This window comes from Candidatus Saccharibacteria bacterium (genome assembly GCA_016700015.1).
Classification (GTDB): Bacteria; Patescibacteriota; Saccharimonadia; order Saccharimonadales; family Saccharimonadaceae; genus Saccharimonas.
In genome coordinates, this window is sequence record CP064995.1 from 513,397 (window position 1) to 571,067 (window position 57,671).

General features: G+C 52.7%; 57 protein-coding genes and 2 tRNA genes (2 of these 59 only partly in view). 34 read left to right on the forward strand and 25 right to left on the reverse strand.

Annotated features, from left to right (window positions below):
- Positions 1–156, forward strand: partial view of a hypothetical protein gene (locus IPM09_02895; GenBank protein ID QQS21450.1) — the 3' end only. The gene continues 381 nt to the left of window position 1, outside the view; only the last 156 of its 537 coding nucleotides appear in the window; the start codon falls outside the window, past its left edge; it ends in the stop codon at positions 154–156.
- 105 nt (positions 157–261) lie between these two features.
- Here the strand turns inward: IPM09_02895 and IPM09_02900 are convergent, their stop codons facing one another.
- Positions 262–558, reverse strand: coding sequence for a hypothetical protein (locus IPM09_02900; protein QQS21451.1), 297 nt, complete (start codon positions 556–558; stop codon positions 262–264).
- Positions 559–811: 253 nt separating this feature from the next.
- On the opposite strand from IPM09_02900, the gene IPM09_02905 reads away from it, so the two are divergent.
- From IPM09_02905 to IPM09_02925, 5 genes are all read left to right on the forward strand, one after another.
- Entirely contained in the window at positions 812–1,882 is a 1,071-nt protein-coding gene (locus IPM09_02905; GenBank protein ID QQS21452.1) for a hypothetical protein, read from the forward strand.
- A gap of 13 nt (positions 1,883–1,895) precedes the next feature.
- The gene (locus IPM09_02910; GenBank protein QQS21453.1) at positions 1,896–2,870 is read left to right on the forward strand and encodes a hypothetical protein; all 975 of its coding nucleotides are present in this window, start codon (positions 1,896–1,898) and stop codon (positions 2,868–2,870) included.
- Between the two features lie 146 nt (positions 2,871–3,016).
- The gene (locus IPM09_02915; GenBank protein QQS21454.1) at positions 3,017–3,463 is read left to right on the forward strand and encodes a hypothetical protein; all 447 of its coding nucleotides are present in this window, start codon (positions 3,017–3,019) and stop codon (positions 3,461–3,463) included.
- A 76-nt stretch (positions 3,464–3,539) separates the two neighbouring features.
- Positions 3,540–4,460, forward strand: coding sequence for an exodeoxyribonuclease III (locus IPM09_02920; GenBank protein QQS21455.1), 921 nt, complete (start codon positions 3,540–3,542; stop codon positions 4,458–4,460).
- A 211-nt stretch (positions 4,461–4,671) separates the two neighbouring features.
- A complete protein-coding gene (locus tag IPM09_02925; protein ID QQS21456.1) occupies positions 4,672–5,403 on the forward strand; it encodes an HAD family phosphatase in 732 nt (243 codons plus the stop codon).
- On the opposite strand, the gene IPM09_02930 is transcribed toward IPM09_02925, so the two are convergent.
- The gene (locus IPM09_02930) at positions 5,357–5,854 is read right to left on the reverse strand and encodes a hypothetical protein (protein ID QQS21457.1); all 498 of its coding nucleotides are present in this window, start codon (positions 5,852–5,854) and stop codon (positions 5,357–5,359) included. The two genes, IPM09_02925 and IPM09_02930, sit on opposite strands and share 47 nt — an antisense overlap.
- Before the next feature lie 122 nt (positions 5,855–5,976).
- Between IPM09_02930 and IPM09_02935 the strand changes: the two genes are divergently transcribed.
- Positions 5,977–6,414, forward strand: a complete 438-nt coding sequence (locus tag IPM09_02935; GenBank protein QQS22466.1) for an 8-oxo-dGTP diphosphatase — start codon at positions 5,977–5,979, stop codon at positions 6,412–6,414.
- On the opposite strand, the gene IPM09_02940 is transcribed toward IPM09_02935, so the two are convergent.
- Complete coding sequence (locus tag IPM09_02940; GenBank protein QQS21458.1) at positions 6,411–7,433, reverse strand: hypothetical protein; 1,023 nt, start codon at positions 7,431–7,433, stop codon at positions 6,411–6,413. The genes IPM09_02935 and IPM09_02940 overlap by 4 nt on opposite strands.
- A 32-nt stretch (positions 7,434–7,465) precedes the next feature.
- Here IPM09_02940 and IPM09_02945 point away from each other — a divergent pair, with 32 nt between their 5' ends.
- From IPM09_02945 to IPM09_02960, 4 genes are all read left to right on the forward strand, one after another.
- Positions 7,466–8,272: a hypothetical protein gene (locus IPM09_02945; protein ID QQS21459.1), complete on the forward strand. Its 807-nt coding sequence runs from the start codon at positions 7,466–7,468 to the stop codon at positions 8,270–8,272.
- 49 nt (positions 8,273–8,321) lie between these two features.
- The gene (locus tag IPM09_02950; GenBank protein ID QQS21460.1) at positions 8,322–9,068 is read left to right on the forward strand and encodes a hypothetical protein; all 747 of its coding nucleotides are present in this window, start codon (positions 8,322–8,324) and stop codon (positions 9,066–9,068) included.
- A gap of 102 nt (positions 9,069–9,170) precedes the next feature.
- Positions 9,171–9,257: transfer RNA gene (locus tag IPM09_02955), tRNA-Leu, on the forward strand.
- A gap of 84 nt (positions 9,258–9,341) precedes the next feature.
- Positions 9,342–10,523: a sortase gene (locus IPM09_02960; GenBank protein QQS21461.1), complete on the forward strand. Its 1,182-nt coding sequence runs from the start codon at positions 9,342–9,344 to the stop codon at positions 10,521–10,523.
- Here IPM09_02960 and IPM09_02965 read toward each other — a convergent pair.
- Positions 10,520–11,974, reverse strand: a complete 1,455-nt coding sequence (locus tag IPM09_02965; protein ID QQS21462.1) for a PEGA domain-containing protein — start codon at positions 11,972–11,974, stop codon at positions 10,520–10,522. The genes IPM09_02960 and IPM09_02965 overlap by 4 nt on opposite strands.
- A 120-nt stretch (positions 11,975–12,094) precedes the next feature.
- Here IPM09_02965 and IPM09_02970 point away from each other — a divergent pair, with 120 nt between their 5' ends.
- From IPM09_02970 to IPM09_03005, 8 genes are all read left to right on the forward strand, one after another.
- Complete coding sequence (locus IPM09_02970) at positions 12,095–13,048, forward strand: hypothetical protein (GenBank protein QQS21463.1); 954 nt, start codon at positions 12,095–12,097, stop codon at positions 13,046–13,048.
- 13 nt (positions 13,049–13,061) lie between these two features.
- Positions 13,062–13,481: a hypothetical protein gene (locus IPM09_02975; GenBank protein ID QQS21464.1), complete on the forward strand. Its 420-nt coding sequence runs from the start codon at positions 13,062–13,064 to the stop codon at positions 13,479–13,481.
- A 216-nt stretch (positions 13,482–13,697) separates the two neighbouring features.
- A complete protein-coding gene (locus IPM09_02980) occupies positions 13,698–14,105 on the forward strand; it encodes a hypothetical protein (GenBank protein QQS21465.1) in 408 nt (135 codons plus the stop codon).
- A gap of 79 nt (positions 14,106–14,184) precedes the next feature.
- On the forward strand, positions 14,185–15,597 hold the full coding sequence (locus IPM09_02985; GenBank protein QQS21466.1) for a glutamate--tRNA ligase: 1,413 nt from the start codon (positions 14,185–14,187) through the stop codon (positions 15,595–15,597).
- A 48-nt stretch (positions 15,598–15,645) separates the two neighbouring features.
- Positions 15,646–16,737 (forward strand): DUF3048 domain-containing protein, encoded by a 1,092-nt coding sequence (locus IPM09_02990; protein ID QQS21467.1) that lies wholly within the window; start codon positions 15,646–15,648, stop codon positions 16,735–16,737.
- Positions 16,728–18,305: a PAS domain-containing sensor histidine kinase gene (locus IPM09_02995; protein ID QQS21468.1), complete on the forward strand. Its 1,578-nt coding sequence runs from the start codon at positions 16,728–16,730 to the stop codon at positions 18,303–18,305. Before IPM09_02990 ends, IPM09_02995 begins: the two co-directional genes overlap by 10 nt.
- A 20-nt stretch (positions 18,306–18,325) precedes the next feature.
- Positions 18,326–18,730, forward strand: a complete 405-nt coding sequence (locus IPM09_03000; GenBank protein ID QQS21469.1) for a response regulator — start codon at positions 18,326–18,328, stop codon at positions 18,728–18,730.
- A 327-nt stretch (positions 18,731–19,057) separates the two neighbouring features.
- Positions 19,058–19,132 (forward strand) — tRNA-Glu (locus IPM09_03005).
- A gap of 322 nt (positions 19,133–19,454) precedes the next feature.
- Here the strand turns inward: IPM09_03005 and IPM09_03010 are convergent.
- From IPM09_03010 to IPM09_03050, 9 genes are all read right to left on the reverse strand, one after another.
- Positions 19,455–20,168 carry a hypothetical protein gene (locus IPM09_03010; GenBank protein ID QQS21470.1) on the reverse strand — a complete coding sequence of 238 codons (714 nt, stop codon included), beginning with the start codon at positions 20,166–20,168 and terminating at the stop codon, positions 19,455–19,457.
- A 1-nt stretch (position 20,169) separates the two neighbouring features.
- Positions 20,170–20,604, reverse strand: a complete 435-nt coding sequence (locus IPM09_03015; protein QQS21471.1) for a hypothetical protein — start codon at positions 20,602–20,604, stop codon at positions 20,170–20,172.
- Positions 20,605–20,747: 143 nt separating this feature from the next.
- Positions 20,748–22,220: a peptidoglycan DD-metalloendopeptidase family protein gene (locus IPM09_03020; GenBank protein ID QQS21472.1), complete on the reverse strand. Its 1,473-nt coding sequence runs from the start codon at positions 22,218–22,220 to the stop codon at positions 20,748–20,750.
- Positions 22,217–22,753 (reverse strand): hypothetical protein, encoded by a 537-nt coding sequence (locus IPM09_03025; GenBank protein ID QQS21473.1) that lies wholly within the window; start codon positions 22,751–22,753, stop codon positions 22,217–22,219. The genes IPM09_03020 and IPM09_03025 overlap by 4 nt, the downstream gene beginning before the upstream one ends.
- A complete protein-coding gene (locus tag IPM09_03030) occupies positions 22,753–24,198 on the reverse strand; it encodes a hypothetical protein (GenBank protein ID QQS21474.1) in 1,446 nt (481 codons plus the stop codon). The genes IPM09_03025 and IPM09_03030 overlap by 1 nt, the downstream gene beginning before the upstream one ends.
- Positions 24,199–24,355: 157 nt before the next feature.
- Positions 24,356–25,879, reverse strand: coding sequence for a hypothetical protein (locus IPM09_03035; GenBank protein QQS21475.1), 1,524 nt, complete (start codon positions 25,877–25,879; stop codon positions 24,356–24,358).
- 29 nt (positions 25,880–25,908) lie between these two features.
- Positions 25,909–27,123 (reverse strand): hypothetical protein, encoded by a 1,215-nt coding sequence (locus IPM09_03040; GenBank protein ID QQS21476.1) that lies wholly within the window; start codon positions 27,121–27,123, stop codon positions 25,909–25,911.
- 68 nt (positions 27,124–27,191) lie between these two features.
- On the reverse strand, positions 27,192–27,509 hold the full coding sequence (locus tag IPM09_03045) for a hypothetical protein (GenBank protein QQS21477.1): 318 nt from the start codon (positions 27,507–27,509) through the stop codon (positions 27,192–27,194).
- 15 nt (positions 27,510–27,524) lie between these two features.
- Positions 27,525–29,069, reverse strand: a complete 1,545-nt coding sequence (locus tag IPM09_03050; protein ID QQS21478.1) for a hypothetical protein — start codon at positions 29,067–29,069, stop codon at positions 27,525–27,527.
- Positions 29,070–29,534: 465 nt separating this feature from the next.
- On the opposite strand from IPM09_03050, the gene IPM09_03055 reads away from it, so the two are divergent.
- Positions 29,535–30,047 (forward strand): hypothetical protein, encoded by a 513-nt coding sequence (locus IPM09_03055; protein ID QQS21479.1) that lies wholly within the window; start codon positions 29,535–29,537, stop codon positions 30,045–30,047.
- 80 nt (positions 30,048–30,127) lie between these two features.
- A complete protein-coding gene (locus IPM09_03060) occupies positions 30,128–32,371 on the forward strand; it encodes an MMPL family transporter (GenBank protein ID QQS21480.1) in 2,244 nt (747 codons plus the stop codon).
- A 15-nt stretch (positions 32,372–32,386) separates the two neighbouring features.
- On the opposite strand, the gene IPM09_03065 is transcribed toward IPM09_03060, so the two are convergent.
- On the reverse strand, positions 32,387–32,809 hold the full coding sequence (locus IPM09_03065; GenBank protein ID QQS21481.1) for a hypothetical protein: 423 nt from the start codon (positions 32,807–32,809) through the stop codon (positions 32,387–32,389).
- 184 nt (positions 32,810–32,993) lie between these two features.
- Here IPM09_03065 and IPM09_03070 point away from each other — a divergent pair, with 184 nt between their 5' ends.
- The 6 genes from IPM09_03070 to der all read left to right on the forward strand — a co-directional run bounded on the left by IPM09_03070 (position 32,994) and on the right by der (position 40,307).
- Complete coding sequence (locus IPM09_03070; protein ID QQS21482.1) at positions 32,994–33,770, forward strand: hypothetical protein; 777 nt, start codon at positions 32,994–32,996, stop codon at positions 33,768–33,770.
- A 154-nt stretch (positions 33,771–33,924) separates the two neighbouring features.
- Positions 33,925–35,916, forward strand: coding sequence for a PAS domain-containing protein (locus tag IPM09_03075; GenBank protein QQS21483.1), 1,992 nt, complete (start codon positions 33,925–33,927; stop codon positions 35,914–35,916).
- Positions 35,917–35,968: 52 nt separating this feature from the next.
- Positions 35,969–36,952, forward strand: coding sequence for a response regulator (locus IPM09_03080; GenBank protein ID QQS21484.1), 984 nt, complete (start codon positions 35,969–35,971; stop codon positions 36,950–36,952).
- A gap of 8 nt (positions 36,953–36,960) precedes the next feature.
- Positions 36,961–37,650 carry an rRNA pseudouridine synthase gene (locus tag IPM09_03085; GenBank protein QQS21485.1) on the forward strand — a complete coding sequence of 230 codons (690 nt, stop codon included), beginning with the start codon at positions 36,961–36,963 and terminating at the stop codon, positions 37,648–37,650.
- A 295-nt stretch (positions 37,651–37,945) separates the two neighbouring features.
- Positions 37,946–38,752 carry a hypothetical protein gene (locus tag IPM09_03090; GenBank protein ID QQS21486.1) on the forward strand — a complete coding sequence of 269 codons (807 nt, stop codon included), beginning with the start codon at positions 37,946–37,948 and terminating at the stop codon, positions 38,750–38,752.
- A 154-nt stretch (positions 38,753–38,906) separates the two neighbouring features.
- Entirely contained in the window at positions 38,907–40,307 is a 1,401-nt protein-coding gene (gene der, locus IPM09_03095; protein ID QQS21487.1) for a ribosome biogenesis GTPase Der, read from the forward strand.
- A gap of 28 nt (positions 40,308–40,335) precedes the next feature.
- On the opposite strand, the gene IPM09_03100 is transcribed toward der, so the two are convergent.
- The 5 genes from IPM09_03100 to IPM09_03120 form a co-directional block, all read right to left on the reverse strand.
- Positions 40,336–40,677, reverse strand: a complete 342-nt coding sequence (locus IPM09_03100; GenBank protein QQS21488.1) for a hypothetical protein — start codon at positions 40,675–40,677, stop codon at positions 40,336–40,338.
- Positions 40,678–40,679: 2 nt separating this feature from the next.
- Positions 40,680–40,856, reverse strand: coding sequence for a hypothetical protein (locus IPM09_03105; protein QQS21489.1), 177 nt, complete (start codon positions 40,854–40,856; stop codon positions 40,680–40,682).
- A 121-nt stretch (positions 40,857–40,977) separates the two neighbouring features.
- Positions 40,978–41,520, reverse strand: coding sequence for a hypothetical protein (locus IPM09_03110; protein ID QQS21490.1), 543 nt, complete (start codon positions 41,518–41,520; stop codon positions 40,978–40,980).
- A gap of 29 nt (positions 41,521–41,549) precedes the next feature.
- Positions 41,550–41,900: a hypothetical protein gene (locus IPM09_03115; protein ID QQS21491.1), complete on the reverse strand. Its 351-nt coding sequence runs from the start codon at positions 41,898–41,900 to the stop codon at positions 41,550–41,552.
- A 270-nt stretch (positions 41,901–42,170) separates the two neighbouring features.
- The gene (locus IPM09_03120) at positions 42,171–42,443 is read right to left on the reverse strand and encodes a hypothetical protein (protein ID QQS21492.1); all 273 of its coding nucleotides are present in this window, start codon (positions 42,441–42,443) and stop codon (positions 42,171–42,173) included.
- A gap of 114 nt (positions 42,444–42,557) precedes the next feature.
- Here IPM09_03120 and IPM09_03125 point away from each other — a divergent pair, with 114 nt between their 5' ends.
- On the forward strand, positions 42,558–43,121 hold the full coding sequence (locus IPM09_03125; GenBank protein ID QQS21493.1) for an aminoacyl-tRNA hydrolase: 564 nt from the start codon (positions 42,558–42,560) through the stop codon (positions 43,119–43,121).
- Here IPM09_03125 and IPM09_03130 read toward each other — a convergent pair.
- Positions 43,118–43,867 carry a ZIP family metal transporter gene (locus IPM09_03130; GenBank protein QQS21494.1) on the reverse strand — a complete coding sequence of 250 codons (750 nt, stop codon included), beginning with the start codon at positions 43,865–43,867 and terminating at the stop codon, positions 43,118–43,120. The genes IPM09_03125 and IPM09_03130 overlap by 4 nt on opposite strands.
- Before the next feature lie 406 nt (positions 43,868–44,273).
- Here IPM09_03130 and dprA point away from each other — a divergent pair, with 406 nt between their 5' ends.
- The 3 genes from dprA (at position 44,274) to topA (ending at position 48,150) form a co-directional block, all read left to right on the forward strand.
- Entirely contained in the window at positions 44,274–45,134 is an 861-nt protein-coding gene (dprA, locus tag IPM09_03135; GenBank protein ID QQS21495.1) for a DNA-protecting protein DprA, read from the forward strand.
- Between the two features lie 98 nt (positions 45,135–45,232).
- Positions 45,233–45,715 carry a hypothetical protein gene (locus IPM09_03140; protein QQS21496.1) on the forward strand — a complete coding sequence of 161 codons (483 nt, stop codon included), beginning with the start codon at positions 45,233–45,235 and terminating at the stop codon, positions 45,713–45,715.
- A gap of 131 nt (positions 45,716–45,846) precedes the next feature.
- Complete coding sequence (gene topA, locus IPM09_03145; protein ID QQS21497.1) at positions 45,847–48,150, forward strand: type I DNA topoisomerase; 2,304 nt, start codon at positions 45,847–45,849, stop codon at positions 48,148–48,150.
- 149 nt (positions 48,151–48,299) lie between these two features.
- Here the strand turns inward: topA and IPM09_03150 are convergent, their stop codons facing one another.
- Positions 48,300–48,497, reverse strand: coding sequence for a hypothetical protein (locus tag IPM09_03150; protein ID QQS21498.1), 198 nt, complete (start codon positions 48,495–48,497; stop codon positions 48,300–48,302).
- A 328-nt stretch (positions 48,498–48,825) separates the two neighbouring features.
- Between IPM09_03150 and IPM09_03155 the strand changes: the two genes are divergently transcribed.
- From IPM09_03155 to IPM09_03165, 3 genes are all read left to right on the forward strand, one after another.
- Positions 48,826–49,884, forward strand: coding sequence for a hypothetical protein (locus IPM09_03155; protein ID QQS21499.1), 1,059 nt, complete (start codon positions 48,826–48,828; stop codon positions 49,882–49,884).
- 145 nt (positions 49,885–50,029) lie between these two features.
- Positions 50,030–50,581, forward strand: coding sequence for a hypothetical protein (locus tag IPM09_03160; protein ID QQS21500.1), 552 nt, complete (start codon positions 50,030–50,032; stop codon positions 50,579–50,581).
- A gap of 139 nt (positions 50,582–50,720) precedes the next feature.
- A complete protein-coding gene (locus tag IPM09_03165; GenBank protein ID QQS21501.1) occupies positions 50,721–53,567 on the forward strand; it encodes a type IV secretion system DNA-binding domain-containing protein in 2,847 nt (948 codons plus the stop codon).
- Between the two features lie 2 nt (positions 53,568–53,569).
- Here IPM09_03165 and IPM09_03170 read toward each other — a convergent pair whose 3' ends face one another.
- The 4 genes from IPM09_03170 to IPM09_03185 form a co-directional block, all read right to left on the reverse strand.
- Positions 53,570–54,214, reverse strand: coding sequence for an alpha/beta fold hydrolase (locus IPM09_03170; protein ID QQS21502.1), 645 nt, complete (start codon positions 54,212–54,214; stop codon positions 53,570–53,572).
- Between the two features lie 134 nt (positions 54,215–54,348).
- Positions 54,349–55,176 carry an HIT domain-containing protein gene (locus tag IPM09_03175; protein ID QQS21503.1) on the reverse strand — a complete coding sequence of 276 codons (828 nt, stop codon included), beginning with the start codon at positions 55,174–55,176 and terminating at the stop codon, positions 54,349–54,351.
- A gap of 807 nt (positions 55,177–55,983) precedes the next feature.
- Entirely contained in the window at positions 55,984–56,931 is a 948-nt protein-coding gene (locus tag IPM09_03180; protein ID QQS21504.1) for a hypothetical protein, read from the reverse strand.
- A 38-nt stretch (positions 56,932–56,969) separates the two neighbouring features.
- Positions 56,970–57,671 carry the 3' portion of a UDP-N-acetylglucosamine--N-acetylmuramyl-(pentapeptide) pyrophosphoryl-undecaprenol N-acetylglucosamine transferase gene (locus IPM09_03185; protein QQS21505.1) on the reverse strand. 462 nt of this gene lie beyond the right edge of the window, so the window shows 702 of its 1,164 coding nt (coding positions 463–1,164); its start codon lies beyond the right edge, outside the window — the gene reads right to left on this strand; its stop codon occupies positions 56,970–56,972.

Here is a 57,671-nt window from a genome sequence, read left to right on the forward strand (position 1 = left end):
ATCAAGGGCAACAAGGGCTCGATCTCAAGTAAGGTGTATCTGTGCCGCGCAACAGAATGCTCGGGCCTCACCGTCGGTCAGCCCATCGGCTGGCTGGTGTACCGCCCCTATGGAGATGCGACCTGGCACCTATTGCCGCCCGGCGCTTCGCGCTAGGCGACTCACCCCCTCTTCGGAGGGGGCTATTTTATCTCAATTTGAAGAGGGGTGGGTGACACACAATGTGCGTCACCCACCCCTCAAGGGTGGAGCGGGTAGCGATTAGCCGAGGACCTCGGCTGCCCACTGCTCGAGCAGGAAATCCTCGAACGGGCTATCGTGCAACGCCGCCTCGACGACAACCGACAGCCAGCCGACGGCCTCGTAGGCCTGGCGCGGCTTGTCGATGTCGATCCCGTCCTCAGTGGCGTAGGCCGCCTGGTTCAGCGCGTCACGCGCCATGGCCTCGGCCAGCCTGGCCGACAAGTCAATGGCCGTGCCGTCCGGCACGTGGCGCTGCAAGAACGCCTGCAGACTAGCGGCGGCCTCGGCGATGCTCATCATCTTGGTCAGGTTCACGTGCGTGCTCCTTCTGTGTTCGCTCCTGCGGAGGTGCAGGAAGTCCTGATATACTATTATACTCCGCTTTTGTTATTTTGTCAATTTACTATAAATACTATTGACACGTTTGTAAAAATTTGCCATAATAGTTTTTAAGATCACAAGCTGCTGATCGGGAGGGCTCCCTAGGGAGTCTTTTCGAGTGCACGCCGTGCGATCATTGACAACCCACCGAAGAAGCAACGACTCGACCCCACGGAAAGGGGGAGCTATGAAGCAGCGCATCCTCGCGGTGTTGCTTGCGGTGTTCGGCCTGTTCCTCACCACCACCCCGGCCCGTGCGGCCGATGTGGTGGACGAGGCCATCAGTGCCCTGCAGTCCACGTCTGTGTACGTGGGCAAGGGCACGGAGCGCACCGACCAGAACAGCACCGCAAACATCAACCGCGTTCTTAAGGCGGGAGATCACATCGTGATCGTCCTGCTCCCGAAGGGCGCGACCAAGCTGACCAATGACGAAGTGGCCGCCAAGCTGCTCAACTCCCTCAAGGAGCCAAGCATCCTGGGCCTGTACGTCAATGGTGTCTTCACAGGCCACTCAAACCGCATCCCCCAGGATGAGGCGAACAAGTTGGTCGCAAGTGCAAACGCAATTGCAACCGACCCAACCGAGAGTGCAACAATATTCGTAAGACTGGTACACCAATACCAGGCCGCCCATCCCGAGCCGACCCCCACGGTCGGTACGACAGCCGGCGGTTCTAGTACCGGCATAAACCTGCTGATGATCCTCGGTCTGCTGTGTGCTGTTGGCGGTACCTTACTGGCGATCTATGCCAGTGGCCGCCAACAGCGCTTCTCCACCACAGACGCCGACGCGCCCATCGAAATCCGCCAGTTCACCGAACTGGCGGACAAGCTGGCTGCAGACGTCGCACAGGTGACCAACCCGCGCGACCGCGAGAACATGAGCGTCATGCTGCGCACCCTGCGCGATGTCGTCGCCAAGACACGTCGCAAGCGGCCCCAGGTCGCCAAGGTGACCGCCAGCAACCTGGCGGAGCAGCTCAACATTATGCGCACCATTGTGGGTGGGTACCTGGACAACCAGCAGTACCCAAACCTGCGTGGCGCGCGCGAGCGTCAGTCCGGCTACAGCACAGCCTTCGGCAACTTCCGCACCTTCGCGGAGGACCGGATGGCCAACTTGTTGGCCGAAGACTACGACTCGCTTACGTTCGAGATCAACCGGTGGCGTCCCATGGACGATGCTGGTGTCCCGAGCTCGCTCGACCTCCCGACGAACAACCGTTCGTCGGGCATCCACCCGCAAGACCGATAGAAAGAGGAATCCAATGAACCTGAAGCGCATCGCTGCTACCGCAGCTGTTGTCGTGGGTCTCGGCATGGCCGCGGCCTGCAGCAGCCCGCCCGCCATCACCCCCACCTCCGCCTCGTGCGGATTCGTGGTCGGAAGCGGTACGAACGGCGCGGACCAGGCGGTCCAGGGTGTCGTGTACCCGGGGCAGAAGCTCAGCATCGACACGCGTATCCAGGTGGTGAAGTATGTCCCGTGTAACCAACGGAACTACCTTGTCACCGACGGGACGCGCAAGAACGCCAACGACCAGGTGATCGGTGACACGTTCACCGGCATCGAGGCGTTCACCAAGGACGGCACCAAGGTTCTGGTGTATGTGGGCATGTACTGGACACCAAACCAGGACCGTGACGTCATGCTCAAGTCGTTCTTCCCTCTCTGTGACAAGTACCAGTGCTTCTCTTCAGCGAGCCAGGATGGGCGTGGAGACGTCAACTCGTCGAGCAAGGGCTGGAACGCCATGTTGGGCGAAAACGTGCCCTTCGCCATCGGGTCCGTGCTGCGCACGAGCTTGAAAGAGATGGACGACAGTGTATGGAAGACTGGTGCGAACTGGTCGACCATCAACGCTTCTCTGGCAGATGGATTCCAGCCGGCGTTCCGTAAGATGATCGGCGCTTCAAGCGACGTCATGTGTGGGAACGGTGAGACTAGCTACTGGACGGGCACGCCCGGCCAAGGCTCCTACACCTGTGGTAAGGTTCGGTTCGAGGTGACCAACGTCATCAACGCCGACCCGAACCAGCAGAAGCTGGCGAATGAGGAGAACGCCCAGAAGCTGGCTGAGGCCGCGAACGCTGCGCGCAAGCGCGCCGCCCTGGCGGCGTACGGCACACAAGCAGACTACTGGCTTGGGGTCCAGGACTCGATCCAGAAGTGTCACGATGCCGGCGTCAACTGCACGGTCGTCGTTGGCAACGGTGTGAGCGTCAACCCCGCGGCCAAGTAGTTCGCTACACGGTCGCAACCAGGGTCGTCCTCCGTTCGGATTCATCCGAGCGGGGGCGACCCCTCTTTTTATTTCACGGTATTTGACATTTATATAATTTATTGCTATAATAATATATAGGGAAACTTCTAGCAAAGGAGTAGGGAATGACCGTCGTCAAAATCGTCGTCAAGAGGTGCTGGCTAGACTGGGCGTGGGTAATCGCCACGTTCATCGGCTGGGAACTCAGTGTGCGCTACGCTGAACAGCTGCTTGGTGGCAGCAGTGTGGCCGGCTTCATCGCAGATGCCATACTGTACACCACCTGCGTGGTGCGTGGCGTGATCGCACTCGATCGCACCATGTTTGCGATCGTCTACGAACCACGCCAGCTGACCGTCACGGTGACGGGCAGTAAGCTTGCCACCAAGGGCAGTAGGGTGAGCTACGAGTACCACTTTGATGGTGGCGTCGTACGAGCACCAGCGATTTCGACCGATCGTGCCTACCCGGGTGACACCGTGTCATTCTGGTACCGGCCGATCGACTTGATCGAGGGCCTCAAGGTCACCATTTACGCCCGCGCCTGGGGACATGCAGTCACCAGTGGTTAATACCAGGCTCTTTCGCCGCTCCAATCCCGCACATGTGGGCGAGGAGCGGCGCTTCATTTTGCGCTATACTAGCTATATGAAACTTTATTCGTGGAATGTTAATGGTATTAGGGCCGTGCTGAGCAAAGGCTTGCTGCAGCAATTCATCGCCGAACATGACCCCGACATACTATGCCTACAAGAAACCAAAGCCGAGCGCGGGCAGTTTGAGATTGATTTTCCCCAGTACCACGAGCATTTTTTCAGCGCCGTCAAGAAAGGCTACTCTGGCACAGCAATTTTCTCCAAGGCAAAACCGCTCAGATATATCGATGGCTTCCCAGATGAAATTATCAAAAAATTTGGTGTGACCGGCGATAGCTACGGCGACCCAAATGCCGAAGGGCGCGTGATAGCCGCTGAGTTTGCCGACTACTGGGTGGTAACCTGCTATACACCAAACTCAAAAGGCGACTTGTCGCGGCTTAGCCTGCGCTATGACAAGTGGGACAGGGCAGTCCTGGCGTATTTGCAGCAGCTCGAAAACGGATCATTTCTCGCAAAACTTCAAGAAAGTGCTGGCTTAGATGAAGTGCAAGGCGCAGCCGAGAAACGGACTGAGCCGTATTTGACATACGGCTCAGGAGTATCGCAGACGGCAACGCAGCAATTCGCTAAGCCAGTACTGTATTGTGGTGATATGAACGTGGCGCACCAAGAAATCGACCTAGCAAACCCAAAACCAAATGTCGGCAAGCACGGGTTTACCAACGAGGAGCGCGAACGCTTTCAAGATTACTTGGACGCCGGTTTCGTCGATACCTTTCGTGCCGCCCATCCCGACAAAACCGAAGCCTACACCTGGTGGACACACTGGGCCAATGCCCGGGCACGCAATGTTGGCTGGCGGATTGATTATTGGCTGGCCAGCAAAACTATTGCGCCAAAGGTCAAAAACCCACAAATTCACGCCACCGTCATGGGTAGCGACCACTGCCCGGTGAGTATAGAGCTATGATATGATAAATTCATGACGAATACGAAGCTCGACACCTACGCCGCCGAAATGGCCGCGATGCAACACAAGATCGACCGACTTGAACGCATGATTGACTACCTGGCAAAAAAGGCTGGCGTTAGCCGCGCCGTACTAGAATCCCTCTAAGCCCCACGGCGTACATCATCACTCAATTAGACATGCTTTGTTAAGTGTGATATAATATGTTGTAATGACTACGCAAAAATTCGCAGCTTTTGATATTGACGGAACGCTCTTTCGGAGCGGTCTTTACCGTGAAGTCAGTTACGAACTGACCAAAATGGGCAAAGTCCCCAAGGAAATATCTGAAGCACTTACAGTCAAACACCGCGAATATCGTGACCGCCTGCACGGCAATGCATTTGAAGAGTTCGAGCGCGTACTCGTTAGTGAATTTGATGCCCTCACAACACACATAAAAGTAGCTGACTACGACGAAGCTGTGGCGAGGGTGCTGAGCAAAAAAGCTGAAAACGTGTACGTTTACACCCGCGACCTCATACGCAAGCTCAAAGACGAAGGCTATTTTCTTATCGCGATTAGCGGCTCCCAGATCGAGCTTGTCGAGCCATTTGCCATTAAATACGGCTTTGACGCATGGGTGGGGCAGCAGTGGGAACGCGGTGATGAATTTTTTACCGGCGCCATTGTCAAAACTCACACCGGCAAGGATACAATCCTCAAGCGGATGATGAAAGAGCATAATCTGACGCTAACAGACAGCATCGCTGTCGGCGATAGCAATGGCGATGTCGGCATGCTCGGAATGGTTGATCGCCCTATTGCATTTAACCCAACATTCGAACTCTATGACACGGCAATTGAACGGGGGTGGGATATCGTAATCGAGCGCAAAAACATCATCTATACTCTTGCTAAACAACATGGCAAATACGTGTTGGCCAGCGCTCAACCACATTAACATCTGTCAAGAGTTCATAAAAGTACTCACTCATTACATATGACATCAGCCAACTATTGACTTTATTTATAATTTGTACTATAATACTATTTAGGACATGGAGCAACCGTTCCGTGCGCACCAAGTGGAAGAGAGTATGGTAATGCGTCGTCGTATCGCAATGATCCCTGTCGTTTTCGTCGCTACCCTTGGCAGCCTGGCCGCCTGCGCCACCGGGAGTGGTACGCCCAGCTCGCCTGTCACCGCCAACCCGGATTACGTCAGCTGGCGCACATTCGATGTCAACGGCACGCCACTTTTGTGCGCGTACTACGACCGCGGCATCAGCTGCGACTGGGTCGACTATCACCTCAGGAACGGTGATCTGGCGCGGCCCAGCTCGACCGCCAAGCCGTAATCCTTCACCCCGACCCCGCGCCTCCCACACCCGGGAGGCGCGGGGTCGCTTCATTTGGTGTTACAATAAACGCTAGAGCGCGCTCCCGCTAGAGTAATGAGCGCATAACCTAGGAGATTACAGTGACAAATCGTCGCACCAAAAGCACGCTGCTCTATTTGCGGCGCAACAATGAAATTTTACTAGCGATGAAAAAGCGCAGCCACGGCAAGGGGAAGTGGAACGGCGTCGGCGGCAAGCCTGAACCAGGCGAAGCCCTGCGTGACACTGCGATTCGCGAATGCTACGAAGAAATTGGTGTACGGGCGACTGCGCTCATAAAAGTCGCCGACCTGGCGTTCTACCAAGAACCGTTTGTCGATATGTATTCAAACATGGACGTCGAAGTGTACGAGTGCACCAAGTGGCAGGGCGAACCAACAGAAAGCGACGAAATGGCACCATGCTGGTTTACGACCAGTGATATACCTTACGACGACATGTGGCCTGACGATCAGTACTGGCTACCAGAAGTTTTGGCAGGTAACTACGTTGCGGCAGAATTCGTATTCGACAACCAGTACAAAATGATCAAACACCACCTTTCGGCATCGCCGCGCACCGAACCTCATTAATACGCAACTTGCTGACTCGGACTGGCCTGCCATGTAGTGGGTCGACGATTCCGTACTGTGCGCAGCACCCGGTGGCGGCTATACAGTGCTCGAAATGACACCGTATGCAGCCCAAGTGTCACCTTTGAACCAGCGTCGATCTTTTCTGCGTCGCCATCAGTATGTAGATAGGTTTCTTGGAGCGGTATTAGCTGTTTTACCTGACCCGGCTGCACAACTGTATGCTCTGGTGGCGGTAACCAGGGCTGCGACATGAGGCGCACGATATACGGAACAACTTCAAGCGGTGAGCGACTGTGTAGCTCTGTATAGAATGCCTTGTGGTCGGCAAGCTCGACAGGAGGGTGTAAATACTGAGCTACCACGCCGCTATTAGCAATCGTGGCATCAAGAAGCGAATACACCTCACCGTGGCATTCCACTGGAAAAGTTTGTACATTTTTTAGCGTCCAGGGTAGTGTACTAAGACCATATATGTCGCGCACCCACGAAACATCATAACCAGGCCGACCACGAAAACTAGGCGATGCTATGTAGTGAGCGGTCGTCGCCATCGCTCCTATACCACTGTAAAGCGCACTCAATCGCTCAATCCTCCGCCCCTCGTATTCATAGGTTGTGCGTAGCGGCACGATGTCGACCATCGGCGCTTCTTTAATAATTTTCGACGGCTGCGCTAACATATGACCACCGTGCAGCTGATTCGCCAGGTCATTACGATAGCCGCCCGGCAGGGGTAATAAGGTAGCATGATGAGCTGCTACCGTAGGGTCGGCCAGTGCTTCTACCGCAGTACGAGCCGTGCCGTCGCCGCCCGCCGTCACTACTACATCGCCGTAGCGCAGCGCGGCTTTTAACATTTGCGTCGTATCAGAAGGAGACGGGTAAGTTGCAAGTTCAATTACCCGGCTTCCAAAGTTCTCACGAATATCATCAATTTGCACCCCGACTGTTTCGCTGCGCGTGCTCACGGGGTTGGCAAGCACCACCACTCGTTCAAAAGAATTCTTACTTGTCACGTTAACCTAGTATACACCTGTATACTAGAGCTATGGATATGAGCTATTGGAAGCAGCAAGCACCAGATAAGCCGCTGTTTCCCGACATAGAGTGGAGCAAGCCCGAACAGCGCTCCCAGCGCGGCAAGCTTGGCATTATTGGCGGCAACAAGCTTGGTTTTGCAGGGGTGGCCGAAAGTTACGCAACTGCGCTGGCCACCGGAGCAGGTGAAGTCCGCGTACTCTTGCCTGATGTGCTACGCAAGGCTATTCCGGCTAGCATGACCGACGTCGTGTTTGCTGCCAGCAACCCAAGCGGCAGCCTGGCGCGTGAAGCACTCGTCGACATGCAAGCCCTGGCGCAGTGGAGTGGCGTACTACTACTGTGTGGCGACGCTGGGCACAACAGTGAAACCGCAATTGTATACGAAGACCTGCTGCGTACCTATAGCGGCCCGCTTGTGCTCACGCGCGATGCAATCGACCTGGTGAAAAACAGTAGCGAAGCCCTGGTCAACAGGCCAAACACGCTACTAGTAGTGTCGTTTGCACAGCTGCAAAAGCTGTTTCAGAGCGTCTACTATCCCAAAATCCTCACTTTTAGCATGCAGCTACTGCAGCTGGTCGAGGCTGTCCATAAATTTACGATTACGTACCCTATTACCATCGCCGTTTTGCACCGCGACACACTGGTCGTTGCCCACGCAGGGCAAGTGACGAGCACCAAATGGGACAGCCCTATGGCCATCTGGCGCGGCACTACCGCCGCCCGCGCTGCTACTTATTGGCTCTGGACGCCCAGGCAACTACTAGAAGCGGTAAGCACCAGTCTCATTGCGTTAATATGCCATAAAATATAATTGTTTTTTATACTATCTCGTTTACTTGTATGTCTTTTATGGTAGACTAGTGGATGGATTGTACCTTCAATTAATAGGAGTGACTGCCGTGGAGATTTATTGGCTTATTGGCCCTTGGCCGATCATCGGCTATGTGGTCGCGGTGCTAACATCGTTGTTCTTCACTATAGATGCCAGCAACCGCAAAGCTTTTTTCCAGATCTTCGGGATCACGTTCATTGTGTGCGCCGTCATTGGTAATATCGCAACAGCGCTATTTTCGTTCAACGGGCCTCAACCACGTACGGGCAGCGCCGCGGCTGCTGCTCAGAGCTTCGGTCTTGACAGTGGGCGCTCCTACCCACTAGTTATCGGTGGAATAACCGGTGGGTCATCTGGGACGGTCAGGGCGAATGCCGGGCTATTCTCGGCTCGGGCAAGCGCAGACTTGCAGCCAGCAACGGCTGTGACACTGAGCTTTACCAGCGGCAATGGCGTCGACAGTTGGATGCTTACTATCCCAACCGACAAAATCACTTTTCACCAGGACGCATCCGCACCGGCATCGATGACGGTCATACTGACAAACGCGATGTATGGCCCGCAAGCCCGGTGGGACGACCCGATGAGTGACTGCCATTGGGGCATCTCTAACTTGGCGATTGGGTGCGTAAAGTGGCCACTCAATCCGGAGCCACAGCTCAAGCCCGAGATCAAAAAGCTTGGTCTGCCGCCAGTCATTGCTGGTAATATCTACCACGTCGACATTACGCTGCCGCCCGACCTGTACAACCAGGTTGCTGGTATCCGTAGCTAGTGTTCGCACAGCCCCCGAGACCCGGGCTTTACAATAGGGTCTCTTCTTATTTGTTCGACAGATTGATATAATGGGATGCGACATCACGAATAGTGTGCTGATGGGCTGGTGGCGGAATTGGTAGACGCGCTAGACTCAAAATCTGGTGAGAATTATCTCGTGCGGGTTCAAGTCCCGCCCGGCCCACCAGCAAACTATTCGTACAGCACACCACCTGTTACCGCATAGGCTTTATCAGACGACTGCTGTATACTAGACAGCAGATACAATACTATGCGCCCAGATGATAACCGACCAACAACGCCAATAGTGGTACCGCCGCGTCAGTCGACCAACGGTACTGTTGATGAGCGCGGAGCGAATGAAGCCGCGGCCAATATCGTGCGCGGACAGATCGACGCGCTGTACGGCGGTGATATCACCCACAATAAGCAGCCTGGCGAAAATCTCCAGCTCGAAAACCAAGATATCGGCGTCACCAGCACCTACCAGCGTACTCACGATGAGGGGCAGCACGAAATTCAGGTGAGCGCTTGGCAAAAGTACCATTCTGCGTGGCAAAGCTACTATCAGCAGTATTATGAGCGATACTACGTTGGGCAAGTGCACGAGGCTAAGCAGTCACTTGAAGCAGGAGCCAAACAGCGCAGCGAATCAATCAGTACCGACGAAGCCATGGATGACCTGCGTTCAAAACTGCGCCAAAAGCTATCGTCACGGGCCGCTACGGTACGCAAAAGTCGACATTTTATCCCCACACTTGCGGCAATTGTTGTCATGTTAGTGTTTTTATTCTTGCAGTACAACCGCGTGCTCTTTGCCAGTGTCGAGGCTTATGTCACACCCGGTAACATGGATCCATCAACACTCATTGTTGATCCGAGCACTAGAGTTGCCGTAGGGGTAGATCCGCGACTCATTGTGCCGAAGATTAATGTCAATGTGCCGATTGTTTGGGACGCAATCGCAAGTGATCAGAACTCACTCAATAACGCCATGAACAAAGGTGTCGCTTGGTTCAATATGCAGGGCGCAAGCGCCAGACCGGGCCAGGTTGGCAACTTCGTCGTATCGGGCCACAGCAGTAACGATTGGCTCGATAATGGCGATTACAAATTTATTTTTGCCCGTCTCGAACAGATCGGAGAAGGTGACGTAATTTACGTAAACTACAACAGTACTCGCTACACCTACACCGTCACCCACACCAAAGTTGTGAAGCCAACCGATGTTGCAGCCCTTGTCGAACCGACAACAAAGCCGCTCATCACACTTATTACCTGTGTGCCGCTCGGCACAGCCAACAACCGCCTACTGGTCTTTGGTGAACAAGTCAGCCCTGACCCTTCCACTGCCGCTACCTCTACGCCGCCCTCTACCGCTACCAGTACCGCCACTAAAATGCCGTCCAATTCGCCAACATTCCTACAGCGCATCTTCGGCATTGGCAACTAGTTCGTCATCGTACTGCGAACAATGTCTATACCCGCCGGTGTTGAAATAGTGGAGTAAAGATATTTATAATTTTCAGACAACCCGACAGCAGCATCACTTGCACCACTCACTATCATTTGGCCATTTGTACCGTCAAAATCATAGTATGTGGCCGTACCACCAGCGACGGCCGCCCAGTGATAGCCATCGATCCAGCCAACAGCCCGCGAGGGGGCAGTAGCGAGTGTGAGGCGTGAAGACTGCATGAGTTCGAGGTCGTAGCCGGCTATATGCTCACCAGACTGCACCATAACAAAGCGATTATCACCCGGAGAATAGCGTAGTGTCGTAGCACCTGGGGCAACTGTGAATGTAGCAACGACTTTCTGATTAAGTGCGCCCGATGAATCAGTATCGGGCAGGTCTCCCTTCGAAATTGTCACGGTAGTGCCGCTAAGTGTCGTAATATAACGTTCACCAAAATAGGTGCTAGCAAGCACCTTATAGACATCACCGCCTGATGTCGATCCCAAACTCCGCGCCTTGGTGGCGCCATCTGATACATAGCCTATCGTACGTACCCCCGTCGTGTCCGGAAGCGTCGTATATGTGACACCGGTTTGGTTCGTCTGAGAAAATTCAGCGATATTGCCAACAATAGGAGCGGATAGTGTGCTGCTGGCAAGCCCTAGGCGCCGTAGTTCACGAGCGGCTGTCACCACATACACCGTACCCGGGTCACCAAACCGGTAGTCAACGGCAGCGATATCTGCCCCTGCACTTTGATTAATGTTATACATCGCATTCCCTCCACGAATATCGATCGACAGATATTCGGACTTATCCAGATAGGTATGCTGTACGATTGCGGACCGCGCCTCTTTGTCGAGGCCAACCAGGCTAAATGTTTGGGTAGTCGCATCTTCAGTTGCGGTATAAAGGCTAGTTGGTATCTGCACCTTTGTCAGTGAAGGTACATCGCTGTTGAGGGAAATAACGTAGAGTAAGGGGTTCGAAGGCTCTGCAACCACCACCATCGATTTGCGATCATAGGAAACCATACTGCTTGAAATTGTCGGTAGAGTTGCTACTGTGGTGACTGTGGGTTTCGTAGGTTTTAGCAGTGCATAGTTGAGCCACAACACCCCTCCAGCCTGTACAAAAACGTCTTTTTGCCACGAGGTATAGCCTTCTTTGGCGATAGTAATGGTATGCTGTCCACTCATCGCCGTTATCTTGCTCGCTGTTTTGTTAGCAAGTCGAATTCCGTCAATTGTCACCACCGCACCGCTAGGTCGAGAATCAAATTGCACTAGTCCACCTTGTTCTACCTTACCGTCATAGCGGTTAAACCGATAACCAAGCATCACGAGTGCCAAAATACCGACCACTGTAATGACACTGAGTGCCATAAGCGTGTAGACAAAGATAAGTTGCGCCCGCTTTTGGCGTTTGCTTTTACGTCGATTCATACGTACAGCTATTATAGCCCAGGTGACTCAACAAATGAACCCTTGCCAAACAAGCATGACGCCCCTATACTAATAGGTAAGCACGAGCGGGGTAGCTCGGGAAGAAATAATAGGAAAGTTATGAGCCAACAGACAGTTACGGTCAATGGGACGGTGTATGACAAGAAAACCGGCCTACCAGTCCGCATGGAGCGAGAAGCGCACAGTGTAAAGACGCAGCAAGCCTCGTCAGTGCATGTGTCGCTGCAAAAATCTCGCACGCTCAATCGCAAATATGTTGTCAGCAGCAAGCCGGTGATTTCACATGGTTCTCCGTCACCAGCAGTTATTCATCACAAGCCCGCTCCCACGCCACTTGTTAGTCGGAGCGAGTCGATTTCGCGCTTTGCCAGGCAATACAATAGTCAGCACCGTACGGTCAAACAAAACACTGTTTCTGATTTTGCTCCCCGCCAGCACCCAGTAGTACGTCGCGCTGAAAATCGCATAGTAAAGCCAGACATCGCTCAAGCGCTCAAGCCCTCGCAGATTATCAAACAAGAAGCCATCGCCGCAGCGATGGCCAAAACACCAGTCAAGCGCGGCGACAAACAACACAAAGCTACTGGTGAAAATCGTTTTGCAAAAGCCTTCAGTATTGCATCGGCATCACTTGCTCTACTACTCCTTGGCGGGTACTTTACGTACCTCAATATGCCTCAGCTCTCCACCCGCGTGGCTGCCGCGCAGGCCGGTATTAATGCCAGCTACCCGGCCTATAAGCCATCGGGCTACAGCCTATCCGGCCCCGTAGCCTACGGTCAAGGTAACGTAACAATGAAATTTGCTGCCAATTCTAGCCCTATTGCCTATACGCTCACTCAGGCAAGATCTGAGTGGGACTCCTCGGCTGTACTAGACAATTACGTCACCCCAGCGGCAGGGACGCGCTACACTACAACCAGCGCCAATGGCTTAACTATTTATACGTACGGTACTAGTGCGGCCTGGGTAAATGGTGGGATTTTATATACCATCAGCGGCAACGCCCCCTTGAGCCCTGAGCAGGTGCAGCATATTGCAACCAGTCTATAGGGGTAAGAAGCATATGAAACACAGCAAGCAACAAGTCAGCGCCGTCCATTACGCGATATTTATCACACTCATGACCGTGCTATTTTTCTCGACAGCGTTTTTTATATTTGCAATGAGCACTTATCCTCCATCCGCTCCTGGCCCACAAACATTCTGGGGTAACCCTATCGTTGTTGCTATTTGTACTTTACTCGCTTTTCCTTTTATTATGATGATGCTTTTGCCTTTATATGAATCAATTTTTTATCACAGATACACCGGGCAAAGTAGGGGGCAAGACTGGTTATACTCCGCGCTATTCATAAGTTTTATTGTTGATATTGTGTTCGTTTTCTCATACAACACTAGTAGCAGCTTGTTGCAGTCGATGATCGGGCTAGTGATCTTGCAGGCCATCACGCCGCTCGCAATAGCCTTCAGTCGCATGGACTAGTGGGACCGGGGGAACACAATCGGGGTAACTGGGCGTCACTAGCAACGGTATCCAGGATCGGCCGGCCAGCGCCGGGCCATCTGACGCCTGAGCGCACACTCTACTCCCACCCCATACCAGGGGTGGGCTATTCAATAGTATTGACTTTTATTATAATATGTGCTATAATGAAATTCAGGAATAATTCCCACTACTGAAAAGAAAAGGGGATAGCACATGAAGGGTGGCCTTTACGACGGGCTGCGGATGGACGATGATGTCCTCCCGTCCTACGACTGGGATGACATTTTGGGTTGCGCCCACCCCACTTCGTGGGACGAGCTCGAGCGATTCGAGCGGGAGGACCGAGAATGGGAAGAGAGTGATGCGTGGGATGAGCTCAACGAGCGCTCCCGCAACCTGGACCCGTACAGCACCTACTTCGAGGTGATGGCCAGGTTGGACCCCGTCGGCGACGACGAAGACCCAGTGCGGGAGTACGAGCTGTACTGCCAGCTGTCCGAGCAGGCCAGCCCTGCGGTCAACCCGCAGGTCGTCGCTGCCTGGCAGCGCCACCTGCGCCGCGGCCGCGCTCGCACTTCGCCCTACGCGCACGCCGCGTGGGTTGCCACCATGAGTGTCTAGTGTGGCACTACCACACCCCGTCTTGCACCACCGCCAAGTGTGGTCGCGAGACGGGGTGTTCTCTGTTATAATACCTATCATGATAGTTCGTACTCGTTTTGCCCCCAGCCCTACCGGTTTTCTCCATGTCGGTGGGATTCGTACCGCCTTGTTTGCATTCCTGGTGGCCAGACAAGCCGGAGGCACGTTCGTTCTTCGCTTTGAAGATACCGACAAAAAACGCGAGGTACCGGGCAGCGCCGAACACTTAATCTCTAGCCTCAAAGCCATCGGCATCGAATACGACGAAGGACCAGACATTGGCGGGCCGTTCGCACCATACGTGCAGAGTCAGCGACTCGACCATTATAAGCAGTGGGCGCAAAAGCTTATTGATGCCGGGCGGGCGTATGCCGACCCGTACACTCCAGAGCAAATCCAACGGTTTCGCGAGGAAGCACAAGCGAACAAACGGGCATTTTTGTATCGTAACTATCGCCCCGAAAACCCACCTATTTGGGACGGAACTCGTCCGCTCCGTTTTAAATCGGAACCAAAAAGCTACCAGTACCACGACGAGGTAATGGGGGATATATCGACCAGTCCCGAAGTTGTCGACGATATTATTCTCATAAAGTCAGATGGCTATCCTACCTATAATTTCGCTCATATCATCGACGATGCAGAGATGGAAATTACCCACGTCATCCGCGGCCAGGAATTTATTTCCAGCATGCCTAACTACCTTGCGCTTTACGAAGCGCTTGGGCTGAGCCGCCCGCTATTTGCACATATGCCGCACATTATGAATGAGCAGGGGAACAAAAAGCTCGGCAAACGTGACGGCGCAAAAGACGTGCTCGACTATATCCGCGACGGCTATTTGCCCGAAACGATGATGAGTTTTATTGCCACTATGGGCTGGAACGATGGTACGGAGCAAGAAGTTTTTACAAAGCAGGAGCTTGTCGACAAATTTAGCCTCGAACGCGTCCAGCGCAGTGGTGCTCGTTTTGATGAAAAACGGCTGTTGTGGATGAACGGGCATTTTATCCGCGAACTTTCCCTCGACGAGCTGTATGACCGAATTGAATTTTTCTGGAGCGAGAGTGCCAAAAAGGCCCCCGAAAGCTACAAAAAACAAGTACTTGCACTTGCTCACGAACGGCTCAAAACGTTGAAAGATTTGCCAGCACTGACGAGCTACTTTTTCGAAGAGCCCACCCGCGACGACACGCTCATTACTGGCAATAAACAGCTCAAAAATCTCTCACAAACTGATATTAATCATCTGTTAGAAACAGTCAAATCCGAATTTGAGAAGATTGACGACTGGAACGGCGAAACAATTCAGCAGACGCTCAATCACTTGCTCGAACTTACCGGTCAAAAACCCGGCGTGCTGTTCAGCCTCATTCGCATTGTTACCACGTGGGCGCCCTTTAGCCCACAGTTAAACGACACCCTAGCACTGCTTGGCAAACAAACAACGCTTGCCCGCCTGAGTAAATAGCCCTACAAATTGAAGTGGTCACATCCCTCTGATATACTAATCATAAGCATGAAACCACGGCCTCCTCATCAGCTGTTTCCGCGCCTCCACGAGTGGATCCACACGCACCGCACGCGCACCTACGCCTTTGTAGGGCTGGGCCTTGTAGTATCGGCGGCTCTGGTCGCTGCCACGGTCTACTACCAATCACCGGTCGCAACAGTCGACACGACACCTATTAAAGTAGCGAATAAGCCCAAGCCTGCGCCTGTGTACTATTCGCCGCTAACCGGCCTAAAAGTCGATAGCGAAGCAGCTACCAAACAACTAGTCACTGCCATTATGATCGAAAACAGCCCTGACGCTCGGCCGCAAAGCGGGCTCAAAGACGCCGGCATTGTGTATGAGGCTATCGCCGAAGGCGGCATCACTCGCTTTTTGACACTCCACCAAGAAGATAAACCACAGCTGATTGGCCCGGTGCGCAGCCTGCGCATGTATTACCTCGACTGGGCGGCTCCGTATAATGCCAGTATTGCCCATATTGGCGGTAGCGCAGCCGCACTTGGCGAGGTACGTAATGGTAATTACCGAGATATAGACCAGTTTTTTAACGCCGCTTACTACTGGCGAGCCAGCGATCGCTATGCCCCACACAACGTCTACACCAGCTTCGAAAAGCTCGATGCTCTCAACGCCAAGAAGGGTTACACTAGTTCGTCATTCACCGGTTTTAGTCGTACCGATGGCAAAGCCAGCACCGTACCAAATGCGACATCGATCGACATGAACTTTAGCAGCACATGGTACAACACGCACTACGACTACGACCCGGCGACCAACACCTACCTGCGCAGTATTGGCGGTGCACCAAGTGAAGATAGGGAAAAGGGTAGACTAACACCAAGTGTCGTCGTGGCACTGAAAGTTGACATGCACACCATACTCGAAGATGGCTACCGGCAATCGATTCAAACGACCGGCACCGGCACGGCTTATGTATTTCAAAATGGCACAGTCACCGAATGCACCTGGCGCAAGAACGACCGCATGTCACCGCTCGAGCTACTCGATGCGTCCGGAAAAACAATCTTACTTAACAGGGGCCAAACCTGGGTTGGTGCCATCCCAAATAGTGGTGGGAGCGTATCATGGACGTAGTGCCAACCCCACCACCACTACCAACACCAGCCCAAGCCCCGACAAAGCCTATACTGCTACGCGACTATTGGCCGCGGTTTAACCGAACAGCTATGCTCATAACGGTTGTCATGCAGCTAGCAGTGGCAGTAGTGGTCGGCATGTCGCTCCTCACCGCCGGCCTCCACACCAACGATGCAGGGTTTTGGATTATTATCCTAGCGACTTTTCTGACGGCAACTGGCCTCAATATTCTCCTCGTCCACGAGCTGCTGCGCCCACATCATGACCTCGTGAATGCAATTACCAGCGCTGCCGGTGAAGAACCTAACGGACCGCTCGCAACACCAAACTCGGTCAGCTACCAACGCAACGGCTTCAAGCCAGTTCTCCAGTTTGTTTACGAACTAGTTGCCGACAAAAATAAGCCATCCGCTACCTCAACACAAAATACCGACGATCTGCAACGACTATCGGCTGCGCTCGAACATACCAAGGCAGGACTTGTCATCCTCGATGCCGATGGACACGTGCAATATGCTAACAAGCGTGCACCTATCGCTAAGGATGTAAACAACGTTCCTCAACTCGAATTATTATTCGAAAAAGAAGGTGAGTTTGCCGCATGGCTGGCGAAGTGTCGCGAAACTGCCGTACACGACGAAAAAACCTGGCTTAGAGTACCAAATAGAATTGTTGGCGACGAAGATCGACGGATTTTTGATGTCGCCGCCAGCTACGAAAAGGGCAGTGCGGCTGAAGTAGTACTGGTGCTGTTCGACAATACCGGCACCTACAAACCCGAAGACGACGAGCTGGACTTTATATCATTTGCCGCACACGAACTGCGTGGACCAATTACTGTCATTCGCGGCTACCTAGACGTGCTTGATATCGAGCTTGAGCAGGTGTTAGCCCCCGACCAGAAGGAGCTAATGAAGCGATTGATTGTCAGTGCCAATCGCCTGAGCGGCTACATAAACAATATTCTCAACACTAGCAAATACGATCGTCGACACTTGCAAATTCACCTCGCCGAAGAACGACTCGGCGATATTTACGATACGATTCGCGACGATATGGCACTCCGCGCCAGCTCACAAAACCGCCTACTCAGTGTCACCATTCCGTCCGATTTGCCGACAATCGCCGCTGATCGTTCGAGCCTGAGCGAAGTTATCAGCAACCTCATCGACAACGCGCTAAAGTATAGCAATGAAGGCGGTGCCGTCGCGGTATCGGCACGACTCAAAGACCCAGCAACGGTAGAAGTGAGCATACAAGACAACGGCATCGGCATGCCGAGCAACGTGGTCGGAAACTTGTTTCATAAGTTTTATCGAAGCCATCGTTCTAGGGAAACAGTCGCTGGCACCGGCATAGGACTCTACATTTGCAAAGCAATTGTCGAAAGTCACGGAGGCACGATAGGGGTGAGCAGTATCGAGGGCCAAGGATCAACCTTTAGCTTCACCGTTCCCACCTATGCATCTGTCGCCGACAAATTACAGGCGAATGACCATACCAACGCCGGACTCATTAAAAGCAGTGACGGCTGGATTAAAAACCATTCGCGGTTTAGCAGCTAGCGGAATGGTACAATAAAGCTATGGCTCTTTCTACTGTACTTGTCATCGAGGACGACCGCTTTATTGGCGAAATGTACGTCCGCAGCTTGCAACATGCAGGCTATACCGTGGACTGGGTGGTTGACGGCAATGACGGCTTGGTCGCCGCTACCGGCAAGCACTACGACGTGATTCTGCTCGATATTATGCTCCCAGAAAAGCGCGGCACCGACATATTACGCTCGCTTCGGGGTGGTGGCGTCGACAAAATCCCGGGCACGCGGGTCATCGTGCTGACCAACTTCGATCAAGACACCGAAAGCCGCATGGCGATGCAGCATGATGTCGATGCTTACCTTATAAAAGCAGAGATTACACCTCGGCGGTTACTCGAAGTGATAAGCAAGCTCGACTCTGTTGCCACCAACACGCCGCCATCATCATAGTAACTAGACTTTGGCCCCTGTTTTTGGTAGCATAGTACAGTACTGTTGGTACACGTACTCGTGGTCGTATCTGCTCACAGCTATGACCACTCGACTCGGAATGACAAATGAGCTACACGCATTCGTCCTTCACTCATCTTCATGGTCGTATCGTCTAACGTGAGAACTGCCAGTGGCAGTTTGCAAGGGAGCCCACTCTTGAAAGCTGTGCTTTCAAAGATGTGGCGACGGGGCCGCGGAACGTGGCTAGGACATCGGGTGAGAGCTGCCGGCAAGGTGGCCGATTCCCACGGCGAATCGAACATTGTCAGATATAATGTTTAGTACGGTCGTATCGTCTAACGGTTAGGACATCAGGTTCTCATCCTGACAATCCGGGTTCGATTCCCGGTACGATCACCAAAGCAAAAACCTCTGGCCTAGGCTAGGGGTTTTTGCTTTGATAGCCCTTGCTAGAGAGCCAGGCCCGCAGGGTTCGATAAACCGACGAGGCGAGAGAAAAATCAGCTTGCTTACTTTTCCGAGCGAGGATGGACTATATCTTTTGATATTCCCGGTAAGTAAAGGTCGGACTTTTTTCATCTGTTAAAGATCAGATCTTTATTGTTCCTAGATCTTATTGCTCAGATTACCCTTACCCAGTATTTCAGTATGCATTTCGTTCCATTTCGATTCAATAAAGTTTGCCAAAGTAAAACCCCTGCATTTTCATGCAGGGGGTGTGCTACGAGTCACTTTCGACTTCGTTTTCATCTTCATCTGGCGGAGCGCCTGTGCCAAGATCTTCACTGGGCGCCAGTGGCTCGACAGGGGCAACGGGCTCACTGGCCACTACAACCGCAGCAGGGAAGGACCCCAGATTCTCGAGCCGCTTCTCAATCCGTTCGAGCACAGCCAGCATTGCCACGTTTGCTTCAAACGCCAGGAGACCCAGCGTTTTTTGCTGCTGCTCAAGTGACGTTCGATACTGCTTGATTTTGAGCAGATGCTCAACATTCATGACGTTGGGCAGCCGCTTTGACCCAACATACAGTGTCACAGTATTAAACAGGTAGTCAAGGGGACTGCGTGTGGGGGTATCGAGATTGACGTTTTCGATACTTTCCACGTCGTCCGGACTTCCCAGCACTAGGAGCAAGATGTTAGCTTTCTCCTGAATACACAGGTTGCCGTCGTGCGGGTCGCAGGTGATGTAGTTGTTGGCCCACTGCCAGTACTCACGGTACGACCATAGGACCGCAGGAAGAAAACCTCCGAGGTAGTACCAGTGAAAACCTTGCCACAGCACCAAGACGACGAACACCATGGTGGTAGCAAGGATTACGGTCGACACCGACGAAAAGATCAGCTGCTTGACGCTCCGGCGCTCGCAATAGGCGTTTGGAGGAGTGGACTTGTCGTGATCCCACTCCTCCAGTAGCTCAGTACTGGCCTTCATGTTAGTGGATTACCTTGCCAACAGCATCAAGGATGTCCTGAAGCGAGCGGATGCCAGCGTCGACAAGATCGCGCAGCACACCGCTTGGCAGCCACTGGTAGTACGAACCTACCTCTACAAACAGTGCGATGGTGGCAAGTACCACCAGGAAGATCCCGATCGCGAAGCCAGCCGTCTTTTTGCCGCTATTCTTCATCATCAGGAACGACGCAAGAAGGAAGACGACGGTGACAATAATGAGCTGCACGTTGCTCGATACCCAACCAGCGGGCAACGAACCGAGCATAAGCGTCGCCCCGGCGATACCAAGGAAAATCCCGAGCAGTTGCAGCACGAGGGGGCGCCCGCTTTTGTCGAGCAGAGCACGCCCGCCAAGTAGCGCCACAAGACCGACCGCTAGGCTCAAAATACCCTGAGATACATTTGCAAGGTCCATGGCAGTTCCTTACGTAGTAGGGGAGATACCAGTACTACTATATTACCATTTAATTGTTATTTAGTCTAAATTATTTTAAACATAACCAATGAAAAAGCCGAGGAGTTGGTTAACTCCTCGGCGGCCGATCCGATGTTCAATGGCTACGGAACGAGTCCGAACTGCCGCATGAACGCTACTGGATCAACAAACGCACCATTCACTCGCACGTTGAAGTGCAGGTGAGGGCCTGTACTTGAGCCAGTGCTGCCCGAAAGGGCAATAACTTGGCCTGCAGACACTTGCTCGCCCGCACTGACCTTGACGACCGAGAGGTGAGCGTAGCCAGTGACAATGCCGCCATGGTCAATCGTGACGAAGTTGCCATACCCACCTGCGGGTCCTGCGAACAACACCTTGCCGCCGTGTGCCGCCTTCACTGGCGTTGCCATGCTTGCGGCGAAGTCCACGCCATCATGCAGTTTATACACACCTGTAATGGGGTGTACGCGCATGCCATAGGAGCTGGTGACACGAATCGAGTCGAGAGGCCAGCGCCAACCATTACTCAGACTGGCACTGGGAGCCCCGACCGAAACAGGCCGTGTAGCCGCCATAAACGCAGACGTGGTGCTGCTCCATGAAACTGGCTGGACACTAATCGGCACGAGTGCACCACTCGCATCAATCATCTGCCCATTCCCAAGGTAGATCGCAACATGAGTTGCCTTCAAATCTATCGGCAAGAGCTGCATTTGCGAGGACCAGTAGAGAAGGTCGCCGCGCTGCAACACCTCAAGCCATTCGCCGGAAGTACCGGTACCTGGCTTGGCAATCGCCGCCCCGTACTGATACTGGGCACTGGCGCCAAGCGGCAGCGATATGCCCGCCATCTGATATGCCCACTGAGTAAATCCAGAGTTATCGAAGGGAGTTGTCGTTGCCCATTGGTTAGTCTTGCCTTGCTGACTGAGCGCAGCCTGAACCGCAATTTCGACCGCGGCGTTGATGCCTCCGACTAGGAATTGTGAGCAGTCGGTACTTGGAGCTTGCACACCTGGTGCGACTGCTGTGGGATCAGAAACAAATCCGGCCAGGATTTGCAAGACAGGAACTTCCCACAAGTAAAACGTTTTCTCGTAGCTTGCTCGATTGGGTCGCTGAACCGCGATTGCTACTTCGATGAGCGGCATTGTGTCACGGTTGGCGACTTTTTCGAGCGCTTCGTAGAACTTATTTGTGGCATACACCGGGTCCAAGATCTGATCAGGCGTACCCCAGCCTTGGCTGGGCCGCTGCTGAAAGATCCCAAGACTATCGCGGTCACCCCATTTAAGGTTACGAATGTTCGATTCTTGTTTTGCCACCATCAGCGCAATCTGAATGTCGCGCACACTACGGTGCCTTGATACGCCCACATCACGGATGATGGCGATGTTCTGTAGCTGCTCGGGCGAATTAAATCCCGGCACCGAAGGCACGGGGCCTCCGACTGCCGGCAGATAGTACGTTCCCTGTCCCTGCGTCGAGCAGTACTGCTGGGTATTCGAGAAAAACCCTGCAACACCAACAATGACCAGAACGAGCATCAAAATCGGCGTCAACAGGATAACTAGAAGTTTCTTATAGCCCTTCATTGGCCACTCGACTTCTCGAAGCCAATAAACTTCCAGCCGTCACTGGTTTTTTCCCAGTACGACAAGCGTGTTACAGGGAAGGTATTGACGATATCGCGGCCACGCTTGGTGCTCACAACAATCGTCGATTGCACCCAGACCGTTTTCTCGTCGAAATCGTGCACGAGCACAGAACTACTAAGCCCACGCTCTACTATCACAGTCACTGGCTCTGCTTGCCCAGCGTTCGACTCGTCATGTGTCGATGAGACGCCAAGCGAAGCGTATCCAGCAGGCGTACAGAGCTTTGTGAGTACCGCCGAGCGCTCAGCGCTCGGCGGAGAGTCGAGTACTTGCTCAAGTGCAAACACTTGGTCAACAATCATCTGCTTCTCGCGTAGAGCCAGCGTGTCCTCCTGGGTCGCCACGGCGGACGACACAGGAGGGGCTGGTGGCGGGGTACTTGATTCATTCGAGCTTGGCCGCAGGAAGAAGGTCAGAACGACCACCACTAGCAACACACCTGCAAGAATCTGTCGCCAGTACCGTTTCATCAGCGTTCTCCCTTCCTGTCCATGAGACTCTTGATTCTCGGGTCATCCATAACCGGCCGACGGCGAAGCATACGCTCGGTCGCACCGCTTGATTGCACAAGCTTACGCATCATGGGCGGAATGTGCCACTGTAGATACAGTGGGTCACGTTCACGCGCCTTAATAATCGAGCAACCCTGGCCAAGACGTTGCGAAAGCCGAATTAAACTGTCGTCCAGCTCAAGCCCGCGCAACATATTCCAAGTTTCTTCGTTATTCGGCTGTTGGAAAATCACAAAGATATCCGTGCCGTTATAGATCTGCTCAGCATATCCCCGGAGGGTTGTACCAGGATCTCCGTACATCATGTTCGGGAGATACTGTGTTGAAGCTAATCCGATTTTGTGCGATGCCCGCGCCTTCGCGTTCTGGAACGCGTGAGCACGTGCCTGCAAAGGGTGTTGTCCTTCTTCTTGCACTTCTTCCATCACGTGAACGTGAGGAATCGCTGCAAGATCATAGTTGTTGAGCGCAGCGGTCATGGTATTGAAACGCTGCGTCTCAAAAAACGCAACTTCTGTCGGACTAAGTCCACTCATATCAAACAACGCTGCCGGCTCCGCGAGGTAATCACGAATCGACTGGCGCCCTGCGAACATGCGGCCAAACATACCGTCGAAAATCAGAGTCAAATAGGTTGCCACCCTAAAGGCAGCCGCCTGAATCACCTGAACATCGTAGTTTGGTTCGGCCTCAAGAACCACGTCGAGCGGCTTATACAGTTCGCTCGTATCGGGATTGTCACGCTCAGTCCTATAGTGAGCAAGAAGGTGATCATCGACACGACGGTAAAATGCTTCGATATCTTCCAGGGAGATACTCCGTAGTACCCGTTCCATAAGTCGCGTGCTCAGCTGCATCGGCCTATCGCGTTTGATCACGAAGACAGCGATACGCATAGCCAGCACCTCGTCTGGGGTCAGTTGTTCATTCTTCACGAACTCTGCCCCCGTCATTGCAGTCTGCAAGATATCCCATTCGGTTCTTAAAGCAACCGGATCGAGCATCTCCAACGACAGGTCCCTGAGAGCAATGACGTCGCAGGCCATACTCTCGACAATACCCGCCCATTCCGCAGTAGCCTCTTCGGGCTTGCGATTGTCAATATGCATGCGCATGTCTTCAAGCTCACCAGCAGTGTCAATCGCTTGCTGAATCATTGTTGACATCGAGAACAGCTTCATCGCCGTCGTTTTACCGCTTTTCTTCAGACCCGTAAAAACAATCTCGAGCGACTTTGTGAGGCCTGTTTTTTGGGCGAGATACGCATCGAAAGGAATGCGCCGATGCGTCCGAAGACACGTACCAAGCGGCATACCCGAAGGTTGCCACAGTGAAGGCACGATAAACGGTTGGTATGGCATAGTTGCATCCGCACCAAACGAGAATGACCGACCACGAGCCATAGTAATCACCATCCTTTGGGAAAGAGAGTTTTTGAATTGTTAAGTATCGTGAGGTGGTTATTCTTACCTCAGTATAAAAGCCGTCTTACGACCGCTCCTAAACTAAAGTAAGAGCTTCTTGGGAACGGGCGAGAGCCCATTCCCAAGAAGTATTGTTTCACAGCAGGTTAATGCCCGTCGCGCTCCACAGTGCGCGCCATTGCTGGACGGCACCCTTGACCGGCTTAGGACCCATACCTTTCCGCTCCATCATCTCTTCTACAATCACCATGGCGTCACGGTGTGCTTCCAGACTGGGCGACACCGTCACCCAAATCAGGTTGTAGTTTTGGAGATAGTAGTTGAGTTCTCCAAGCATACGGTCACGCGCCTCAAGACTTTCGTCACGAGCGATGGCTTCGTTCGTACGGTACCGTCCACTCAGATACAGATCGGCTGCAGAGCGCCCAAGAGCGATGAAGCGTCCAAGAAACCGAGATTCGTTTCGCAAGTTAACAGCCTGTCCGACTTTGGCGAATGTCCCATTGATAGGATGTCCGTCGTCGTCAAGTAGGCTGAAGCCGTCGAGGAAGTACGAGGGGTCAATGAGCTCTGGCTGCGCGGTTACACGCGTGATGCCGATGTAGTTTCCATCGATCACCAGGTAGTCCGGGTAGCCTTCGATACGCCTCGTCATAAGATGACGACGGCTCGTGACTGTACCGGCCAGACCGGCTTGCTCGTCATCGTAATACGCCGGCATACCTACACTATCCCAGGTAGACCTGAAGAAACGTAAGGCTTCGCCGCCTGTTGCAATGTGAGCATCATTAACGCCCCAACTTTGCAGGTCACGCTCGATACGACGGGCGGCGCGCATAATTGGGGAACGGCGAAGCGTACGCACATCTACATTATCGCCACTGCTCGTTAGTTTTTTGTTGCCCGTGGTCGTCAGTACGAGGGCCATAGTAACTTCACGCGGAAGTGTTTCATCCATATCCTGCAGCTCACCGACCAGGCGGTGCAGTGTCATGTGACGTCGCTGTCTAGGAGTCAGGTCCGCTTCGGCAATAACCGGTCTTCCATCTGCGTCCTTTACCATGCCTTCCGGCACGAAGACGTAGGGATTGACGGCCATACCAACATATTGACGCGTCAACCAAGGATTGGACGGACTCGTGCGGTAGACCCACGAAATTCCCAGTCCAGCACCCAGGTGCTCAAGACGCTTGGCAAATTCCTTGCTGCGCCGATATTGCTCTACAAGGCTCTTGGTTGTGGTACTTGCGCCGCTACCCAAAATGGGTACGGCATAAGCATCACTTGCTCCCTTGATGCGAAACAACCCTATACTCGCTCTCGACTCATCGATGATTTCGTCGACGATGAAGGGAATGGGTGGTGGTGTACCGCTCGCTTCATCCCACATCACATTCTTCTTCCGAAGTCTGAGATGAAGGTTAGCGATTCCGTCGTTTGGAATACGGTACACCCTGGTAGTGTTCGTACGGTACAGTAGTCCTACCAGCATCAAGCTGAGCAGCCCACCGTAGGGCAAGTACCCGATTGTCATAGTAATCATGGCAATCGAGCACACCATGATTACCGTTAGCCAAATATCGGGCTCATCCATTTCGAAGTATCGCTGGCTCAACTGAGTAGGAGCCAGGATCTGCGGTGGCTTAGCACGCGTCCTCATAGTCAGCCCTCCTCAGTTGGGTTGTGAAGTCAAACTTCGTTGCGCTTTAGATACCCCTGAAGAGTTACCTCTTGCGGATCTCGTTCATGAGGGGCCCGCTGCGGCGGCTCGGCGTCTTCAGTAGCCACGTGGACAGCAGCCGCAACTTCAGGCTGACCAGCCACCACGGCACCGAATTCGACCGCCTTACCAGCGTTAGTGACCACTGGAGACGAGTCTGATTCTGGAGGCTTTTCAACTACGACCGTTTCCACGGTCACATCTTGGGACGTGTTGTCGCTTGGTGCTATCGGCTTAAGTGAGGCCTCTAGTGTGTCATGTGTGTGACTCTCCACCTCGGGGCGGTTTGTCACGTCGGAATCGGTGTGACCCTCAACCTTCGATCGGCTCTTTCCGCCTGCTGCGCGGCTCACGTACTCCTTGCTAAGAGCATATAGACCGTAAACCGCTGCAAACGTCAGAAGGCTCATAACAATCGCGAGAACAATCTTAAGGACGACATTGTCGACGCCGACTGAGATAATTTGTCCCATTCTTCGAAAGAAAGCGACGACAGTGTCACCTGCCAAGTAGGTAATCACCCACAAGGCAACTGCACCGCGCCAAATCTTTCTGCCGATTTCACCAAAACTAAGCGTTCCGGCGGCACCCATGATGCCGGCCGCCATCATGATTCTTCCGACGGCAAACGCGATGACTAGGCCGACAATGGCAAGAAGAATGAACAAGTAGACAAGATGGAACCCGAGCGCCACTGGCCCCGGGTCCAACTTTGGGAAGGGCATACCGCTCGCATCGGACGGGATCGAGCTGGGGCCAATCTTGTTAACCGCCTCTGTCAGTCCAACCTTCATGCTGAGCACATAGGTATTGATCTTCCACATCGGTACTGCGAAAGCTCCGGTGAGAAGTACGGCAATACCAATTTGCGGAAGCTTGTCAAGGACACGCCCCCACAGGAAAATCGCGAGACATACGGCGCAGAAAAACACATTGAACGCGACATAGTTAGAAAGGGGCCAAACTTGCTCAAACATTGTCTGAGCCCAGTCGGCGTGTCCCAGCAATTTTGCCGGCTCGGTAAGGGCGGTGCTGATGAAGTTGTTTAGCTTCGTACACCACTCCCACACACTTTCGGACCATCCTTCAGTAGGATCGAGAGGGTTTGCCGGGGTGAATGCCGTAAGCAATAGCACGACCGGAAGCACTCCAGCTATGCCTAGCTTGCGCCTTGACCATGCCATTTCAGTACTCCTTATCTATCAAAAAGTGGAGAGGGGCCGACGGCAAAACGCCGCCGACCCCGAACTTACTAACAGCCCGCGCCAGGCAATAGGTTGGTGTTTGCCGCAAGCGCCGTCGCCACGACAATCATCAACAGCGAAATCCCAATCCCCTTCAAGAGAACAGGGATCTTCTTCGAGAAAGCCAAGGGGATACCGATGGCAAACGCGATGACGATGAGGATCTTGCCGACCGTCACCGACGTACCGAAGATCTCACCCGCGAGCAACTTGAAGGTTGGCTTCAGGCTATCCGCGACGCCGCACTGCGGCGTGATCACATCGGCCGGCAGTCCTGCCAGCTGTGTCTGCACATGGGCCGCAGCCCAAATCGTTGGAGAGAACATGGTTGTCCTTTCGGGTCAGTACTCGTCGACGACGAGTGGGGCGGGTTCTTTGAAATCGTCCGGGACAGTAATGCCCTGGGCGCGTGCTGACTCTTCGAAAATCGCCACAGCGATAGCCAAGAAGTCACGGGCAGTACCCTGGTCAATCTCATTCAGATCGACCGGTGCCACGTCTTCACGAGCGATATACGGATCAAACCGAACAGTCAGTCCAGTACCAGCCCACTTGGGGACAGCTGGCGCATTAGCGTCTTGGACCTGTGCTCGAGTGAGTTCTTCGAAATCAACCGGTGGGTCACTGGGTCGAACTCCTGTCACCACAACAATCGAACGACGAACCTTTTCGCGCGTCGAGATCTTCTCCCCTGGTAGTGCCGAAGCATCAGCAAGCCGAGAAGTGCCGTCATGGTGGTCTGTATTGTAGCCGGCCATGGTCTTGGTGAGCGTTTGTAGCGAGATAGGTGTCGGGGCCATGCCCACAAACACCAGTACGTCGCTAAAACGCGTCGCTGCCACCGGCACGCTGCCAAACTCGACATTGTCATTACCGTGATCCAGGACGATCATGCCGGTGCTTTGGTAGAGCCCGCGCACGAGCGCAGTGAACTGATCGGTATTGTAGTTACCGGCATCCACCACAACGCTATTGGCGTCTTCGCTGACAATCCCCAGCCCGTGAGGGGTAATGGGAATATACGGCGAAAGCGCACGATAGGTGTTGAGCGATCCGATATCCTTGTTCAACTTACCAACCGGCAACATCGTCCGGACATCAATCCCTGCCATGATGGCCAGAGTACTGGTAGCCGTGTTGAGCGTCGCCGGCATGATGACGCCATTGATACGCGTCTTCTCGGTCACCGATGATGCGACATAAAGTCCCACCGTCGACTTGCCACCCGACTTGATGTTACAAAACGACACCACGGGACGAATCCCAAAGTTCGTCAGCAACCGCAAGCGATTGGTAAACCGCTCAGTCTGCGCAGCCTCTTGCGCCACGCGTGCTTCCTCATAACGGGCAGCCCAGAACTTCTGGAACGTGGCAAGTTCAGCAGCATTCAGCTGACGCACCAGCGGCTTCTTGACACGCAACAGCTTGCGCAGGCGCACATCCCAGCCGAGGCACGGACCAAGTCCGCCTTCGGTCGCCGGAATGGCAGGGTTATCGGCCCGCTTCAGCCGCGCCTCTTGCTCCTTGGGGGAGTGGTTGGCGCGCACATCGGCGGTCGATTCCTGCTGCTGCGGCAAGCCATAGCTGGCTTCAGCGCGCTCACGGCTAAGGAGCGAACGCGTCACCACAACAGCGGCAACAAGTCCGAACACGACAACCGAAAACGGCCAGAGCAAGCGCGTGAACCACGAAACTGCCGCAAGGAGTGCAAGCACTACCACAGCGACAAAAGTCGGGTTGAGTTGGATACGACGTTTGGTCAACCGCATCCTCCGGGTTTCGGGGATGGTTGGTGACGAAGGGGTGGTTTGCTGAGTGGCGCGTGCATGTGCTTTCGCGTCTTGCACGACACCGACTACGCGACCCTGATCATCAGACTTTGCCACGAGTTTTCCTCCTTACATAAGAGTTCGTAACCATTGCTGTGATGTTAAGGTACACGAGTACCAGGAGAACCCTGGTGCTTGTCGTGTAGACACGAGCAAGCCCGAACATGCGTCCGGGTCACCACTCTGCTTTCCCACACCATCTACTCGCAGAACCGAAATCCAGACACAAAACTTGGTGTTCGCTGGTTGTTCTTGACGGGTGCACTGTGTGTATTTTTACATACATTACCACAGAAATATATTGTCAACAAGTCTATTAATCATGTGTTATTTATGGTATTAGTATGTATTTTATTGGGGTGATTTAGCGATACTTAATGAAAATACATTCCTTGCTTTTTTATAATTTTAATTTAAAGTACGTTTACGCTGATAATTTGGGTTGCTGCGTGTTGTTTACGGCCACCCAATCGTGTATGCTTATGGTATAACTAGCTAACAACAAAAAGGATATTCTCGTCCATGAGAGACAAAATCATCATTATCGCACTTGCCACCGTACTGCTGGCATCGGTTGCCTATGCAGCCTTCTCGCGTACCCTACAGATCAACGGTACATCATCCATTAGCGGTGACTGGGACGTACATATCGACAGTATCACGCCAACCATGGGCGCCGGTACTGCCAATGCTACCGCACCGATTGTTGGAGCCGATGGACTATCGGCAACCTTCGACACAACCTTTGCATACCCAAGTGCAACCGCATCGTACGATGTTGCTATCACTAACCATGGGAGCATAAACGCCGAGGTGAGCGCCATCCCGAGTGTCGCCGCCATCAACGCTGTCGAACCGATCGATATCGAATATCAAATCGCTGGCCCAGCCATTGGCGACCAACTTCATGCCGGTGAAACTGTTCACGCAACAGTAACGGTACAATGGAAATCAACCAGTACTTCCAACCCATCAGTTCTATCAAAATCCACCACCTTTAGCTACGGCTTTATCCAAAGCGCCACCCAGCCATAAGCACTAAAATTTTTACAAACAAAAACACTACGACGCGAAATCGTAGTGTTTTTACCGGGTAAAATGCTATAGTTATAGGTATGGCTAAACCTCCTGTGTGGCTTCGCATATTTCTCCCCGTGTTCTTAATTATTGTCTGGTTTGCCGCCGCTGGCGTTGGTGGGCCGTACTTTGGCCGCATAGAAGAAGTATCGAGTAACGACCTTTCGACGTTTTTGCCAAAAAGCGCCGAATCAACTGCGGTCAATAATGAGCTATCGAAATTCCAAGACAACAAAACAATCCCGGCTACCATCGTATTCGAATCGCCTCAGGCCTTGACAAGTGACGAGATGGCAATGCTAACGCAGCTCGGCGCGCAATTACAAAAAACTGATGGCGTCAACGGAACGATCAGCCCACCTATCATCGCTAAGGACGGCAAGGCCGCACTGATCGTTGTACCGCTCGACAGGGAAGCGAAACTGAAAACTGTGTTTGGTGAGCTGAAAAAAACCATCAGCAATACCGATACAAAGCTTAGCTACCATATTGGCGGCCCGGCGTCTTTCTCGCGCGACCTTCAGGTCGCATTTGGTGGTATTGACGGTACGCTACTAGTAGTGGCACTAGCGGTAGTGTTTATCATCTTGCTTATTGTCTATCGCTCCCCACTTCTACCAATGATTGTCCTTATGACCTCAATGGTAGCACTTTCAGCAGCCATTTATGTTGTGTGGCACACTGCGGACGCCGGCATCATTACTCTCAACGGACAGGTGCAGGGGATTTTGTTCATCCTCGTTATCGGTGCAACGACAGATTATTCTCTCCTGTATCTTTCGCGTCTGCGTGAAGAACTATTTAACCAACGTACGGTCCACCAAGCTACAGTAGCCTCACTCAAAGGTACCTTTGAGCCAATCCTGGCGGCCGGAGCTACCGTCATCGTCGGGCTCATGTGCCTGCTGCTTTCTGACCTCGGCTCAAACAAAGCTCTCGGGCCAGTAGGCGGGATTGGTATCGCTATTGCAATGCTCGCCGCTCTGACATTTCTGCCAGCAGCGCTGTTACTCATCGGCCGCAAGGCTTTCTGGCCGCGCATACCAAGCTATGATCCAGCACATATGACATCATATGCGGCGCGCCATCGTTTGTGGGCACGGGTAGGTGCAGTCGTCGCAAAACAACCAAGGCGAATCTGGACACTCACTACTGCCTGTCTACTGCTGGCATGTATAGGCTTTTTCCAACTGCGCGCCAGCGGTGTGCCGCAGAGTAGCTTAGTACTTGGCTTTTCTGAAGCACGCGAAGCCCAAAAACTTATCGACGCCCATTTTCCCGGTGGATCAGGTGTTCCCGCTGTTGTCATTACACCGTCGGGTAAGCTCGCCGATGTCGTCGCCCTCCTCGACAAAGATACTGGCATCGCATCAGTTAGCGTGGTTGCAACCGGATCACCAAGCAATACAATGCCGGTCGGCAAAGCAAGGGCCGAGCTAATGCGGACTATTGGCGATGGCGTGCGCGCCAAGCTAGCGAGTGATCCGCTGTATGTTTCACTTGACGAGCAGGGGCAGGGGAACCTCTACCGTGGGCTCCTGCTACGGGCCGACCCGTTCGCTATTGCATCACCAAAAGTCGTCGACGGTAATATCGTTCTCCAAGCGACGCTCGCCAATGAACCAGACTCAGACGCAGCCAAAGCCACGATCACACGCCTTCGCAGTGCTGTAAAGTCAGTCGATAACACGGTCCGCGTAGGTGGGGTAACCGCACTGCAGCTCGACACTAACACAACATCACAACGCGATAGCGCCATCATCATCCCGACAATTCTATTGGCAATCACTGTCATTTTAGTTCTATTACTCCGATCACTCGTCGCACCACTCGTTCTACTGGCCACGACAGTGTTGTCGTTTGGCTCGACGCTTGGCATCGCTGCACTCCTATTCAATCATGTTCTCAAATTCCCTGGTGCCGACCCATCGGTGGTGTTGTTTGGCTTCGTGTTCTTAGTAGCACTCGGTATCGACTACAACATATTCCTCATGACGCGTGTACGCGAGGAAACCCTCCGTAGCGGCGTGCGGAAGGGCACGCAAAAAGCGCTTGTCGTCACCGGTGGTGTTATTACTAGCGCTGGTGTGGTACTGGCAGCGACGTTTGCGGCGCTCGGTGTGATTCCCATCCTGTTCTTGGCGCAACTAGCATTTGTCGTCGCGTTCGGCGTGCTGCTTGATACTATCATCATCCGCTCACTACTCGTGCCAGCGCTCACGCTTGAAATCGGCAAACCAATGTGGTGGCCTGGTCTTAAGAAAAATAAAAGCCCCCGCTAGGCGGGGGTAAGCGCATTATGCGCGATTCTGAGAACGATGAGTAATCTTCATTGCCCAAAGGCCGTCGATTACGACCTCCCATCCCAGATGTCGCAACCGCTTAACAAAGAGATCCCGGGCAGGGAAGTACAGTGCCTCACTTTGGAGGCCCGAGCCGTCGAGCGTGAGCGTCGTTCCGGGCCCCTTGTACTGCGTTTTGAGGGCCAGCATGAAAGCTTGCACCAGCTTATCGAGGGTAATATTCACTGCTGGCTTCAGTTGCCGCCACGCCTCATCGGGCGAAGGCAACAGCTCGCACGGATCCACATCCGACACGGCGCCGGCCTGATAGGGTGGCTGGTTAAGGGGTGCATCTTGCGGTGTCACAGCCGTTCGATCTCCACTACTACCTACACCTGCGTCTTCTTCGTCACGTCGAGGCTTGCTATTGACCAACATCCTTCACCGCCGTACTATCCCTGAGAATGAGCAAGGATTGACTCTGGTTCCGTTTACACGGTCACTCCCATAATACAAAATAGATAAGCACCTGACAATACGTCAACTTTATTGCATTACTATTTATTGGTGTGCTATCGTTAGTTTGTACCCCAACACCGCACATTTCATAGAGGAGGCGAGGATGTCCCGCACCAAAACTCCCGCCGACCTCGGCTGGGAATCGGATACTTGGCGACAGGTAGGCAATTGCACCGTATGGTTGGCGGTTGCTGCCGCACTCGCCGGATGGATAGGCGTGGGAATTTTTGTCGCTCTCATCACCCACGAGGTAGGGCATCTTGTTGCGGCGCGCTGGAGTGGAGCGAAAACCTTCGGCATTGCCTGTCACCCGACTGGCATGGTGACAAGAATTTATGCTGACTACACGCCCGCCCTCGGCGCACGGCTGGCTATTGCTGGACCCTTGACTGGAGTAGTCTTGGCGCTTATTGCGCTCGCCACTACTGCCATCACCCATCAGTCAGGGCTGCTGGCCTATGCGTACATTAGCGCCTGTATCAATATTCTTGTGCTGATGCCGTATGGAGAAACCGATGGCGTACGAGTAGTCGCAGGGGTGACGCATAGCCCCAAGGCAAAACTGCGGAGTAGCGTTGCCGCCGCTCTCCTCTACACTAGCGTTATTGCCGCTAGTGTCATTGCCGCCCCGCTGATTGGGATTGGCTTTGGCATTATAGTCATAACCATGCTTGTTCGATACGGGCTCCAAAGTAGTGAGTTTGAGCACACGAGGCACATATCGGCTCGCAGCCGACTCTTCTACGGCGGCCTCTATCTTTTGACGGCAATCGTCGCAGCAGTTGTCATTCGCACTAGCCTTGAGCTAGGGAGTGCAGCTGCGGTAACAGCTATCCTAGGTAGCCACTGGCTCGGGCTCGTCGAGCTTGTAACCAACTAACCCACGCGACGGATCGATTCGGTCGACAGCGTGGGTTTTTCATGCTCCACGGAGGTACGTTACTTGTACTTGGCCTCCTTTGCCGCTATACTAGGCCATAAGCACTATTACAAAAAATAGGGGGCGAATCATAAAACCACGCCAGTTCAGCAATGTGCTGCATCAACGCATCTGTGATGCGGTGTTTGTGGTTGCGCTCGCTATTGGCGGTTTTCAGTTATGGCAGCGCTTCGCTTCGCCCGGGAATATGGATCCGTTGCTCCGTATTCCTGATCTCATCGGTTATGCTGCACTCGGTACTGCAGTAGTTGCTGCAGGCCTGCGGTTTGTATCGGCTCGCTCAACACGCCTAATCACAAGTATGGTCGCCTACATCGCGCTTTTTATCACCGCAGGTATGCTCGTACTTGGTACGGGTGGTGCTAGCTCAAAGTATCTCTCGGTGTGGGTGGTTGTCGCTCTGTTTGCGCCGCTATTCGGCACTGTTATCACGGTAGCTTGCCTAGCTGCTGCCGTGGCTTTCATTGTGCTACAATACACCACCGGAGTGATCGCTATAGGAGGGTTGGTCGCCCTATCGCTTGCCGCTATTATACCCCTCATTGTTGGGCTGCTGGCCTGGGGCTTCGATGACAAACCCGACACAGGCCAGACCGAAGAAGACAAATCATACAGCGAACTTGCTAATGAGCTTAGTCAGGTCGCAGGGAAATCTGAAGTAGTGATTAACGCCATTGCCGATGGCGTATTAGCACTTGATAGCAAGGGAACAATCCAGCTTATCAACCCAGCAGCGCAACAGCTTATCGGCTGGACAAAACATGACGCACTGAGCCTCAGTTACAAGTCTGTTCTCAAAATTATCAATATCAAAAATGAGATTGTCAGCGAGTCGGAAGATCCAATCATAAAGGCCCTGTCTACCAACAAACAAGTATTCACTGATCAACTAAGTCTCCAGACCAATTCTGGTAAAAACTTTATCGCATCAATCTCGGTATCACCGGTCGGCCAGCTCGGCAAGGGTGTAATTGTGGTATTTCGTGACGTGACAAACGAAAAATCAGATGAGCGCCAGCGAGCCGAATTTATCAGCACCGCCAGTCATGAGATGCGTACTCCGGTGGCCAGTATCGAAGGCTACCTGGGGCTTGCGCTCAATCCAGCAACAGCGCAAATTGATGCCAAAGCCCGTGATTTTATCACCAAAGCCCATGAGTCGGCTCAACATCTTGGTCATCTATTCCAAGACCTACTCGACGTCAGTAAGGCCGATGATGGCCGCATGCAAAACAACCCTACGGTGATTGATGTTATTCCCTTTATGCACGAAGTCGTGACCGCCCTGACACCAAAAGCTGCAGCTAAAAACCTACGCATTACCTACAAGCCAGCGCCCGATGGCGATGTACATGATGAACTTTCCAAGCGGCTCAACCCCGTATATTACGTCAATGTTGACCGCGATCATCTGCGTGAAGTCTGTGACAACCTCGTTGAAAACGCCATCAAATACACGCCTCAGGGAGAAGTGGTGGTCGATGTTGGTGGCGACCAGGCCCATGTTGTCATTACTATCCAGGACACAGGTATTGGTATACCAAAAGAAGACCAAGCGCATTTATTCCAAAAGTTTTACCGCGTCGATAACAGTGACACCCGCGAGATTGGCGGTACCGGCCTCGGTCTCTACCTCTGTCGAAAATTAACCGAAACGATGGGGGGGCGTATATGGATAGAGAGTGAATATAAAAAGGGCAGTACATTCTTCGTCGAGCTACCACGGCTTGACCACGATGAAGCACAGCGGCTAATTGAACAGGCAAGTATACTCGCCGAACAGCAAGCAAACCAAGAAGCCCAAAAAGCGGCCGAAGAATCGATAGCCGTCCAACAAGCCCAAATGGCGCAAATGAATACCACCAACTCATTCACGCCGCCAGTAGCGCCAATAGCCACACCAGTTCCGACTCAAGCGCCCCCAGTGGTGCAGCCATCTCAAGTACCCGTACAAGTAGTAGCAGCACCCGTAGCCCAACCGCCTTCACCCCCCAACACACCCCTTTCGATCATAGAAGCAAACCCTAGCGGCTACACAACACGTCCGCCTGCAAGTGGAGTTTCTATCCCACCTAGGCAACAATAACCACAAGAAGTATGGTATTTTACTCCACCTTTGGATACAATAGAAAGTAATTATGGCAAAAATTCTGCTTGTAGAAGATGACAAAAGCCTCCGAGAAATCTATGGGGTACGGCTATTAGCCGAGGGCTACGATATCGTATCGGCTGGTGACGGAGAAGAAGCGCTAGCAATGGCAATCAAAGACCGTCCTGATTTGATCGTCAGTGACGTGATGATGCCCAAAATCAGTGGCTTCGATATGCTTGACATTCTGCGATCTACCACTGAAACCAAGGGCATAAAAGTAATTATGATGACAGCGCTTTCAAGCGAGGACCAGCGTCAGCGCGGGGTAGCGCTTGGTGCCGATCGTTATCTGGTCAAATCGCAGGTTGGGATTGAAGACGTTGTACGTACCGTTCACGAAGTGCTGGCCGACGCGCCAGTCACCGCTCCCACGCTGCTTTCGACCACGCCAAGCCCGGCAACTCCTGCGCCCGCACCTACCGCCTCGTCGCCAGCACCTGTCAGTCTGCCGCAGCCCCCCGTAGCTCCTCTTCCAGTTAGCCCCGCACCCGTCCAGCCCGTCGCGGCACCCGTTGTACCACCGCAACCTCCCGCGACCACAAGCACACCCACGTTAGTCACGCCACCACCCACTCCAGTAGTAGCACAGCCCACACCAACTCCTACACCCGCACCTGCCAGTAGTACACTGCCACAGCCATCAGCACCATTCTCCACCCCTCGTAACACACTTGCCGATAGAGTCATTGAGCCACTTACACAAAACAGTGGTAATCAGCCACCAGATTTTGGTCATATGATGAACCAAGAACTCGCCCAGGCAAACCCTAATCCTTTTTCCGAAAAACCCGCAGTAGAACCCGGTTCGACTAGTACAAACATTCCACCCGCACCACCATCGGCGATTGCAATGCCCGCATCAGCCCCACCGGTTCCATCTGGTCTCAGTTTTGAAGAAACACCACGCCCAGCCAACAGCGCTACGCCACCACTCCCACCAGCCCCCCAACCGCCTAACCCGGGTGTATAATCATTTCCGTGTCTCCTGCTGAATCTCGCCTCAATAAATACCTAGCCTTACAGCTAGGTATCTCGCGCCGCGAAGCCGACAATCTCATCAACACTGGCACGGTTACTGTTAATGGCAAGGTGGCGGAACTAGGCGGCAGGGTTACGCCTGGTGATACGGTTGTCGTCGCCGAGACAATACTGAAGCCAGATGCCGTCGCCCACAGCTATGTCGCGTTTAACAAGCCACGCGGCTATGTGTGCTCGCGTCGCGCCCAGGGGAGCAATGAGACGATTTATGCCTTGCTTCCTAAGGGTTTTCACACCCTCAAACCTGTTGGTCGACTCGACAAAGACAGCTCTGGACTTTTACTACTCACGAATGATGGTGATTTTGCCTACCAGATGACACATCCAAAATTTCGTAAGACAAAGGTCTATTCGCTTCGCCTCAACAAACCACTCGAACCGCTTCATCAGCAAATGATCGCCGATATTGGCATCAGCCTCGACGATGGGCGAAGTCAGTTGGGACTAACACGCCTTGGTGATGATCGCAAGGAGTGGGAGGTGACAATGAGTGAAGGTCGCAATCGACAAATCCGTCGTACTTTCAGTGCCCTTGGCTACACTGTCACTCGTCTCCACCGTACTCAGTTTGGTCCCTATGCGCTTGGTGATATAAAACGCGGTGCCTGGAAAATAGTGACTATTCACTAGGTGGTATAGTCGTCGTAAAACGAGTGTGAACCTGTGTTGATGCTAGTATTTCGTCATGTTATTACCAAAACATCAACCATTCGCAAGCTCGGTTATAGCCGAAATTATTTTGCCTTTACCCCTTAATTTAGATATTGTATATATTACACTAATATACTATTGACTTTTGATGGTAAGTACTGAATAATTAATACCAGCAAAAAGCAGTGCCGAACATAGCACCCGTGGTGGGGAGCGATTTTTTGCGCTCATTCACAACCCGGCCGAAAACCAACACAGAAAAGAGGTGAGGTGAATGGTTATCACGGGCACAAAATCCCCGTATACAGTCATTGCGCCGCTCGCCCACACCACGTCGCACCGTCTCTACATCTGCAAGGATGGCACGGGAAACTTGAGATTGCTGCAAATCGCAGTCACTAGGGGCGCGAATGGAGGACTTGGGCGCGGTGCCTACATACTGGGGCAGCTCACCGCTGAGTCTCAGCGACTCGATACGCTCTATGCTACCAAGCATGATGGCAAGCACTTGCACTACGACCGGCTCTTCCCTGAGCTAGTCGAGTCATTTGTTTCGCCCACACAAGACAAACGCCGGGTGAATATTCTGGCGTTTACTGATGTGACAGATGTCGCTAGCCTAGTGCCGTTTTCCAACCTGCGCACGCGTGACCAAGTCCGTCTGGACCTGAAAACGAGTGCGTGGGTGATGGGGCGACTCTTGAAACTGCAGACGTTTGTACACGCACAGGGCGTTGGTATCCGGGCTATTCGTTCGGATAACATCTTGCTCGACCCGAGCAAGCACTTCGCGATCGTGCTCGACTGGTCATCCGCGAGGATGTACCAGCAAGCCATTGAACGTGAAGGGGCAATGTCTGATATCGCTTCGGCCGCCAGTGCGGTGATGGCGAGTATCGGTGGTACGTCACATGGCGTCTCGTATGAACTCGACGAAGCCGAGGTACGCTATGTCGCACTCCTACGCCAGCTTGGCGACGGGGCTGTGACTGATGCGATAACCGCCCATAGCCAGTTCTACGAGCTGGTGCGGGATATTTGGCCCAACGAATTCCACCCATTCACCACACTGCCGCTCTAGAGCGGCCCCAACCGAAAGGAAGCGTCATGGGTTACCGACGATTCACCGAAGCCTCATACACCACGTCGTACAGCGATTATACCATTTATGTATATTTATGTCAATACTGCTCATGCTCGTAATAGGGGTAAAACTCTGGTATAATTAAGCAACTATGGCATCACGACTCCCAACAGTTGCAATCATCGGGCGAGCGAATGCGGGCAAAAGCTCGCTGTTTAACCGTATGGTGCGTGCTCAGCAGGCGATTGTGGCTCGCGAGGCCGGCACCACGCGCGACAACGTAATCGGTAAAGTAGAGCACCAGTATCATCAATTCTGGCTCGTCGATACCGCCGGACTAAAAAACGCCCAAGACGAGTTTGAAGCGACAATCCAGGACCAGATCGAAGAAGCAGCCGCCGCCGCAGATGTCATACTGGTCGTAGTCGATAGCACACAGTACCCTGGCGACGAAGACCGCTTAGTAGCCAAAAAGGCTTTGAAGAGTAAAAAGCCAGTTATTCTCATTACTAACAAAGCCGACCTACGCGAAGCGCTGCACGACAGCGAATTTCAGCGACTTGGTATCAAGCCAATTATTCGTACCAGTGCCGAACACGGTAGCGGCGTCAGCGATGTACTCGACGAAATCATCACCCATATTCCTGCTGGCCACGAAGCTATGCCCGACGATACACTACGTATTGCACTGATTGGCCGCCCCAATGTCGGCAAAAGTTACTTGTTTAACACGCTTGCGGGTAAGCAGCAGGCGATTGTGGCCAATGTTGCCGGCACCACCCGCGACCTCAACCGCGTCAGTGTGACCTACCATGGGCAAGCAATTGAACTCATCGATACGGCCGGTATCCGTCGCCAGGGCAAACAAGAAGTTGGTATCGAGAAGTTTAGCGTTCTGCGCACCCTCGCCGCCATCGAAGAATCAGATATTTGCTTGTTGCTGATGGATGTTACCGAACTCAACACGCAGCTCGATCAGCGGCTTGCCGGCATGATTGCCGAAGCAGGCAAGGGGCTGGTGCTGGTGGTCAGCAAGTGGGACGCCGTCGAAGGCAAAGATGCTTACACGCGTGATGCGATCGCGCCTAAAATTGCCACCAGCTTCGACTTTGTACCCTGGGCGCCACTTATCTTCACCAGTAGTGTTACGGGGCAAAATGTCACCAAACTCTACGATCTCGCCCTCGATATTCGTGCCCGCCGCGACCAAGATACCAAAACCAGGGTACTCAATGACATGCTGCAACAGGCAGTGGCAAAACACCCCCCGGCTGGGCTAAAAAACACTCACCCCAAACTCCGTTACATCGTGCAAACCGATAAAGACCCACCATGGTTTGTTATTCACGGGAGCAACCTCAAATTTGTACACTGGAGCTACAAACGCTACCTCGAGCGCTTGCTGCGCGAAACCTACAGCTACGCGGGCGTACCGATAAAATTTAGTTTCCGCGACGAAAAACAGATCAAAAAGAATGACGAGCGGGTGAAGCGCGGCCTCGAACCCGTCACCAAAACCTATAAACAGCGAAAAAACGCCGAAAAAAAATAACCCCGCCATATTTCAGACGGGGAGTTAGCTACTGCTGTCGCAGCTGCTCGATCACCTGATCGAGCGTCAAGCCCTCTGGGCCGAAGTTCGCAGCGTGGCGCTGCGCATCAACGTACAGGGTATAGCGCAGTTCATAACGCATACCCTGGTATAGGACGACAACCAGCAGTAGCATCGCCACAATACTGACAGTGATCATCAGCCAAGAGCCAGCGATAAAGCTAGCCGGCACCACGATGACCATAAATACCACCAGCAGGCCCATACAGGCACCCATCAACTGACGAACGAGCCGCTGCCAGCCCTTTTTGGGAGTGGCCAGCAACCGCTGCCAGCTTTCGACTTGCGCGATCTCACTCTCGTCATTCATCGCTACCTCCGCAGCCCTAGTAGGTTGTCGAACAGGATAGCGATCGAACGGAGCACTGTCTCAACGACACCTGCGATCGTTTTGATCCACCCACCCACCATGGCGGGCTCCTTGATGGTAGCGTATGCCAGGTAGGCAAGCGCCAGTGTCACGACGATACGTATCACCACTTTCTTCATGCTACCTCCAGCCTGTAGGAGAGAAAAGCTAAAGAATATTACTATAATACATTATTAATTATAATATGTCAAATGAAACGTCCGCCGCTCCCCACTAGGGAAACGACGGACTGATATGTGGCTATCTCCACTGGACGATGCCACGCCACCGCTGCGACACAGGGGTTTCTTGTGGTTCATCAGCAACGGCAGTATGTGCTGTCGCAGCTACCAGACCGTGTGCGGCGTGGAGCTGCTGGTTGAGCGTCCCGGGCTGAGACGCAGTGCGGCGGGCATCGCGTCTCAGCCATAGGTACGCAGCGAGGAGTATTGCTGCACCAACTGCCACCGTGACTATGCTTTCAGCATACTCGCTAATCCAGCGAGCGGTGCCAATAGCAGCAGTGACGAGCACTACAGCAAGAAGTACAAGTGAGCCGATAAACATGGCCCACACTAGGAGTGCTGGCGTCAGTAATGGCACCTGCCAAAACTTTTTCTTGCCGTTCTCCCGGTAGGGAATACGGACAATCCACACCAGCGACAAACCACGTGGCCTCCAGCTGCCAAGCCAAGCGACGATGCCCACATCGAGCAACGTACCTAGTGGCGGAAGCACGTAGAGAATCTTTGCACTCACCGCCAGGGCCATCATCCACTGTGCGTACAGCGTTAATCCGGTCATTTGCGGTCTCCGTCTCCTACACTGCGTGTCTAATGACGCTCCATCCTCCCCACACTCATATCGCGCAGGTAATCCATGCGCGCCTCCCATTTGTGGTCGAGGGGTAACGGTTCCACGACGCCGTACTTCTCTTGCCGCTGCGCCGCCTCCAGTGCGTCGCGATAGCAGCGGTCGGCGGCGGTGACAGTGCGGGTCAGACGCGCAGCGAGCACCCCAACCACGATCATGATCGGAAGGTACCACAGAGTGCGCGTGACAGTCAGAAGATACAGAGCAACGGCCGTGGCGGTCCAGGCCAGCGAGATCAAGACGACCATCCATGCGTAGCCAGTCGTACCCTGCCGCAAAGCCTGGGTGGACGTGTTTTCCTGCTGATTCATCGATACTCCTATGTTCGTAGGGGCGTACCCCTATTTTGAAGGGATATTGGTGTATATTATATCATACTTATTCATATACCACAATGGTACATAAGCTTGAATCCCAAGACCCTTCAAACCACAATAAAGGCGCAGTGCGGCGATGCCCTAATCCTACCGGAAGCAAAAAGCGGTATGGTAAGTGAGGGTTTTATGACTCAGGATATAAAAACCCGCCACCTTGCCTTGCGGCTTGGCAGCGGGGAACGAGTGGATTCACTCAGAGGCGGCTTACTTCGCTTCCTGGTGCGCCACGTTGAGCTCGGCGCTCTTGATGCCAACGACCATGCCGTAGATCAACACGGCCAATAGCAGCAGCCAACTGGCCACCGCAACAAGCAGTGGCACAAGACCCCACTCTTCTAGCAAAATGAGGGTAGTCAGAACCACGCCGATGCCGGCAAACAGCACGGCGACAACCGTGATGCCCGTTCTCTTGCAGGGCGACCCATCTTGCGGGTCAGCCGCCGCCAGCCATCGAGCAGCCTTCTGATACCATAACATGCGCAACTCCCATCCCTACGCACCGCCATCTACTAGGCGGTGTCTCTAGTATTTACTATAGTATATTTGCTATATTATGTCAATAATACGCCAACAACCTGCTATACTGGTGTTATGAAATGTATCATTGGGCTGGGCAATCCAGAGTTGCACTATCGGCAGACAAGGCACAACGTTGGATTTGAGTTACTTGACGCATTTGCGACTACACATGGCGCTACCTGGCAGCGCCGCGACAAGTTTCGCGCCGACATTGCCGAGCTAAACATCGCCGAAGAAAGGGTAATCCTCGTCAAGCCGACAACCTACTATAACCGAGTCGGTGAATCAGCACAGGCAATCGTCGATTTCTATAAAATCACGACAAATGATGTAGTGGTCGCGCACGACGACCTTGCTCTGCCACTCGGCACGATCCGCACCCGACAAGGGGGGAGTGACGGAGGCAACAACGGTCTCAAATCGCTCTCCCAACATCTTGGCGCCAATACAAATCGCATCCGCATTGGCGTCTGGACCGATCATCATACTGCCATGGACAAAGCCGATGTCGTGCTGGGCAAATTTACCGCCGATGAACAGCAAGTAATTACAAAAATTAAACCGACAGCCATTAGCCTGCTACAAGATTTTATCGCCGGTCACTTTGAATCGACAACTCACTACAGCAACAACTAAACACCCAGCATCGTAATCGCAACAGCCACAAACACCACACCACCCAGTAGCACCACCGCCTGCCAGGTACCGATGTTGCGTGGCTGTTCGTGAATATCAGGGATGATGTCGCTCGCTGCGATGTAAATGAACATACCACTGGTGATCGCCAGGAGCTGCGCAATCGGCAGACCGCTATCGGTGCCCAGTAAATACGTCAAACTCGCCGCCACTAGTGTACCCACTGCTGTCATGGTGTTGGCAAGCAGCACTTTTTTGTCTTTCCAGCCGCGCGATAGCAGTATGCCAAAGGTACCTAGTTCTTTGGGTATTTCGTGTGCACTGACAGCCAGCGTGGTGACGATACCAGTCACGGGGTTTGCCACAAATGCCGCGCCAATCGCTACGCCGTCGATCACATTGTGAAGTAGGTCACCAATCATCACCATGACGTTCTGCGACTGATTCTGCACACCATGCGAGTGTTCATGATGGTGGTGAAACCAACCGGCTGTCCGCTCCAGCACAAAAAACGCCAAAAATCCCGCGAGTGCCCACAGCAGTAGCGACCGAGGTTCCGCTAGCTCAAAACTTTCTGGCAGCAGATCAAAAAATGCTGCTGCAAGCAGGGCACCAGCACCAAATGGCATCGCCAAAGTAATAGCGGTCGAACGGCGTTTTTGGCTAAGAAAAATTGTCGCGCCGCCAAGCAGCGAAACCGCGCTGCCTATCAAAATAACCGCGATCATGAGAGCGAATATATCCATACACGCATTGTACCATGCCCATCACTACCACTCGGGAGTATCAAGCATACCAAAAACCGAGCCGAAGCTCGGGTTTTGACTATTCTTCCGTAAAGGTGCCAGGTAAGGGTGGGCATCACCTGGCACCATTACGCCCTTCATCCCACCCTGAAGTCGGGTATTAGCGTGACCCACCTCACAAATACAAGAGGTCCGCCGGACAAAGGGGTTAGTATACGCACGAGAGCTGACAAGGCAAGCCTTGGCCTGACAGTGGAGGGTAGAATACTGGCAAGCACCCTTGTGCGCAACCTAACATAAGTTAGAATAGGGGGTATAAGGTGCTTGATTCAGCTTTCGCTGATCAATCGTACTTCATATTATCACACACTTGACTATATGTCAATACTTTTTACCACCAAATTTTATGAAAATCAATGAAATCTCACCTCTAAAGCATAAGTACTTACGGATTACCTCTGTTATTGCTAAACCACCACAAAAGTTGTTTTATATCGGCGCATTGCCAAAAACTCGAATCCCCACCGTTGCGGTTGTCGGCACGCGCAAGCCAACCAGTTATGGCAAAGAGGTGACTGAGCGCCTGGCGTACGATCTCGCCAGCAAAGGTGTCGTTGTTGTCAGCGGGCTGGCGCTTGGCACCGATGCCATCGCCCACCAAGCTGTTCTCGACGCTAAAGGCACAACTATCGCCATATTGCCATGCGGTCTACCAAAAATCGCACCCGCAACCAACCATCAGCTAGCTCACCGTATCGTCGAGCACGGCGGAGCACTGATTAGCGAGTTCACCGAAGGTGCAGAGATTGTCTGGAAATCGAATTTGCTGCAGCGGAACCGCCTGGTAGCTGGCCTCGCTGATGCACTACTCATTACTGAGGCCAGTGCCCGCAGCGGCACGCTCAATACCGCCGGCCACGCGCTCGAGCAGGGAAAGCACGTGTTTGTGGTACCGGGCAATATCACTAGTCCGCAAAGTGCCGGGTGCAACCAGCTCATCAAACAAGGGGCCACCCCTGTTACCTGCGCCGAAGACATTCTCGAAGTGATTGCACCACAGTTACTTACCGCTCAGTCACAACTGGCACTGGGCGGCACACCCGCCGAAACCGCCATCATAGAGCAACTAAAAGCCGGACTGCGCGATGGTGATGAAATCCAGCGTACAACTGGTACTGCGGCAGAGGAATTTGGCGTCGCGCTCACCATGCTCGAACTTGCCGGCACCATCAAAGCCCTCGGTGCCAACCAGTGGACGCTACGCTAAGACTACATTTGACTACTGATATATCATTTACTTTTACACAAATTTGTTATACTATATCGAATACATAGTAGTCCCCCTACTCGCACCTAGGAGTCCCTATGTTTTCAGACGAGCTAAGAGAAGGCGAAACACTCGCCAGTATTCTCGATAGGAAGATTGCCGAAGTCATTGAGGAAGACCGGCAAAGGAAAGCAAAGGAGCAGCGTGATTACGAGGAGGCATTGACGGCCGCTAAGCCCCTGCTCGATGTCCTTGCTGTTCTCGGCCGCTGGTTCAGTGGGCTGAATGACACCACAGGCTTGTCCGAGCTCCAAATCCAGGTCAAGTTGAATGGGCACAACTTCGGCCTAATGCTGTGCTGGAACCCGGCCATCGAAAAGTGGTTGATACGGTTCCCGAAAACCACCTACATCAGTGCCGAGGTCCTGGAGACGTATCACTTGCGCTTCCTGGCTAGCGTCAACTGGGCTATGCTGGCACGGACCATCGCCGAGATGGCAACCGAGTGCGGTGTCGCCCCGCCACGGTTCGCCCCGCAGGACGCTCTCCCGCAAGACGCGGCAAGCGAACAGGGCGAGTAACCCACACACCCCGCACCCTTACCGGTGCGGGGCTATTTATTTGGCGATACTTGCAAACACCCGGTAACTAGCGTAGTATAAGCCACTGTATTTGGCGCTATGCGCATCGTTATATATAGTAGGTCTAAGTTATGAGCAAAAATCTTGTTATCGTCGAAAGCCCCGCGAAGGCAAAAACTATCGAAAAATACCTGGGCAAAGACTTCAAAGTCCTCAGTAGCATCGGGCATATTCGTAGTATCGCCAAAAAGACCAAAGACGGCACGCCGCCCATCGACGTAAAAAATGGCTTCAAAACTACCTACGAAATCGATAGTGAAAAGAAAAAAGTCATCGCCGAACTAAAAAAAGCCGTCAAAGCCGCCGATACCGTATGGCTCGCCACCGACGAAGACCGCGAAGGCGAGGCAATTGCCTGGCATTTGTGTGAGGTACTTGGGCTCAATCCGGCAAAAACCAACCGTATTGTCTTTCATGAAATTACCAAAACCGCCATTGAAGAAGCGGTCAAAAAGCCACGTACTGTCGACATGCACCTGGTACAAGCCCAGCAAGCTCGACAGATCCTCGACCGTATTGTCGGTTTCGAACTGAGCCCTGTCGTGTGGCAAAAGGTCCCGGGCGGCAAAAGTGCCGGCCGCGTGCAAAGCCCAGCTGTTCGGCTACTCGTCGAGCGCGAGCGCGAAATCAGTGCGTTTGAAGGCAGCGCGCAGTTCAAAGTTAACGCCGTGTTTACCCATGGCAAAGACGAGGTGAAAGCCGAACTCAACAAACGTTTTGACACCGAAGACCAGGCGCGCGCATTCTTGGAAAAACTTCAAGACGCAACCTTCACCGTGACAGGCGTCACCACTTCGCCCAGCACGCGCAACCCAGCTGCGCCGTTTACCACTAGCACCCTCCAGCAAGAAGCCAACAGCAAGCTTGGCTATAGCAGTAAAGCCACCATGGCCAGCGCTCAAAAACTCTACCAAGAAGGGCGTATTACCTACATGCGTACCGATAGCGTCAATTTGAGCGGACAGGCGATTGCTGCAGCAGCCGATTTCATCAAGCGACTCTACGGGGTAGACTACAGCACGGTTCGCAAGTTCAAAACCAAAAGTGCTGGCGCCCAGGAAGCACACGAGGCCATCCGCCCCACCGATATCACCCGCGAAAGCGTCAGCGGCAACGACTACGACCAAAAGCTCTACGACCTCATCCGCCGCCGCACCCTCGCTAGCCAAATGTCACCGGCCAAGCTCGAAAAAACCACCGTCAGCATCGCTATTTCTACCAGCAAAGCAGTCTTTGAAGCCAAGGGCGAAGTCGTCGTCTTTGACGGTTTCCTACGCGTTTATGGGGGCAAAGACGACACACTACTACCGCCACTCAGTAAAGGCGACACCTTGTCACGCTACAGCGTCGAGGCCCGCCAAGTGTTTGCCCGTCCACCCGCCCGCTACAGCGAAGGCGCTTTAGTGAAAAAGCTTGAAGAACTCGGCATTGGCCGCCCCAGCACCTACGCGACAATTATCAATACTGTTCAAACGCGCGGCTATGTAGAGCGTGGCGAAAACGAAGGTACACCGCGCGACGTGGTGGTACTTCAGTTACTCGAAAGTGGCGTCGACAGGGAAGTTGTGCAAGAAAAAACTGGTAGCGATAAGGGTAAGCTGGTGCCTACACCCGCCGGCGAACTGATTAGCGACTTCCTCGGCAACCATTTCAACCAAATTGTCGACTACGGCTTTACTGCGAGCGTCGAAGAGCATTTCGACGACATTGCTGCCGACAAGCTCGAGCGCAACCAAATGCTCGAAGAGTTTTATGCGCCATTCCATAGTCTTATTGAACAATCATCAAGTATCGACCGTAGTAGTGTAGGGCAGAGTCGTGAAGTGGGTGTTGACCCTAGAACCGGTCGTGTTGTTACCGCGCGCTTCGGGCGGTTCGGGCCTATGCTCCAGCTTGGCACTAGCGACGACGCCGACAAACCACAGTTCGCCCCTATGCCACGTGGCGTCAAGATCGACACCGTTACTATCGAACAGGCTATCGAAGCCTTCAAATTACCACGCCTCGTTGGCCAGACCGAAGATGGCCAAGATATCAAAGCCAATATTGGCCGCTTTGGCCCCTACATTCAGGTCGGTAAGCTATTTGTCAGCATCAAAGATCACGATCCGCACGACATTACGCTTGCCGATGCCCGTACGCTTTACGCCGCCAAACTAAAGGCCGAGGCCGAAAAAACGATTGCTGATTTTGGCAGCATAAAAGTCCTTAACGGCCGCTTTGGGCCGTATGTAACCGATGGCAAAAAGAATGCCAAAATCCCTAAAGATACCGACCCTAAAACATTGACTGAAACCAGCGCCAAAAAGCTCCTGGCCGAAGCTCCCGCAAAGAGCAAAGCTCGCCGTATGCCACGTACCCGCAAAAAATCGTAGCATTGCAAATACCGCATATTCATGATATAAATTAAGCGACAGCACATGTTGTCGCTCGTTTCTATGAAAGGGAACTCACTATGCTTGGCTCGCTGATCGGTGCCTTCTTGTTTAGCATAATCCTGCTTGGCGTCTTCCAGGTACTGGGGTTACGCACTCTCAGTGATGACCGCGACTTGTCGCGGTTCTCCAAGATTGTGGCAGTGGTCTGCCTGGTCATGTGGGCCCTCAGGGGCTTCGGGCTGAGTACCCTGTTCAGCCAGATCGGCACGTGGGCCGGCTTCACGGCCGCCGCCTGGCTGTTGGTTCACCTCAATCGCCGTGGCGCCTTGCCGAGGCGCTGACACAGGTACGCCTGGTGCTAGCGATACGTATCGTTAGCACCAGGCTTTTTTGTATCTATGGTGTAATATTATCCACATTTTTCTGTGGATATTTTTTATTTTTGCAGGGGTAGTGTTTGACATAGCAGGGGAGTATGGGCAGGCTAACCATACTTTGATAGCAAAAAAAGCCTAAAAAAAGTATTTACCATTAGCGTCTACATTGTGGTATACTAAAGTTAGAAAAAATTGTGTTTGACATTTCAGAAATATTGTTCTATAATCAAACATAGTTTTACAATAAATGTTAAATTTCCAGAGGTGAGGCGGAGAGGACGAAGAGATACCAGCTATGAGCGACAATGCCAGCAAAGACACAGCCCTAGTTCTAAAGACTGCTGTTCAAGACATTTTGGGAGCGATCGACCAGGAGCGCGAGCGTGAAATCATAACTCGTCGTTTTGGGTTATTTGATCGCCGTGAAACACTCGAGCAGATTGGCGAATTGCTTGGCATTACCCGAGAACGCGTACGCCAGCTCGAAAAAGCCATCCTTATACGACTCAAAATTGCGGCTGACGATGGTAGAATTCCTGTTATCCATGAGGTCGAACGCCTTATCATACGCGACCTCAGCGAAAACGGTCGCGTGGGGCGCATCCAGGATGTCGCAGCTCGTCTGACCAATAGCGTGCCGAGTGCCGAAACCAAAGCTCATGTCGCTTTTGTTGCCGAGCTTTCGCCTAAACTTACGGCTATTAGCGAAAATGATAACTATTTCCAAGGTGTCGGTATCGCCGAGAACGGTGACGAGAAAAAGGTTCGCACCCAAGTGGACGAAATTGTTAAAACCATCAAAAAGCACGGTGAACCTGTCGATATTGAAACACTCCACGGCATGCTTACCCATGAAGCCCCAAGTCAAGTGCGCGCTCTTGCTAGCCTTAGTAAGCTTCTCGCCAACCTCAAAGATGTGTGGGGCCTTGTTAAGTGGCCGACTGTCAACCCCAAGAATATTCGCGACAAAATTTATGTTATTCTTGCCGACAGCGGTAAGCCAATGCATTTTAGTGACATCGCGGGACACATCAAGCAAAGTGATTTTAAGCGCAAAGACGTTACCACGCAAGCGATTCACAATGAACTGATTAAAGACAAACGCTTTGTGCTGATTGGCCGTGGCATTTATGCGCTTGACAGCTGGGGCTACAGCAAGGGAACAGTCAGTGACATCATCACCAAAGTTCTCAAAAAAGCCGGCGAACCACTCCACCGCGACGAGATCGTAAAAAGAGTGCTTAAAAGCCGCCAAGTGAAAGAAACGACCATTCTCTTGAACCTACAGAGCAAACCCGAGTTCAAGCGTGTTGCTAAAGCAACCTACACACTAGCAGAGCCGGTAGCAAAATAGACTCAGGCGACGTTTCGTAGCCACTGCGCACACTACAACCGAAATGCGTACTGCGGCAAAGTAGTACGCATTTCTTGCTATATAGTATATAAAATGATATAATGTACCTGATCGCACCTTCCCACACCCACGAAAGTTGGTCACCATGAACCAGGCAAGACTTGAGTCAAGCAACCGCGAATGGACTGCCGCCAAGAAGTCTTCGCAGCGGATTCGCGCCGCGCTGCTGGTATATGCGGCCGCGCTGATGATTACCGCTTTCTTCTTTGCGGGTGCCGGTGCCCTGCCTGTCGCTATCTTTGTTGCAGGCATGGTCCCGTTTGCCGTCGTGATGTCCCAGCCGCGGTGGCTCGATCGCTTCCGCTATATCTGGCACTACCAGAGCGCGCAAGCCGTCATCGATTACGAGATCGAGGATGATGATGAACCCACCAGGGAGATGCAGCCCGACGGCTCAGTCAAACTGGAGTTTAGTAGCAGCCTGATTATCCGCGAAGGTGACGTCGTGTACATCAACGTCATCAATGGTCCAGTCCTCCAGCCAGTCCCGTACACACCTCGGTTGTGGCAAAGTCTCGGTGGACAGGATGGCCAGAGTAACCGCATCACCTACCGCACACGCATCAACCCCGAAACGGGTTATGGCGAAGGTCAACTGGTTGACTACGAGTCTAATGACGGAACCGTCACCGTGTGACCCACAGTCCGCACCCGAAAGAGCCCGCTCCCCTAGAGCGTAGCGCTCATCGGGGGCGGGCTCTTTTTATATTTGGTGCAAAATCCCGCTAACCCTTGCATTTTTTGCAGAGGTATGATATAATGAACATTACTAAGTTATGTCATTTATCCTTGCCTTTATCAATATGCTTCTCCAGTGGTACGTCTGGCTGCCCATCGTACTGATACTGGCGTATCTGACATGGCGCAACTATCAAAAGGTCGACATCGTCCGCGAGATAGAAAGCGTACTCCTCGTACTTGAGATCCCTAAAACCAATGATAAAAGCGAGCTGGCTGCCGAGCAAATGTTCGCTAGTCTCCACGGCATATTGCGCGATCGCAAAGAGCTTAAACTCAACGGTGGCTACCAAGAACACCTCAGCTTCGAAGTCGCCTCGGTTGGCGGCCGGATTCAGTTCTACGTATGGGTACCAAAAACCTTGCAGAGTTTTGTAGAAGGGCAAATCTATTCGCAGTACCCGCAGGTACAGATCCACGCGGCCGATGAAGACTATGTTACTCACGAGAGGCACCACAGCGTAACCTACACCAGCGAAATTGTGCCGACCGACAAAGAATTTTTGCCCATTAAAACCTTCCAAAGCTTCGAAGTCGACCCGCTGGCGGGCATCACTGGCACACTCGCCAAACTTGAAGACACAGACGAAGAAATTTGGATACAAATCCTTGTGCGCCCAGTAGCCGACGACTGGCATAAAGCAACCGACGCTTGGATTAAATCTGTCAAAAACGGTTCCATAAGCCTATTTAGCGGTGGCGGCATCAACGCCAAATGGTTTGCCGGCCTCTTTGAAGCATTGTGGGCTCCACCAGAGCAGGGCACAGCGAGCGCTGCCGTCAAAGAAGTCAGTGAACGCGACAAAACCCGTATCGCCGAAGCCGAAAAGAAAGCGACGAAACTCGGCTATCAGGCGAAAATCCGCATTGCTTACCTAGGCGAAAGTACAACCAATGCCAAGCTGCGCATGCAGGGAATCGTCGGCACCTTTAAACAATTCAATAGTACCAACCTCAATGGGTTCAAGATGGCTAACGACAGCTTCGCCAAAGAAGCGCTCGACAAATATAAATCCCGTCTTTTTGCCGACAAGGGTTATTTGCTCAATATTGAAGAAGTAGCGAGCGTGTACCACTTGCCTCACACCAACGTCGAAACGCCGAATATTGTCTGGGCCAGTACTAAAACCGCCGAACCACCCGCCAAGCTACCGCTCCTCACCGGCAACCCCGCAATCGATGAAAACATCAGTGCGTTTGGTATGACCAATTTCCGCGGCATCAATCACCAATTTGGTATGCTACGCTACGACCGCTCGCGCCATGTTTACATTATCGGCCAGACCGGTGCGGGTAAGTCAGGTTTGCTCGAGCTCTTCGCGCTGAGCGATATATTCCACGGCCAAGGCTATGCCATTATCGACCCGCACGGCGACTTTGCCATCAACAACATGAAGTTCATTCCTGGGGCTCGTATGAAAGATGTCGTGTATTTTAACCCTGCAGATACGCAGTTCCCGCTCGGCTTCAATCCACTTGAAGTCACCAACCCCGAGCAAAAATCCAACATCAGCAGCGAAGTGATCGGCGTGCTTAAGCGCATGTTCGGCGAGAGTTGGGGACCGCGCCTCGAATACATTCTACGCTATACCATCCTCGCGCTGCTTGATCGTCCCGAAACCACTATGCTCGACATTACCCGTATGCTCACTGACAAAAAGTTCCGCAAAGACACGCTCAGCTACTGTCAGGATACCGTGGTATTGCAGTTCTGGAATGTGGAATTTGCCAGCTGGACCGACAAATTCCAAGCCGAAGCGATCGCGCCCGTACTTAACAAAGTTGGTGCTTTCACCGCCAACCCGGTTATCCGCAACATCATCGGACAGCCCAAAAGCACCTTTAATATCCGCGAGATGATGGACGAGGGCAAAATTCTCATCGTAAACCTCTCTAAAGGCCTCATCGGCGAAGACAACGCTGGTATCCTTGGCTCATTCCTTGTGACTAAAATTCAGCTCGCCGCCATGAGCCGCAGCGATATCGCGAGTATCGAGGACCGTCGTCCATTCTATCTGTACGTCGACGAGTTTCAAAACTTTGCTACTGATAGCTTTGCAACCATTTTGTCCGAAGCTCGCAAATACGGCCTCAACCTTACTGTCGCCAACCAGTACATCAGCCAGATGAGCGACACCGTGCGCAACGCCGTGTTCGGCAACGTCGGCACTATGATTAGTTTCCGTGTCTCGGCCGATGATAGCCCCATCCTGAGCAAGCAGTTCGAGCCACAGTTCGAACCAAATGATCTGTTGCAGATGCACAACCGCAACTTTGTCGTCAATATGGTGATAAATGGCGAGAAAGCTCCGGCCTTCAGCGCGCGCACACTCAACCTGCCACCGGCACAAACCGACAATACACATTTGATTATAGAGAATACCCGTGCGCTTTATGGCCAGCCACGTGCCGCGATTGAAGAATCAATTAACAATCGCATCATGCCGCCCGAAAATCTCGTCGTCAAACGACCTGGCCCTGCCTACACACCACCCAAGAGCGAGGAGCAACGAGAAACCGATCGCCGCGAGCGCGAAGTGGCAATGGTCGCTCAGGGCAAAACCTGGCCAATCAGCAATGTTACGCCCGACGAAGTAAATAGCGCCCTACAGGCGGCGAAAGAGCAGGGGAATACTAGCCCCGCAGCAACCGAGGCGGGCAATCGCCCCGTGGCTGCGTTTGGCTCACACGACAACGACCAAGGTAAGCGTAAACGTCCACGCACGCGTAAGCGTAAGCCCAGCGACGATAATGACTATCCACGCCAGGGGAGCAACAAGCCAAACCGACCGCGCATTATCCGCGAGAGTGATGACCGGCAGGGAGCAGACACCCCTGCGCCAGCGCGTCCGAAAGAAGATCCTACAGTTCTTTCGCTACGCTAAATCTAGCCTTTTATCAGGTCTTTCAACAGCGCTATTAGTTTAGGTCGAGCAGAGCCGGTGAAATTGTGGTCGGCAGCGATTTCATAGCGCTGTGCGCCTGCTAAATGGCCGAGTCGTGTCTTACCCAGCACGTCATCCTCGGTTGCCCGCACTAGTACCGTCGGTACGCTCTCAGCAATACGCGCGTACAACCATTCAGGGTGTACGGTCGCGATTTCGTCCATATACGCTTTATCAATCGTCGTCATTGTACCATCCGAACGCACAAGGTGGTACGCACCAGTACCGTCTTTGTAGCTACCCGGCCGAGCAGCTATGCGCTCGAGCAGTCGCTGCATTATCGTTCCTGTCGGTGGGGCGAGTAGTATCACTTTACTCACTGTACTTACATCAACCATACCGGCAATCATACAACCCTGCGAATGGCAAAGCAGCGTGATGTCTTCGCCCTTATGGGTATCAATGGTTCGCTGCAAACGTTTTGCTTGTTCGGTCAGTGACGGCACGTACGTGCCACCCCTGCCGTCGCTGTCAGTATAGTCAAACAATACAAAGGTTGCACCGCTCAGCGCACCCGCAATCTCCGTAAACATACCGCGCGAATCTGCACGGACCCCAAAGCCATGGGAACAAATCACTGTTTTCATATCGTTTCTTGGCAGCCCGGATAAGGCACCGCCCACGTGGTGAGTAGTCTTAGTCCGTTCCGGGCCATCTCTATTGTAACAATAATCACCAAATTAAATCTCCCTCCGCTTTACAGAGGGAGTATTCGAGAGTTTCAGTGCCGCTGATACGACCAGGGCAGTAACACACCGTCACCAGCAGAGCGCGGTACGATATGCACATGCAAATGAAACATTGTCTGCGTGGCGTCTGGCCCGACAGAGGTGATGAGGTTTGCCTGCAAACCATGGTCGCGCACATATGTCGCAGCATCTTGGAATACCTGCGCTGCGATACCCGGATTGTCTGCCGCTGACGCGATATGCAACCGCGGTACGACAAGTTTGTGACCCGGCACGCATGGCGACAGGGGAGTGAATACTACGCCGTGATCAGTAGTTATCTCCACCTGTCCCTGTGGGTCCGAATGTGCGATCCTACAGAACGCGCAGGCCGTCGCGTCGTCCTCAAACTGTCGGAGCAACCGTAGAGCCGCCGTGATAGTATCGGGCAGGGTACGGTGTGCCGACATGCCAGAACGTGCCACATACCACTCAATGTAGCGGTTGCCTGGTGTTCCTATGGGTGCGCCATAGACAAGCTTGCCACTATCCCACCAATTACCAAACTCGACATTGGTCGTGAATGCTGGCATATGTACCAGCTCACGCGGCACCCACGCCATGATAACACTGGCCTTCTGCAAAGCTTCGAGTTCCCACGCTACCTGCTCATCGTAGTTGCCTCGAAATCGACTCACGCCGTCAGCGTCGGGCCGATCCTCGGGTATGATGAGCGTTCCACTAAACCAATTTCGCCTAAACACTTCGGTGGCCGCCGGGCGCCACGACGTGACTATATCGCTACGCGGTGTCGGTCCGGCTAAAAATATCGAGCGCGGCATCACTCGCGGCAACGGCTCACGGGCGTAGATACTGTCCATCTATCAATCTCTTTCTCTCGAGGTACGTGTCCCATTCTCCTGAGACAGGTTCATTGATAATCATAGGAGACCAGGGGATGGTATTGCAAGAATAAGCACCATCAATCGCACATCCTCCGTCCCTGGCCATAGGGAGCTTTGATATGCTTGAAATAGATAATAGAACAAAAATAGAACATTATTTCAATTCGATATGCATCCATGTGACTCAACCACAGAATATGCCGAATACGTAACAGCAACTGGCAAAAGCCAAAAACAGCCTTGCGGTGCCTATGGGCATGCAGGGAATAGTAATGCAGAACAACAGGTAGGCGGGTCCAAATTTTACAAACTGTGCGTAGGGAAACGTACTCGCGGGTGATATCATTATCTATTGATTTAACGTCGCGCAATATATCTTTCACGACATTAAAACAATGGCTCGAAGATGAGTCAGCATACGTCGAAATAGAGTGCTAATTTAACCTGATACCCCTGGTGGGGGAAGTGCTGCTTCTATTCGAATTATCTATGCATCATTTTACTGTTTGTTGTGCTTCATTTGTATACCACACACTAACTCCATGACCTGCGTGTTGTTAGTTTTGTGACATAGCTATCGCTATAGCGTACCGCTATTTATCCACAAGTCCATGTTTTCACGAGCGCTGATATTTGCATTTTTTAAAAATTATTACCCCCCTATTCTTTTAAGGCTTTCCTTCCCTGTTTGCTTTTTTGTAGTTTCTATATTTTAATATATATTTTTATCAATTATTGAAATAGAACAAAAATAGAACATTTCCCAAGTGGTGAGGAGAGTCCCTATCGGTAAAACGCGCGTTGACTGACGCGAACATCAAGGTACTCTGTTGGCTTAATCCCCTTTGCAGCAAGATACTGCACCGCTCGGGTCGTATCTTCCACCTGCTCCCCCACTGGCCGATCAACACTGAGCTTGATTGGGTAGCTGATGCCATCGACATGAACCGCGATTTGTCGAGATGTACCAAGTGGTAAGTCGACCTGGTTGACATGGTACCCACGGAGTTTCATCTGCCCAATCACGCGGCCAATAAAACCAAGAAAGCGGTTACTGGCGAGCACTTTATTGTCTTTAGTCACAATACCCGTTTGATCAACGACTTTGACATTAGGTTCACTATAGTAATTGCGCACAAACGATACGCCAGTATCATCAACATATAGATTATTATCACCTGTTTTCCAGGCCACGGCCGGCTCACGAATAGTAAGTTGGAGTTCGGTGGTTCCAAAACCAACAAAACGCATATCCGCCGACACAGCAGCGATCTCTGGGCAGTCATGTAGTTGCAAATATTGAGTAAGTCGCTTCGTATCAAGTGAAAAACGAAAGCGCTCCAGGGGCCGCCCATTTAAATATGCTTGTATCTTTTGTTGATATAGCTGCTGATCGACACTGATTGCCGTGCTTGCTTTTATTTGCACCGATGCAATCGACTGATACACCAAAAAACCAAGTAGTACCACTACCGTCATTACTCCGAGCAGGACTGAAGATAACTTTCGACGATGACGCCGTAGGTCATGGGCATGAACCCTGTGAGAACGTAGCTGTGAATGGGTTTCGCTGGCACTCGCAACATTTGATGCCAAACTTCCCGTCAAGGTTCGATTACGACGAAAGGTATAGCGCTGTTCCAGTTCACTGTCCGTAGCACGTGTCTGACGAATCGAAGCCTGACTGCTTCGCCTTACAGATAGCTGTTGTTTTTTTCGCAATAGATTCATACCGCTAGTGGTAGTATACCACCCCTTGTGCTTGCATACTAACTCTGGTTTTTGACTGCAGCTAGCACTAGGAGAGCCATATCACGCGCCGCGTGTGGTTTGGCAAATTCGCTAAATACCTGCGCCATCACCCGCTGCCGAGAACTGTCAGCGAGGATATTCATGATTTCATCGTAGAGTAATTCTGGGCGAGCTTCGAGTTCATTTTCATCTATGATACTGACGGCGTTTTTCTCTGCGTATACCGCAGCGTTTTTGAGTTGGTGACCACCGGTTAAGTAGCCATTTGGCACAAGGATCGTCGGCTTGGCCAAGGCCGCAAGTTCAAGGATTGTCGTCGCTCCAGCTCTTGCCACTACTACATCGGCCGCACCAAGCATGTCCGCCATCCCCTTACTGACGAAAGAGTGTAGCTGATATCGCTCATCATTTTGCGGCGTAAGTGCCCGCATTTCATCATACTGCCCTTCCCCACTAATCAGAATCACATTTGTCCGAGCTAGCAATAATTGCAGCTGCTCGGCAACAGCATCGTTAAGGCGTTTAGCGCCAAGTCCACCACCCGTCACCACCACAAGTGGACGTTCGGCCGTAAAGCCCAGCTGTTGCTTTATTCTGCGACGCCGCTCAGCTGAGTAGGGCGTAAACTCTGCCACTACCGGTACGCCGACATAATGAGAAATTTTTGTTGGATATGAATAAAATTTCAGGGGCGCCCCTGTACCGATAGCTGTAGCCCA

Coding starts and splice junctions, on each gene's coding strand:
- IPM09_02905 (QQS21452.1), top strand. CDS start 812: ATGAAGCAGCGCATCCTCGCGGTGTTGCTTGCGGTGTTCGGCCTGTTC.
- IPM09_02910 (QQS21453.1), top strand. CDS start 1,896: ATGAACCTGAAGCGCATCGCTGCTACCGCAGCTGTTGTCGTGGGTCTC.
- IPM09_02915 (QQS21454.1), top strand. CDS start 3,017: ATGACCGTCGTCAAAATCGTCGTCAAGAGGTGCTGGCTAGACTGGGCG.
- IPM09_02920 (QQS21455.1), top strand. CDS start 3,540: ATGAAACTTTATTCGTGGAATGTTAATGGTATTAGGGCCGTGCTGAGC.
- IPM09_02925 (QQS21456.1), top strand. CDS start 4,672: ATGACTACGCAAAAATTCGCAGCTTTTGATATTGACGGAACGCTCTTT.
- IPM09_02930 (QQS21457.1), bottom strand. CDS start 5,854: ATGAAGCGACCCCGCGCCTCCCGGGTGTGGGAGGCGCGGGGTCGGGGT.
- IPM09_02945 (QQS21459.1), top strand. CDS start 7,466: ATGGATATGAGCTATTGGAAGCAGCAAGCACCAGATAAGCCGCTGTTT.
- IPM09_02960 (QQS21461.1), top strand. CDS start 9,342: ATGCGCCCAGATGATAACCGACCAACAACGCCAATAGTGGTACCGCCG.
- IPM09_02965 (QQS21462.1), bottom strand. CDS start 11,974: ATGAATCGACGTAAAAGCAAACGCCAAAAGCGGGCGCAACTTATCTTT.
- IPM09_02970 (QQS21463.1), top strand. CDS start 12,095: ATGAGCCAACAGACAGTTACGGTCAATGGGACGGTGTATGACAAGAAA.
- IPM09_02975 (QQS21464.1), top strand. CDS start 13,062: ATGAAACACAGCAAGCAACAAGTCAGCGCCGTCCATTACGCGATATTT.
- IPM09_02980 (QQS21465.1), top strand. CDS start 13,698: ATGAAGGGTGGCCTTTACGACGGGCTGCGGATGGACGATGATGTCCTC.
- IPM09_02985 (QQS21466.1), top strand. CDS start 14,185: ATGATAGTTCGTACTCGTTTTGCCCCCAGCCCTACCGGTTTTCTCCAT.
- IPM09_02990 (QQS21467.1), top strand. CDS start 15,646: ATGAAACCACGGCCTCCTCATCAGCTGTTTCCGCGCCTCCACGAGTGG.
- IPM09_02995 (QQS21468.1), top strand. CDS start 16,728: ATGGACGTAGTGCCAACCCCACCACCACTACCAACACCAGCCCAAGCC.
- IPM09_03000 (QQS21469.1), top strand. CDS start 18,326: ATGGCTCTTTCTACTGTACTTGTCATCGAGGACGACCGCTTTATTGGC.
- IPM09_03010 (QQS21470.1), bottom strand. CDS start 20,168: ATGAAGGCCAGTACTGAGCTACTGGAGGAGTGGGATCACGACAAGTCC.
- IPM09_03015 (QQS21471.1), bottom strand. CDS start 20,604: ATGGACCTTGCAAATGTATCTCAGGGTATTTTGAGCCTAGCGGTCGGT.
- IPM09_03020 (QQS21472.1), bottom strand. CDS start 22,220: ATGAAGGGCTATAAGAAACTTCTAGTTATCCTGTTGACGCCGATTTTG.
- IPM09_03025 (QQS21473.1), bottom strand. CDS start 22,753: ATGAAACGGTACTGGCGACAGATTCTTGCAGGTGTGTTGCTAGTGGTG.
- IPM09_03030 (QQS21474.1), bottom strand. CDS start 24,198: ATGGCTCGTGGTCGGTCATTCTCGTTTGGTGCGGATGCAACTATGCCA.
- IPM09_03035 (QQS21475.1), bottom strand. CDS start 25,879: ATGAGGACGCGTGCTAAGCCACCGCAGATCCTGGCTCCTACTCAGTTG.
- IPM09_03040 (QQS21476.1), bottom strand. CDS start 27,123: ATGGCATGGTCAAGGCGCAAGCTAGGCATAGCTGGAGTGCTTCCGGTC.
- IPM09_03045 (QQS21477.1), bottom strand. CDS start 27,509: ATGTTCTCTCCAACGATTTGGGCTGCGGCCCATGTGCAGACACAGCTG.
- IPM09_03055 (QQS21479.1), top strand. CDS start 29,535: ATGAGAGACAAAATCATCATTATCGCACTTGCCACCGTACTGCTGGCA.
- IPM09_03060 (QQS21480.1), top strand. CDS start 30,128: ATGGCTAAACCTCCTGTGTGGCTTCGCATATTTCTCCCCGTGTTCTTA.
- IPM09_03065 (QQS21481.1), bottom strand. CDS start 32,809: ATGTTGGTCAATAGCAAGCCTCGACGTGACGAAGAAGACGCAGGTGTA.
- IPM09_03070 (QQS21482.1), top strand. CDS start 32,994: ATGTCCCGCACCAAAACTCCCGCCGACCTCGGCTGGGAATCGGATACT.
- IPM09_03080 (QQS21484.1), top strand. CDS start 35,969: ATGGCAAAAATTCTGCTTGTAGAAGATGACAAAAGCCTCCGAGAAATC.
- IPM09_03090 (QQS21486.1), top strand. CDS start 37,946: ATGGTTATCACGGGCACAAAATCCCCGTATACAGTCATTGCGCCGCTC.
- der (QQS21487.1), top strand. CDS start 38,907: ATGGCATCACGACTCCCAACAGTTGCAATCATCGGGCGAGCGAATGCG.
- IPM09_03100 (QQS21488.1), bottom strand. CDS start 40,677: ATGAATGACGAGAGTGAGATCGCGCAAGTCGAAAGCTGGCAGCGGTTG.
- IPM09_03105 (QQS21489.1), bottom strand. CDS start 40,856: ATGAAGAAAGTGGTGATACGTATCGTCGTGACACTGGCGCTTGCCTAC.
- IPM09_03110 (QQS21490.1), bottom strand. CDS start 41,520: ATGACCGGATTAACGCTGTACGCACAGTGGATGATGGCCCTGGCGGTG.
- IPM09_03115 (QQS21491.1), bottom strand. CDS start 41,900: ATGAATCAGCAGGAAAACACGTCCACCCAGGCTTTGCGGCAGGGTACG.
- IPM09_03120 (QQS21492.1), bottom strand. CDS start 42,443: ATGTTATGGTATCAGAAGGCTGCTCGATGGCTGGCGGCGGCTGACCCG.
- IPM09_03125 (QQS21493.1), top strand. CDS start 42,558: ATGAAATGTATCATTGGGCTGGGCAATCCAGAGTTGCACTATCGGCAG.
- IPM09_03130 (QQS21494.1), bottom strand. CDS start 43,867: ATGGATATATTCGCTCTCATGATCGCGGTTATTTTGATAGGCAGCGCG.
- dprA (QQS21495.1), top strand. CDS start 44,274: ATGAAAATCAATGAAATCTCACCTCTAAAGCATAAGTACTTACGGATT.
- IPM09_03140 (QQS21496.1), top strand. CDS start 45,233: ATGTTTTCAGACGAGCTAAGAGAAGGCGAAACACTCGCCAGTATTCTC.
- topA (QQS21497.1), top strand. CDS start 45,847: ATGAGCAAAAATCTTGTTATCGTCGAAAGCCCCGCGAAGGCAAAAACT.
- IPM09_03155 (QQS21499.1), top strand. CDS start 48,826: ATGAGCGACAATGCCAGCAAAGACACAGCCCTAGTTCTAAAGACTGCT.
- IPM09_03160 (QQS21500.1), top strand. CDS start 50,030: ATGAACCAGGCAAGACTTGAGTCAAGCAACCGCGAATGGACTGCCGCC.
- IPM09_03165 (QQS21501.1), top strand. CDS start 50,721: ATGTCATTTATCCTTGCCTTTATCAATATGCTTCTCCAGTGGTACGTC.
- IPM09_03170 (QQS21502.1), bottom strand. CDS start 54,214: ATGAAAACAGTGATTTGTTCCCATGGCTTTGGGGTCCGTGCAGATTCG.
- IPM09_03175 (QQS21503.1), bottom strand. CDS start 55,176: ATGGACAGTATCTACGCCCGTGAGCCGTTGCCGCGAGTGATGCCGCGC.
- IPM09_03180 (QQS21504.1), bottom strand. CDS start 56,931: ATGAATCTATTGCGAAAAAAACAACAGCTATCTGTAAGGCGAAGCAGT.